The sequence below is a fragment of the Ruegeria sp. F11 genome (genome assembly GCF_056533855.1).
In genome coordinates, this window is sequence record NZ_JBQFOW010000015.1 from 1 (window position 1) to 54,396 (window position 54,396).

Annotated in this window: 61 protein-coding genes and 1 tRNA gene (1 of these 62 only partly in view); 15 read left to right on the forward strand and 47 right to left on the reverse strand. The window is 60.4% G+C overall.

What is annotated here, in order from left to right:
• Nucleotides 1–84: 84 nt before the first annotated feature.
• Together ACR0NJ_RS18000 and ACR0NJ_RS18005 are read right to left on the reverse strand one after the other, a co-directional pair.
• Nucleotides 85–516 carry a DUF5681 domain-containing protein gene (locus ACR0NJ_RS18000; RefSeq protein WP_480818482.1) on the reverse strand — a complete coding sequence of 144 codons (432 nt, stop codon included), beginning with the start codon at nt 514–516 and terminating at the stop codon, nt 85–87.
• Nucleotides 509–1,903, reverse strand: a complete 1,395-nt coding sequence (locus ACR0NJ_RS18005) for a site-specific DNA-methyltransferase (protein WP_480818483.1) — start codon at nt 1,901–1,903, stop codon at nt 509–511. Before ACR0NJ_RS18005 ends, ACR0NJ_RS18000 begins: the two co-directional genes overlap by 8 nt.
• 464 nt (nt 1,904–2,367) lie before the next feature.
• On the opposite strand from ACR0NJ_RS18005, the gene ACR0NJ_RS18010 reads away from it, so the two are divergent.
• From ACR0NJ_RS18010 to ACR0NJ_RS18020, 3 genes are read left to right on the forward strand one after another with little or no spacing between them, the layout of a single operon-like run.
• A complete protein-coding gene (locus ACR0NJ_RS18010) occupies nt 2,368–2,598 on the forward strand; it encodes a DUF3489 domain-containing protein (RefSeq protein ID WP_480818484.1) in 231 nt (76 codons plus the stop codon).
• Complete coding sequence (locus ACR0NJ_RS18015) at nt 2,595–3,011, forward strand: DUF2924 domain-containing protein (RefSeq protein WP_480818485.1); 417 nt, start codon at nt 2,595–2,597, stop codon at nt 3,009–3,011. Before ACR0NJ_RS18010 ends, ACR0NJ_RS18015 begins: the two co-directional genes overlap by 4 nt.
• A complete protein-coding gene (locus tag ACR0NJ_RS18020) occupies nt 3,008–4,711 on the forward strand; it encodes a recombinase family protein (protein WP_480818486.1) in 1,704 nt (567 codons plus the stop codon). Before ACR0NJ_RS18015 ends, ACR0NJ_RS18020 begins: the two co-directional genes overlap by 4 nt.
• A gap of 351 nt (nt 4,712–5,062) precedes the next feature.
• Here the strand turns inward: ACR0NJ_RS18020 and ACR0NJ_RS18025 are convergent.
• Nucleotides 5,063–5,152: transfer RNA gene (locus ACR0NJ_RS18025), tRNA-Ser, on the reverse strand.
• Between the two features lie 203 nt (nt 5,153–5,355).
• On the opposite strand from ACR0NJ_RS18025, the gene ACR0NJ_RS18030 reads away from it, so the two are divergent.
• The 8 genes from ACR0NJ_RS18030 (at nt 5,356) to ACR0NJ_RS18065 (ending at nt 12,954) form a co-directional block, all read left to right on the forward strand.
• Nucleotides 5,356–6,675, forward strand: a complete 1,320-nt coding sequence (locus tag ACR0NJ_RS18030; protein ID WP_480818487.1) for an SPOR domain-containing protein — start codon at nt 5,356–5,358, stop codon at nt 6,673–6,675.
• Between the two features lie 16 nt (nt 6,676–6,691).
• Complete coding sequence (locus ACR0NJ_RS18035) at nt 6,692–7,852, forward strand: D-alanyl-D-alanine carboxypeptidase family protein (RefSeq protein WP_480818488.1); 1,161 nt, start codon at nt 6,692–6,694, stop codon at nt 7,850–7,852.
• The gene (tmk, locus tag ACR0NJ_RS18040; protein WP_480818489.1) at nt 7,849–8,475 is read left to right on the forward strand and encodes a dTMP kinase; all 627 of its coding nucleotides are present in this window, start codon (nt 7,849–7,851) and stop codon (nt 8,473–8,475) included. Before ACR0NJ_RS18035 ends, tmk begins: the two co-directional genes overlap by 4 nt.
• Nucleotides 8,476–8,478: 3 nt before the next feature.
• Nucleotides 8,479–9,600, forward strand: a complete 1,122-nt coding sequence (locus ACR0NJ_RS18045) for a DNA polymerase III subunit delta' (RefSeq protein WP_480818490.1) — start codon at nt 8,479–8,481, stop codon at nt 9,598–9,600.
• Complete coding sequence (locus ACR0NJ_RS18050) at nt 9,597–10,403, forward strand: TatD family hydrolase (protein WP_480818491.1); 807 nt, start codon at nt 9,597–9,599, stop codon at nt 10,401–10,403. The genes ACR0NJ_RS18045 and ACR0NJ_RS18050 overlap by 4 nt, the downstream gene beginning before the upstream one ends.
• Nucleotides 10,400–11,197: an MBL fold metallo-hydrolase gene (locus tag ACR0NJ_RS18055; RefSeq protein WP_480818492.1), complete on the forward strand. Its 798-nt coding sequence runs from the start codon at nt 10,400–10,402 to the stop codon at nt 11,195–11,197. The genes ACR0NJ_RS18050 and ACR0NJ_RS18055 overlap by 4 nt, the downstream gene beginning before the upstream one ends.
• Before the next feature lie 54 nt (nt 11,198–11,251).
• Nucleotides 11,252–12,184 (forward strand): AEC family transporter, encoded by a 933-nt coding sequence (locus ACR0NJ_RS18060; protein ID WP_480818493.1) that lies wholly within the window; start codon nt 11,252–11,254, stop codon nt 12,182–12,184.
• Nucleotides 12,185–12,246: 62 nt separating this feature from the next.
• Nucleotides 12,247–12,954, forward strand: a complete 708-nt coding sequence (locus ACR0NJ_RS18065) for a CbiX/SirB N-terminal domain-containing protein (RefSeq protein ID WP_480818494.1) — start codon at nt 12,247–12,249, stop codon at nt 12,952–12,954.
• Nucleotides 12,955–12,997: 43 nt separating this feature from the next.
• On the opposite strand, the gene ACR0NJ_RS18070 is transcribed toward ACR0NJ_RS18065, so the two are convergent.
• The 5 genes from ACR0NJ_RS18070 to ACR0NJ_RS18090 form a co-directional block, all read right to left on the reverse strand.
• Nucleotides 12,998–13,984, reverse strand: coding sequence for a GGDEF domain-containing protein (locus ACR0NJ_RS18070; RefSeq protein ID WP_480818495.1), 987 nt, complete (start codon nt 13,982–13,984; stop codon nt 12,998–13,000).
• Entirely contained in the window at nt 13,981–14,568 is a 588-nt protein-coding gene (locus ACR0NJ_RS18075) for a heme NO-binding domain-containing protein (protein ID WP_480818496.1), read from the reverse strand. Before ACR0NJ_RS18075 ends, ACR0NJ_RS18070 begins: the two co-directional genes overlap by 4 nt.
• Nucleotides 14,569–14,660: 92 nt before the next feature.
• Nucleotides 14,661–16,220 (reverse strand): trimethylamine methyltransferase family protein, encoded by a 1,560-nt coding sequence (locus ACR0NJ_RS18080; RefSeq protein ID WP_480818497.1) that lies wholly within the window; start codon nt 16,218–16,220, stop codon nt 14,661–14,663.
• A 120-nt stretch (nt 16,221–16,340) separates the two neighbouring features.
• Nucleotides 16,341–17,033, reverse strand: coding sequence for an HAD family hydrolase (locus ACR0NJ_RS18085; protein ID WP_480818498.1), 693 nt, complete (start codon nt 17,031–17,033; stop codon nt 16,341–16,343).
• 25 nt (nt 17,034–17,058) lie between these two features.
• Complete coding sequence (locus ACR0NJ_RS18090; protein WP_480818499.1) at nt 17,059–17,343, reverse strand: DUF3572 domain-containing protein; 285 nt, start codon at nt 17,341–17,343, stop codon at nt 17,059–17,061.
• Nucleotides 17,344–17,432: 89 nt separating this feature from the next.
• On the opposite strand from ACR0NJ_RS18090, the gene ACR0NJ_RS18095 reads away from it, so the two are divergent.
• Nucleotides 17,433–18,833, forward strand: coding sequence for a diguanylate cyclase (locus ACR0NJ_RS18095; protein WP_480818500.1), 1,401 nt, complete (start codon nt 17,433–17,435; stop codon nt 18,831–18,833).
• 5 nt (nt 18,834–18,838) lie between these two features.
• Here the strand turns inward: ACR0NJ_RS18095 and ACR0NJ_RS18100 are convergent, their stop codons facing one another.
• From ACR0NJ_RS18100 to ACR0NJ_RS18115, 4 genes are read right to left on the reverse strand one after another with little or no spacing between them, the layout of a single operon-like run.
• Nucleotides 18,839–19,312 (reverse strand): periplasmic heavy metal sensor, encoded by a 474-nt coding sequence (locus tag ACR0NJ_RS18100; RefSeq protein WP_480818501.1) that lies wholly within the window; start codon nt 19,310–19,312, stop codon nt 18,839–18,841.
• Entirely contained in the window at nt 19,309–19,653 is a 345-nt protein-coding gene (locus ACR0NJ_RS18105) for a hypothetical protein (protein ID WP_480818502.1), read from the reverse strand. The genes ACR0NJ_RS18100 and ACR0NJ_RS18105 overlap by 4 nt, the downstream gene beginning before the upstream one ends.
• Nucleotides 19,646–20,260 carry an RNA polymerase sigma factor gene (locus ACR0NJ_RS18110; protein ID WP_480818503.1) on the reverse strand — a complete coding sequence of 205 codons (615 nt, stop codon included), beginning with the start codon at nt 20,258–20,260 and terminating at the stop codon, nt 19,646–19,648. Before ACR0NJ_RS18110 ends, ACR0NJ_RS18105 begins: the two co-directional genes overlap by 8 nt.
• A gap of 6 nt (nt 20,261–20,266) precedes the next feature.
• The gene (locus ACR0NJ_RS18115; RefSeq protein ID WP_480818504.1) at nt 20,267–20,734 is read right to left on the reverse strand and encodes an EF-hand domain-containing protein; all 468 of its coding nucleotides are present in this window, start codon (nt 20,732–20,734) and stop codon (nt 20,267–20,269) included.
• A 223-nt stretch (nt 20,735–20,957) separates the two neighbouring features.
• On the opposite strand from ACR0NJ_RS18115, the gene ACR0NJ_RS18120 reads away from it, so the two are divergent.
• Nucleotides 20,958–21,356, forward strand: coding sequence for a DUF983 domain-containing protein (locus ACR0NJ_RS18120; protein WP_480818505.1), 399 nt, complete (start codon nt 20,958–20,960; stop codon nt 21,354–21,356).
• Nucleotides 21,357–21,364: 8 nt separating this feature from the next.
• Nucleotides 21,365–22,066: an NUDIX hydrolase gene (locus ACR0NJ_RS18125; RefSeq protein WP_480818506.1), complete on the forward strand. Its 702-nt coding sequence runs from the start codon at nt 21,365–21,367 to the stop codon at nt 22,064–22,066.
• Between the two features lie 104 nt (nt 22,067–22,170).
• Here the strand turns inward: ACR0NJ_RS18125 and ACR0NJ_RS18130 are convergent, their stop codons facing one another.
• The 33 genes from ACR0NJ_RS18130 to ACR0NJ_RS18290 all read right to left on the reverse strand — a co-directional run bounded on the left by ACR0NJ_RS18130 (nt 22,171) and on the right by ACR0NJ_RS18290 (nt 51,144).
• Nucleotides 22,171–23,838 carry a ribonuclease J gene (locus tag ACR0NJ_RS18130; protein WP_480818507.1) on the reverse strand — a complete coding sequence of 556 codons (1,668 nt, stop codon included), beginning with the start codon at nt 23,836–23,838 and terminating at the stop codon, nt 22,171–22,173.
• Nucleotides 23,835–24,614 carry a type III pantothenate kinase gene (locus ACR0NJ_RS18135; protein WP_480818508.1) on the reverse strand — a complete coding sequence of 260 codons (780 nt, stop codon included), beginning with the start codon at nt 24,612–24,614 and terminating at the stop codon, nt 23,835–23,837. Before ACR0NJ_RS18135 ends, ACR0NJ_RS18130 begins: the two co-directional genes overlap by 4 nt.
• Before the next feature lie 11 nt (nt 24,615–24,625).
• Nucleotides 24,626–25,375: a biotin--[acetyl-CoA-carboxylase] ligase gene (locus ACR0NJ_RS18140; protein ID WP_480818509.1), complete on the reverse strand. Its 750-nt coding sequence runs from the start codon at nt 25,373–25,375 to the stop codon at nt 24,626–24,628.
• A gap of 54 nt (nt 25,376–25,429) precedes the next feature.
• Nucleotides 25,430–26,872 (reverse strand): NADH-quinone oxidoreductase subunit NuoN, encoded by a 1,443-nt coding sequence (gene nuoN, locus ACR0NJ_RS18145; protein ID WP_480818510.1) that lies wholly within the window; start codon nt 26,870–26,872, stop codon nt 25,430–25,432.
• A 15-nt stretch (nt 26,873–26,887) separates the two neighbouring features.
• On the reverse strand, nt 26,888–28,432 hold the full coding sequence (locus ACR0NJ_RS18150) for an NADH-quinone oxidoreductase subunit M (RefSeq protein ID WP_480818511.1): 1,545 nt from the start codon (nt 28,430–28,432) through the stop codon (nt 26,888–26,890).
• Nucleotides 28,432–30,567, reverse strand: coding sequence for an NADH-quinone oxidoreductase subunit L (gene nuoL, locus ACR0NJ_RS18155; protein ID WP_480818512.1), 2,136 nt, complete (start codon nt 30,565–30,567; stop codon nt 28,432–28,434). Before nuoL ends, ACR0NJ_RS18150 begins: the two co-directional genes overlap by 1 nt.
• A gap of 7 nt (nt 30,568–30,574) precedes the next feature.
• On the reverse strand, nt 30,575–30,880 hold the full coding sequence (gene nuoK / locus ACR0NJ_RS18160; RefSeq protein ID WP_005984024.1) for an NADH-quinone oxidoreductase subunit NuoK: 306 nt from the start codon (nt 30,878–30,880) through the stop codon (nt 30,575–30,577).
• Between the two features lie 81 nt (nt 30,881–30,961).
• On the reverse strand, nt 30,962–31,564 hold the full coding sequence (locus ACR0NJ_RS18165) for an NADH-quinone oxidoreductase subunit J (RefSeq protein ID WP_480767735.1): 603 nt from the start codon (nt 31,562–31,564) through the stop codon (nt 30,962–30,964).
• Nucleotides 31,561–31,971 carry a carboxymuconolactone decarboxylase family protein gene (locus ACR0NJ_RS18170; RefSeq protein WP_480818513.1) on the reverse strand — a complete coding sequence of 137 codons (411 nt, stop codon included), beginning with the start codon at nt 31,969–31,971 and terminating at the stop codon, nt 31,561–31,563. The genes ACR0NJ_RS18165 and ACR0NJ_RS18170 overlap by 4 nt, the downstream gene beginning before the upstream one ends.
• Nucleotides 31,968–32,462: an NADH-quinone oxidoreductase subunit NuoI gene (nuoI, locus tag ACR0NJ_RS18175; protein WP_480516908.1), complete on the reverse strand. Its 495-nt coding sequence runs from the start codon at nt 32,460–32,462 to the stop codon at nt 31,968–31,970. Before nuoI ends, ACR0NJ_RS18170 begins: the two co-directional genes overlap by 4 nt.
• A 2-nt stretch (nt 32,463–32,464) precedes the next feature.
• Entirely contained in the window at nt 32,465–33,502 is a 1,038-nt protein-coding gene (gene nuoH, locus ACR0NJ_RS18180) for an NADH-quinone oxidoreductase subunit NuoH (protein WP_480818514.1), read from the reverse strand.
• A gap of 45 nt (nt 33,503–33,547) precedes the next feature.
• A complete protein-coding gene (gene nuoG / locus ACR0NJ_RS18185; RefSeq protein WP_480818515.1) occupies nt 33,548–35,569 on the reverse strand; it encodes an NADH-quinone oxidoreductase subunit NuoG in 2,022 nt (673 codons plus the stop codon).
• 3 nt (nt 35,570–35,572) lie between these two features.
• Nucleotides 35,573–35,977 (reverse strand): DUF5333 domain-containing protein, encoded by a 405-nt coding sequence (locus tag ACR0NJ_RS18190; RefSeq protein WP_480818516.1) that lies wholly within the window; start codon nt 35,975–35,977, stop codon nt 35,573–35,575.
• A 98-nt stretch (nt 35,978–36,075) separates the two neighbouring features.
• Complete coding sequence (locus ACR0NJ_RS18195; RefSeq protein ID WP_480818517.1) at nt 36,076–36,408, reverse strand: hypothetical protein; 333 nt, start codon at nt 36,406–36,408, stop codon at nt 36,076–36,078.
• A 41-nt stretch (nt 36,409–36,449) separates the two neighbouring features.
• Complete coding sequence (locus tag ACR0NJ_RS18200) at nt 36,450–36,866, reverse strand: MAPEG family protein (RefSeq protein ID WP_480818518.1); 417 nt, start codon at nt 36,864–36,866, stop codon at nt 36,450–36,452.
• Nucleotides 36,867–36,871: 5 nt separating this feature from the next.
• Nucleotides 36,872–38,170 (reverse strand): NADH-quinone oxidoreductase subunit NuoF, encoded by a 1,299-nt coding sequence (gene nuoF, locus ACR0NJ_RS18205; RefSeq protein WP_480818519.1) that lies wholly within the window; start codon nt 38,168–38,170, stop codon nt 36,872–36,874.
• A gap of 12 nt (nt 38,171–38,182) precedes the next feature.
• Nucleotides 38,183–38,401, reverse strand: a complete 219-nt coding sequence (locus tag ACR0NJ_RS18210) for a DUF5337 domain-containing protein (protein ID WP_480818520.1) — start codon at nt 38,399–38,401, stop codon at nt 38,183–38,185.
• A 33-nt stretch (nt 38,402–38,434) separates the two neighbouring features.
• Nucleotides 38,435–39,568: an NADH-quinone oxidoreductase subunit NuoE gene (nuoE, locus tag ACR0NJ_RS18215; RefSeq protein ID WP_480818521.1), complete on the reverse strand. Its 1,134-nt coding sequence runs from the start codon at nt 39,566–39,568 to the stop codon at nt 38,435–38,437.
• The gene (locus ACR0NJ_RS18220; RefSeq protein ID WP_480818522.1) at nt 39,568–39,942 is read right to left on the reverse strand and encodes a hypothetical protein; all 375 of its coding nucleotides are present in this window, start codon (nt 39,940–39,942) and stop codon (nt 39,568–39,570) included. The genes nuoE and ACR0NJ_RS18220 overlap by 1 nt, the downstream gene beginning before the upstream one ends.
• Nucleotides 39,939–41,162, reverse strand: coding sequence for an NADH-quinone oxidoreductase subunit D (locus tag ACR0NJ_RS18225; RefSeq protein ID WP_480818523.1), 1,224 nt, complete (start codon nt 41,160–41,162; stop codon nt 39,939–39,941). Before ACR0NJ_RS18225 ends, ACR0NJ_RS18220 begins: the two co-directional genes overlap by 4 nt.
• Nucleotides 41,162–41,287 carry a hypothetical protein gene (locus tag ACR0NJ_RS18230; protein ID WP_480818524.1) on the reverse strand — a complete coding sequence of 42 codons (126 nt, stop codon included), beginning with the start codon at nt 41,285–41,287 and terminating at the stop codon, nt 41,162–41,164. The genes ACR0NJ_RS18225 and ACR0NJ_RS18230 overlap by 1 nt, the downstream gene beginning before the upstream one ends.
• Before the next feature lie 10 nt (nt 41,288–41,297).
• Nucleotides 41,298–41,471 (reverse strand): hypothetical protein, encoded by a 174-nt coding sequence (locus ACR0NJ_RS18235; protein ID WP_010442775.1) that lies wholly within the window; start codon nt 41,469–41,471, stop codon nt 41,298–41,300.
• The gene (locus tag ACR0NJ_RS18240) at nt 41,471–42,076 is read right to left on the reverse strand and encodes an NADH-quinone oxidoreductase subunit C (protein ID WP_480818525.1); all 606 of its coding nucleotides are present in this window, start codon (nt 42,074–42,076) and stop codon (nt 41,471–41,473) included. The genes ACR0NJ_RS18235 and ACR0NJ_RS18240 overlap by 1 nt, the downstream gene beginning before the upstream one ends.
• Nucleotides 42,069–42,395: an antibiotic biosynthesis monooxygenase gene (locus tag ACR0NJ_RS18245; RefSeq protein WP_480818526.1), complete on the reverse strand. Its 327-nt coding sequence runs from the start codon at nt 42,393–42,395 to the stop codon at nt 42,069–42,071. Before ACR0NJ_RS18245 ends, ACR0NJ_RS18240 begins: the two co-directional genes overlap by 8 nt.
• A complete protein-coding gene (locus tag ACR0NJ_RS18250) occupies nt 42,392–42,925 on the reverse strand; it encodes a NuoB/complex I 20 kDa subunit family protein (protein WP_138842137.1) in 534 nt (177 codons plus the stop codon). Before ACR0NJ_RS18250 ends, ACR0NJ_RS18245 begins: the two co-directional genes overlap by 4 nt.
• Nucleotides 42,916–43,281, reverse strand: a complete 366-nt coding sequence (locus ACR0NJ_RS18255) for an NADH-quinone oxidoreductase subunit A (protein WP_480818527.1) — start codon at nt 43,279–43,281, stop codon at nt 42,916–42,918. The genes ACR0NJ_RS18250 and ACR0NJ_RS18255 overlap by 10 nt, the downstream gene beginning before the upstream one ends.
• 187 nt (nt 43,282–43,468) lie before the next feature.
• Nucleotides 43,469–44,257 (reverse strand): crotonase/enoyl-CoA hydratase family protein, encoded by a 789-nt coding sequence (locus ACR0NJ_RS18260; protein WP_480818528.1) that lies wholly within the window; start codon nt 44,255–44,257, stop codon nt 43,469–43,471.
• A 1-nt stretch (nt 44,258) separates the two neighbouring features.
• The gene (locus ACR0NJ_RS18265) at nt 44,259–45,110 is read right to left on the reverse strand and encodes a hydroxymethylglutaryl-CoA lyase (protein ID WP_480818529.1); all 852 of its coding nucleotides are present in this window, start codon (nt 45,108–45,110) and stop codon (nt 44,259–44,261) included.
• 79 nt (nt 45,111–45,189) lie between these two features.
• Nucleotides 45,190–47,121: an acetyl/propionyl/methylcrotonyl-CoA carboxylase subunit alpha gene (locus ACR0NJ_RS18270; RefSeq protein ID WP_480818530.1), complete on the reverse strand. Its 1,932-nt coding sequence runs from the start codon at nt 47,119–47,121 to the stop codon at nt 45,190–45,192.
• Nucleotides 47,111–47,542 (reverse strand): ASCH domain-containing protein, encoded by a 432-nt coding sequence (locus ACR0NJ_RS18275; RefSeq protein ID WP_480818531.1) that lies wholly within the window; start codon nt 47,540–47,542, stop codon nt 47,111–47,113. The genes ACR0NJ_RS18270 and ACR0NJ_RS18275 overlap by 11 nt, the downstream gene beginning before the upstream one ends.
• A gap of 1 nt (nt 47,543) precedes the next feature.
• Nucleotides 47,544–49,151 (reverse strand): carboxyl transferase domain-containing protein, encoded by a 1,608-nt coding sequence (locus ACR0NJ_RS18280; protein WP_480818532.1) that lies wholly within the window; start codon nt 49,149–49,151, stop codon nt 47,544–47,546.
• Nucleotides 49,148–49,693: a hypothetical protein gene (locus tag ACR0NJ_RS18285; protein ID WP_480818533.1), complete on the reverse strand. Its 546-nt coding sequence runs from the start codon at nt 49,691–49,693 to the stop codon at nt 49,148–49,150. Before ACR0NJ_RS18285 ends, ACR0NJ_RS18280 begins: the two co-directional genes overlap by 4 nt.
• A complete protein-coding gene (locus ACR0NJ_RS18290; protein ID WP_480818534.1) occupies nt 49,693–51,144 on the reverse strand; it encodes an AMP-binding protein in 1,452 nt (483 codons plus the stop codon). Before ACR0NJ_RS18290 ends, ACR0NJ_RS18285 begins: the two co-directional genes overlap by 1 nt.
• A gap of 205 nt (nt 51,145–51,349) precedes the next feature.
• Here ACR0NJ_RS18290 and ACR0NJ_RS18295 point away from each other — a divergent pair, with 205 nt between their 5' ends.
• Nucleotides 51,350–51,952 (forward strand): OmpW/AlkL family protein, encoded by a 603-nt coding sequence (locus ACR0NJ_RS18295; protein WP_480818554.1) that lies wholly within the window; start codon nt 51,350–51,352, stop codon nt 51,950–51,952.
• A gap of 52 nt (nt 51,953–52,004) precedes the next feature.
• Here the strand turns inward: ACR0NJ_RS18295 and ACR0NJ_RS18300 are convergent, their stop codons facing one another.
• Both ACR0NJ_RS18300 and ACR0NJ_RS18305 read right to left on the reverse strand, forming a co-directional pair.
• Nucleotides 52,005–53,168, reverse strand: a complete 1,164-nt coding sequence (locus ACR0NJ_RS18300) for an isovaleryl-CoA dehydrogenase (RefSeq protein WP_480818535.1) — start codon at nt 53,166–53,168, stop codon at nt 52,005–52,007.
• A 155-nt stretch (nt 53,169–53,323) separates the two neighbouring features.
• Nucleotides 53,324–54,396, reverse strand: the 3' portion of a protein-coding gene (locus tag ACR0NJ_RS18305) for a DegT/DnrJ/EryC1/StrS family aminotransferase (protein WP_480818536.1). Its footprint extends 118 nt past the window's final position; 1,073 of the gene's 1,191 nt are visible here — the last part of the coding sequence; its start codon lies beyond the right edge, outside the window; the stop codon is at nt 53,324–53,326.

Below are 54,396 nucleotides of genomic sequence, written 5' to 3' on the forward strand. Positions count from 1 at the left end.
TGCAGCGTGCCAAACACACGCCACACGAAGGGAAAGAAATTGTCCCGGCAAACCTCGCGCGCGGCATGCAGAACCATTTTGGGATCAGGAGCTGACATCATTGGCCTCCTCATCTTCCGGACCGCCGTCACCATCCGGGTGACTGGAAAAGAAATCACGGAGGATGTCGTAGTCCACAGCGTCCGGCTCAAACGCACGGACGCTTTCTTGCGCGTCCAATTCACTTGTGTTGAACAGATCTGTGTCCAGCTTCAGCAGCGCCATCAACAATTTCGTGTCGCCCTTCAACGCGCCTGCCGCGAGCCGCTTGGCAATTGCCTCCGCCTTGGAAATCCGGATTTCGTGGTTGCCTTCGCGGACGGTGATCTTGGCTTCCAGTTCGCGTTTCAAGCTAGCATTCACGCCTTTAGCACCTTTCGGCCGACCTTTCGGATTGCCAGATCGGCCTTTCTTGAATTGGGTCGCTTTGGGCGGTTTGCCGTAACCAACCTCGTAGTCTTTCGTATCGTCAGACATGATCCACCTCCTGTTCTGAAGTGGTATCGTTGGCAGCAGAACGCGCATCGAACGTCTGGCCTGTCGCCGAATGCACGGCGCTCTCACCGGTCATCTCCTGCCAGCGGCGGATGGCGACATCGACGTAAACAGGGTCGAGCTCAATGAGCCGCGCCCGGCGCCCGGCTTTCTCAGCTGCCAGCAAAGTCGCGCCGGACCCGCCAAAAGCGTCCAGCACGACATCGCCGCGATGGCTCACATCCATGATGGCATCTGCAACCAGGGCTGTAGGCTTCACCGTGGGATGATCAGCGAGATCCGCCTCACGCCCTGCCCCAAAGCTGTTCACACCGGTGTAATCCCAGACATTGGTCCGGTTGCGACCATGCTTTCCCAGTTCGACATTGTTGATATGCGGCGCACCGGGCTTCTTGAAGATGCAAACCAGCTCGTGCTTGGAACGATAAAGGCTGCCCATGCCTCCGTTCGTCTTGTTCCAGACGCAGAGATTGATGAGATCAAGGCCTCCTGCCTTGCCCGCCGCAATCAGTTCTTCAATGTGACGCCAGTCCATGCAGATCATCGCAATGCCCCCGTCGGGCAAGCAGTCAAACAGCCGGTTGTTCACATCCGAGAGAAAGCCACGGAACTCGCTGTCCGACATTTCTCCCGACGCCATGGCAAATTCGCGATGATCGCCGCCGATGCCGCAACGGACATGCCCATTGACCGGTACGTTATAAGGCGGATCTGTGAACACCATCTGCGGGCTCTCGCCTTTCAACAAGGTGTCGTAGCTCTGGGCTTGCAGGGCATCCCCGCAGAAGATGCGATGATCTCCAAGAACCCAGAGGTCACCCGTCTCCGTGATTACGGGTGCCGCAGGGTTCGGCGTCTCAACAGATTCCGCTTCAGTCTCCGAGGCCTCGCCAGTGCCGTCGATGATGATGTCGATTTCCGGTGTTTCGAACCCGGTGATGTCCAGATCAAAGTCCAGCTCGCCATCAAGGCTGAGATCCATCAGCTCGGCAAATTCGATCTGCAGGGCCGCCTCATTCCAGTCGGACAATTCTGCCAGCTTGTTATCCGCAATACGCAGAGCGCGCACTTCCGCGTCTGACAAGTGATCCGCGACAACAGTCGGCACGGACATCAACCCCAGGGCCTTGGCGGCTTCATAGCGGCCATGACCCGCAATGATCGTGCCCGAACCATCCAACAGGATCGGGGTGACAAAGCCAAACTTGGCCACCGATGCTTTGAGCTTGTCTATATTCTTGGCCGCGTGCACGCGGTTGTTGTTGGCGTAGGGCTTGATCTGGCTGATCTGAGATTGGACGACTTTGTCCGCCATCCAGATCGGCGTGTTGGACGCCTTGGCGTCGCTGTGTGTTTTTTTGGCAGACATAGCCGCCTCCTTTCGTTTGACGCTCGCTAGCGTCGACAAGAAAGGATCGTGCTGGGAATTCGGAGAGAGCACGACTAGCAACTCTCCGGACCAATCGATCCGGTTCGTTGCCCCTTCGAATGCTCTCGGTCTTATCCGCTTCAAAGAATGCGGCGCCGAATGCTGCCTGGGAGATGTATTCATCTCCCCGTGGGACCTTGTCCCTTGCAGGGCTGGCTAGAATTTATGCACGGGTTTCTGCAATTGCAACTCCTAAAACCAAAAGTAACCAATTAAGATTGTTGACGAATAATCGGTAGTACGGCAGCAACGCCCTGCAATACACACTCCTCTTGGGATTGCTCCAGAAAGAGCTGGACTGTTGCTGTGAACCACGCATCACTGATCCCACGCCCGAGCCATTCGGGCGCTCCTCGGTACCAGGGTTCGGCATCTCGCTGACCCAAGATCAGAGGAGACAGTTCATGTCCAAGCCAAAGCAAACCAAAATTGACAAGGTGCAAGCTTTGTTGGGTCGCCCGAGTGGCGCCAGCATTGAGGCGCTCTGCAAAGCAACGGCGTGGCAACCTCATTCGGTCCGAGCAGCTATCAGCGGTCTGCGAAAAAAAGGCGACACAATCGAACGGCGCGAATCCGACAAGCCACATGGATCTTCCACGTATCACCTCACAGCAAATAAGGACGGCGAGTCATGACGAAGACAAGCGACGTCGCCGATCTGGCTGCCATGGGTCGATCAGATCTGGTCAAGCTTTGGCAGCAACTGTTTGATCAACCCGTCCCCACCATGCTCAGCCAACCCTTCCTTCGCCGTTTCATTGCCTTTGAGATGCAATCCCGCCGTCATGGCGGGCTGTCTCGACAGGTCAAAGCCACACTGGGAAAGGGTTCTGAGAAGAAACCCCGGCCTGCCTGCCCTGCCCTAAAACCCGGCGGGCGCCTTTTGCGCGAGTGGAATGGCGTGACCCATGTTGTCGACGTGACAGGGGACGGCTTCACTTGGAACGGTCGGTCCTATCGCTCGCTCTCCGCCATCGCCCGAGAGATTACCGGCGCGCACTGGTCGGGGCCGCGTTTCTTTGGGCTCACCGGCAAGGCGACCAAATGAGCCCGCGCCGCAAAATCCGATGCGCCATCTACACGCGCAAGTCCTCAGAGGATGGACTGGACCAGGACTTCAATTCACTGGATGCGCAATATGAAGCCTGCGCGGCCTATGTCGCCAGCCAGCGACACGAAGGTTGGACCCTATTGCCAGAGCGCTACGATGATGGCGGACTGTCCGGCGGCACACTCGAACGCCCCGCCCTGCAACGCTTGCTTGAAGAGATTGATGCCGGGCGCATCGACATGGTCGTGGTCTACAAGATTGACCGGCTGACCCGATCGCTCGCCGACTTCTCCAAGCTGGTCGAACGGCTGGAACAGGCGGATTGTTCTTTTGTGTCCGTCACACAGGCCTTCAACACCTCCTCATCCATGGGTCGATTGACCCTGAATGTGCTGTTGTCCTTTGCTCAGTTTGAACGGGAAGTCACCGCCGAGCGTATTCGCGACAAAATCGCGGCGTCGAAGAAGAAGGGGCTTTGGATGGGTGGTAACCTGCCTATGGGCTATGATCGCCACCCCGATCCGAAGGCAAGAACGCTGGTGGTGAATGAGGAGGAGGCCAGAACGGTCCGGCATCTCTTTGGGCTCTATGACGAGCTGGGTTGTCTGCGCAAAGTAGAAGAACGGGCGACGGCAGAAGACCTGCGGTCAAAACGGGCTGTTCGGGCGGATGGCAGCATGAAGGGGGATTGTCCGCTGTCACACGGTCAGATCTATTACCTGCTGCGCAACCCGGTCTATCTCGGCAAAATCCGCCACAAAGATAAGATCTGGGACGGACAACACCCTGAGATCATCGACAAAGACATCTGGGATCGGGTGCAGGAAAAAATGCGCGAAGCGTCGCAGCGATCCCGTGCAAACCTTTCGCCCGATGCGCGCCAACGCACCAACGACCCCGGCGCCTGGCTCACTGGTCTGCTGCAGGACGAAACAGGTGATCGGTTGACGCCAACCCACACCACGCGCACAAGCCGACGTTTGCGGTACTATGTATCCAACAGACTGATCTCCGGCGGCAAGGATACCTCCGGCTGGCGACTGCCCGGCCCGGCGCTGGAAAACGTGGTCATTGATGTCATAGTCAGACATCTGCAAGACGCCGCCGCCGCGCATCAGGTACTGGCGCAGCCGGAGGCCGGGTCAGCGGAGGCAGTTCAGACTTCAGTTGCGGATTTGGTGAACAGGCTCCAAGGCCAAGGCGGTCAAGTCGGCGTTGATATTCTGGCCAAAGGCAAAGTTGCACCAGGTCAGATCGACCTCGAATTGAACCCCAAAACTCTGGCAAGCGCAGTTGACATCGCGGTCGGTCAACTGCACCCGGATCTCACCCACGTCACCGCATCTTTCGATCTGCGACGCCGCGGCGTTGAGGCCAAGGTCATCGCTGGAGACATGGCACCCCAACCCGATCCCCACCTCAGGTCCATGCTGATCCGCGCCTATGGCTGGGCGCGCGATCTGAAAGCCGGAGTTCGGCTAATGGAAATTGCACGCCGCGAAAACGTCCCCGGCGCCTTCATCCGCACCCGCGCCCAGCTCGCCTTTCTCTCCCCGAAGATTCAGGCTGCGATTCTCGACGGCACACAGCCGCCCGAACTCACACTCAAGCGTCTGGTCAGCGTGACTCACCCTCTAGACTGGTCCGAACAGGAGCGCCTGTTCGGCTTCCGACATCTCCAAGTCCTGCGTCCCTGATACAAGGCTCGCGCTCCCTGATCCGTCGGCACAATTCCCTGTTCCTGCGAGAAAATTCCCTGTTCCACTGTTTAGGGAATTTGCAACCTAAGCTATTGGAAAAAATAGAGTTGTGACATCTGAAATCCCGGGTTGCAGACTTGTTTTGCAGAAATTCCCTGTAAATTGCCGGGTATCAGGGAAATCTCGCCCAAAGCGACCCCGCCAAAATGCGGCACTGAGACTTGGGCCTGAATTGCGCTCTTAGTGTACGGTCTGCTTCGTCTCTGATTGAAAGCGCATGCGCCAACTCGCGGGAATTGCGGCACAATTCCGGGTCAGAAAACACAACTGAAATGAGACAGGTATGAGTGGCGGGGAGACAGGGATTCGAACCCTGGGGACGCTCTCACGCCCAACGGTTTTCAAGACCGCCGCATTCGACCACTCTGCCACCTCCCCGTCGAAGGCAGGGTCTAAGGCCAAGTTCGGACAGAGGCAAGTCGAAATCGGGAAATCTTGCCGAAGGCCGCGCGGCAGTCTTTCCATGGCCCCGCAGCCGCGTTATGATCACGAAATAAGACCGTATCAGGCTGGCATGCAGAACCAGTCGACTGGCGGCGGGGCTCGGGAAACGCAGCCCCTTCAGGCAAGGGATGACACGAATGAAGCGAGCGACTGAGACAGGCGCAAACCCGCGAGGACTGGCTATTCTCGCCGTCACCCTGACGGTGTTGTCGGGGTGTAATGAAGCCCTTCTATCACAAAGCGATACCGAGGCCCCCGACGCGGCGGAAGACAGCAGTAAGACCGAGCTTTTACCCAGCGTCTCCAAAGCTTCACAACGCGATGTTGAAGCGCCCGAGGTGTTTGAGGTGTCCGAAGCCGGGCTTTGGGACGGGCGGCCCTCGCTTGGCGGTATCTGGGTGGCGCATCCCGATGTAGATCAGCCTGAACGTGTGGTGATCAAGAACGCGGCGAATGACAAAACTGTAGTCGGTGCGCTTTTCCGGCGCGAACGGAACCTGCCCGGACCCGCGCTGCAGGTCTCATCCGCCGCTGCCGAACAGCTTGGCATGCTGGCAGGCGCGCCGGCCAAGATTCAGGTTGTCGCCTTGCGCCGGGAGACTATTGAGGAAACTCCTCCCCCGGCAGAAGACGTCGTGGCCGAAAGTACTGAAGCCGAAGACGTGACGGATGAGGCCTCCGAAGTGGCCGAAACCGAAACCGAGCAGCCCGCAAAACGGAAATGGTGGCAGAAGAAGGAACCTGCAGTGGCGGCAGCCGCTGTTGCGACTGGAGCGGCAGTCGCGGCGTCTGATGAGACTCCGGCGGAGCCTGACAAAAACGCCACGGAAACGGCAAGTGCCGGCACTGATACCTCTGCCGAGGAAACGCAGGAAGCTCAGGAAACGGAAACAGCCGACAAGCCCGCCAAGCGCAAGTGGTGGCAAAAGAAAGAGCCCGCCACTACGGCAGCCGCTGGTGCAGCTGCGGCAGCCACCGCTGCGACTGTTGAAACCGCCGAAGCCGCGACCGAAGTGGCCAGCGCGGCGGCAACCCCTGCCCTGACCGATGCGCCGGTTGTAGCGCCAGCCGAGAAACCGGCGAAACGCAAATGGTGGCAGAAGAAAGACCCAAACGAGATCACCGAAACGCCGCTTGATCCAATCGAAGGTGCCGCCGCCGCAATTGAGGCGTCGGAACCGACGCCTGTGGCCGCAGCCGCTGCTCCGGCGGCGACATCTTCGCTGTCCAAACCCTATGTGCAGATCGGGACCTTCGGCGTCGAAGTGAATGCAAACAGCGCGGCTGAAAAGGTGCGCAGAAACGGAATGGCCGCCGAGGTGCGCGAATTGAAGACCGAGGAAAAGACCGTCTGGCGCGTTCTGGTCGGACCTGCCACAAACCGGGCCGAACGTCGGGCCATTCAGAGCGATGTGAAAGACCTGGGCTTTTCCGACGCGTTCACCGTGTCCAACTGAAATTAGGAGGCGACCTATGCTGTCCTCATTGCGAAACTCTGTTCTGTCGCTGGCCCTGCTGGCCGTGCCTGCGCACGCGTTCGACACCTCGGCCCGTGCGGCTTATGTGATGGACCAAACGACCGGCACGGTGCTGCTGTCCAAGGACGCCGATCAGCCTCTGCCGCCAGCTTCGATGTCCAAACTCATGACGCTTTACGTGGCGTTCGAGGCGCTGCGGGACGGACGGCTGACGCTCAGTGAGACGCTACCGGTATCGCAACACGCCATGAGCTATGGCGGCTCGACCATGTTCCTGAACACGCAGGACCGCGTGACGGTCGAGGATTTGCTGCGCGGGATCATCGTGCTGTCGGGCAACGATGCCTGTGTAGTGATTGCCGAAGCGCTCAGCCCCGATGGAACCGAGGCCGGGTTCGCACGTTATATGACCCAGCGCGCCCAGCAGATTGGCATGAACGACTCGAACTTCGCCAATTCCAACGGCTGGCCAGCCGCAGGGCACATGATGTCGGTGCATGATCTGGCCGTTCTGGCGGACCGGTTGATCACCGATTTCCCGGAATACTATCCGTTGTTCGCGGAAGAAGAGTTTGAATTTGACGGCCGCGCGCCCTCTAACAAGCGCAACAGGAACCCGCTGCTGAAACTCGATATCGGCGCGGATGGCCTGAAAACCGGGCACACGCAAGAGGCCGGGTATGGCCTTGTGGGCTCGGCCAAACAGGGCGACCGGCGGGTGATCTTTGTGCTCTCGGGCCTCGACAGCACCGGTCAGCGCGCAGAGGAGGCTGAGGCCGTGGTTAACTGGTCGTTTCGAAATTTTGTCGAGAGGACAGTTGCCAACGCGGAAACGCCGATAGCCGAAGCCAAGCTTTGGATGGGTGAGAAAAGCACTGTTGGTCTGGTCCCCGAGGGCGACCTTTCCGTGCTGTTCCCGGTTCTAGGCACGCAGAACGTCGAGGCCGAAGTGGTCTACGAAGGCCCCATCAACGCGCCCGTGGCAAAGGGCCAGCAACTGGCCGAACTGGTGATTAAACCCGAAGGTTTGCCGGAAATCCGCCGTCCTCTGGTGGCGGCTGAAGATGTGGCCCTGGGCGGCTTTCTGGTAAGGATGATGACCGTGGGCGGGATCGTTCTGAAAGACGTGATCAACACACCGCTGGAGTCGATGTGACGAGCCCGGGGTTGTTTCTGACCTTCGAAGGCATTGACGGTTCAGGAAAATCCACTCAGGCGCGGATGCTGGCGCAGCATCTGCGTGAGGCGGGTTGCGAGGTCGTCTTGACCCGCGAACCGGGCGGTTCAGCCGGGGCCGAGGAAATCCGCAGGCTAGTATTGGAAGGCGATCCGGATCGCTGGTCGGCAGAAACCGAAATACTGCTTTTCACCGCCGCCCGTCGCGACCATCTGGAACGCACGATCGAACCCGCGCTGGCCGCCGGAAAGGTCGTGATCTGCGACCGCTTTGCCGACAGCACCCGCATGTATCAAGGCCTTTCGCGTGGCGACCTACGCGGCGTGGTGGACCAGTTGCACAGCCTGATGATCAGGCGCGAGCCGGATATCACTCTGCTGATCGACATGGACCCCGATACCGGCCTGTCCCGCGCCAAGGGTCGGCAGGGCACCGAGGAACGGTTCGAGGATTTTGGCCCTACCCTGCAAAAGAACATGCGGGCGGGTTTTCTGGCGCTGGCCGAGGAGTTTTCGGACCGGTTCCGTGTAATCGACGGCAACCGGGACATGGACAGCGTCGCCCGGGATGTGACAGATATCGTCATGGCAGCCCTGCGATAGAAGATGAGCGACGACACCCCAACCCCGGATCAGGCCCCCGGCGCACCGCACCCGCGCGAAACCGCTCGTTTGTTCGGGCAGGACGCGGCAGAGCAAGCGTTTCTAGCCGCTTTCAACTCGGATCGGCTGCACCACGGCTGGCTGCTGACGGGGCCGCGCGGGGTTGGCAAGGCGACCTTAGCCTGGCGGATCGCGCGGTTTCTGCTGGCAACGCCCCCGGCGGATGATAGCGGGTTGTTCGGTGCGCCTCCGCCCCCTGAAACGCTGGATATTGATCCCGAACTACCCGTCTCGCACCGCATTCTGGCGGGCGCGGAACCGGGACTGGCAGCAATTACCCGCTCGGTGAACGATCAGGGCCGATTGCGGAATGAGATCGTGGTCGACGACATCCGCAAGCTGGGCAAGTTCTTCGGCCTGTCCTCTGCCGATGGCGGTCGCCGTGTGGTGATCGTGGATGCGGCGGATGAGATGAATGTCAGCGCCGCCAACGCCCTGCTAAAAATGCTGGAAGAACCCCCTGCGCGCACCACTCTGTTGCTGGTGTCGCACCAGCCCTCACGGCTGCTGCCGACGATCCGATCGCGTTGCCGCACCCTGCGCTTGTCCCCGCTTGGGGCTGAGGACATGCAGGCGGCGCTTAGCCAGACCGGGGCCGACCTGCCCGATCAGACGGGCCATCTAGCCGCCCTCTCTGCCGGATCAGTGGGCGACGCGGTGCGGCTGATCAATCTGGGCGGGTTGCAGATTTACGCGGAACTCATCGCCATTCTGGGCACCCTTCCCCGCATGGATCGCCAACGCGCATTGGCCTTGGCCGAAGCCGCCGCCCAGCGCGGCGCGGCGGAACGGTTCGACCTTTTGCTGACCCTGATCGACGTGGCCCTGTCTCGGTTGGCGCTGACCGGGGCGACGGGGGCAACCCCAACGCCCGAAGCAGCCCCGAACGAGGTGGAGACGCTAACGCGCCTGTCCGCTTCACCCCATCAGGCCCGCCGCTGGGCCGAGATCGCGGCGACGATCACAGCCCGCGCGCGCCATGGTCAGGCGGTGAACCTTGACCCTGCCGCTTTGGTCCTAGATACGGTGTTCAAGATACAGGAAACCGCCGGTCAGAGCAGATGAGCGACACCCCCCAGATCACCGACAGCCATTGCCATCTGGATTTCCCCGATTTCGACGGGCAACTGGACCAGATCATCGCCAACGCCGCCGAGGCTGGCGTCACCCGCATGGTCACGATCTGCACCCGCCTACGCAACGAACCCGCCGTTCGTGCCATCGCCGAGGCCCACGCACCCGTCTTCTACGCCGCTGGCACCCACCCGATGAGCGCCGCTGATGAGCCGCTGACAACGGTGGGTGAACTAGTTGCTCTGTCACAGCATCCGAAATTCGTCGGCATCGGCGAAAGCGGGCTGGATTACCACTACACCGCCGAAAGTGCCGAAGTTCAGAAGCAATCCCTGCGCATCCATATCGAAGCGGCTCAGCATACCGGCCTGCCCCTGATCATCCACGCCCGTGCCGCCGATGACGACATGGTCCGCATCCTGACCGAGGAATACCGCAACGCGCCATATTCCTGCGTGATGCATTGCTTTTCGTCTTCAGCCGAATTGGCCGAAGCGGCCCTGGACCTTGGTTTTTACCTGTCCATGTCCGGCATCGCCGCTTTCCCCAAAAGTCAGGAACTGCGGGACATCTTCGCCAGCGCCCCGGTGGACCGCATCCTCGTCGAAACGGATGCACCGTATCTGGCCCCCCCACCCTATCGCGGCAAACGAAACGAACCCGCTTATACCGCCCACACCGCCCGCAAAGGGGCCGAGGTGTTCGGCATGGACTACGCCGCCTTCGCCGCCCAAACGCAATCCAACTTCGAGCGGCTGTTCTCGAAAGCGGCCCAGTACAAGGCCGCTGCATGACCCAATTGCGTTGCACCATTCTGGGCTGCGGATCATCCGGCGGCGTTCCCCGTTTGGGCGGGCAATGGGGCGCATGCGATCCAGATAACCCACGAAATATTCGCCGCCGCTGCTCGATGCTGGTGGAACGGGACGGGCCCGAGGGCACAACTTCGGTCCTGATCGACACCTCGCCGGATATGCGCAGCCAGTTGCTGGATGCGGGCACCGGGCGGTTGGATGGGGTCGTCTACACCCACTCGCACGCAGACCACGTGCACGGCATCGACGACTTGCGCATGATCGTCTTCAACATGAAGACGCGCGTTCCGGTTTGGGCCGATGGCGACACCCAAAACGCGTTGCTGGGGCGGTTCGGATATGCGTTCATCCAGCCCGAGGGCTCACCCTATCCGCCGATTCTTGACCTTAAATCCATCGACGGCCCCTTCGAAGTGGACGGCCCCGGCGGCCCGATCCCGTTTCACCCGTTCAAGGTCAATCACGGCTCGATTGACTCACTGGGGTTCCGTTTGGGAAAACTCGCCTATCTGCCTGATGTCGCTGAGATTTACGACGACGCCTGGCCCGAGATGGAGGGGCTGGATTGCCTGATCATCGATGCCCTGCGTCGTGCCCCGCACCCTACCCACGCACATCTGGAAAAGACCCTTGGCTGGATCGAGAAACTGCGCCCTCAACGCGCCGTTCTGACCAACATGCATATCGACCTCGACTATGCCACGGTCGAGGCCGAGACCCCCGACGACATCACCCCCGCCTATGATGGCATGGTGATCCACCAGGCGCTGTAAAGTCCTGACCCGCGCCTACCGGATATCGTCAGCGGCCCAGCTAGCGGGGGCGGTATGCTTCAGAACCTGATCAATGTTATTCTGCCGGTTTTTCTGGTGATCGGTGCCGGCTATGCGGCCACACGTTCCGGCTATTTCAAGGAAGAGCATGTCGACGGGCTGATGAAGTTCACGCAGGGCTTTGCCATTCCCTGCCTTCTGTTTCTGGCGATTGCGCATCTGGACCTCAGCGCAAGTTTCGACCCCCGGCTGCTAGCCAGTTTCTACTCGGCGGCGGCCTTATGTTTCACGGCTGGCCTGTTCGGCGCGCGCATCATCTTTGGCCGCGATTGGGAGGATTGTGTCGCGATCGGCTTCTGCTGCCTGTTCTCGAATTCGGTCCTGCTGGGCCTTCCAATTACTGAGCGCGCCTACGGCCCCGAAAACCTGACCGGCAACTATGCGATTATCGCCTTCCATTCGCCCTTCTGCTACGGCGTCGGGATCACGGTGATGGAGATCATCCGCAACCGGGGCCACAGCGGCGCACACATGGCCCGGTCGGTCCTGTCGGCCATGTTCAAGAACGCGCTGATCCTTGGCATCGGGCTGGGTTTTCTGGTCAACCTGTCCGGTCTGACCATCCCCGCCGTTGTGGATGAGGCGCTGGGGCTGGTGACCCGCGCGGCGCTGCCCGGGGCGCTGTTTGCGCTTGGGGGCGTTCTGGTCAAATACAAACCCGAAGGCGATCTGCGCACCATCGCCTATGTTTGCGGCATCTCGCTGATGCTGCATCCCAGTCTTGTCTGGCTGTTTGGCAAATCCGTTGGCTTGCCGCAGGACCTGTTCCGCTCGGGCGTGCTAAATGCAGCGATGGCACCGGGGTTCAACGCCTATATCTTCGCCTCTATGTATGGTCGGGCCAAGCGTGTTGCCGCCTCATCCGTCCTGATCGGGACCGCTGCTTCGATACTGACCGTCTGGCTCTGGCTGACCTTTCTGGGTTAATCACGGTTTGACTTTCGTGTCCGGCGACACATCATTCGCGCACTCAGACAGGAGACCCGCGCATGCCGCATGCACTTATCGTCGCTCATGGCCAGCCGTCGGACCCGGCCCCGGCCGAGGCGGCGCTTGCGTCCTTCGCGGCCAAGGTCGATGCACTGGCCGAGCCGGTTTCCGTACATTCGGCAACTCTGGCCGCCCCCGGCGCGCTTGAGGCGCAAATGGACAAACTGCCCGAAGGCACCGTGATTTACCCCCTGTTCATGGCCAAAGGATGGTTTGTGACCAGCGCGTTGCCAAAACGGATCGGGGACCGTGATCTGCGCATCCTGGACCCGCTAGGCATCGACCCGGACTTGCCGCGGCTGGCTGCGGATGCTGTGCGTGACACAGTGGCGGGGCTGAGATGGGATGCAACCCTGACCGATCTGGTGATCGCAGCGCACGGGTCTGGCCGCAGTCGAAACCCCTCGGCCGTGGCCACCAAATTCGCCACCCGCTTGGGTCAACTGCTTACCCTCAATTCCATTCGGGTGGGGTTTGTCGAAGAACCGCCGTCGATCGCTGATGCCGCGACCGGTGTAGGAAAGAACGCCCTCTGCCTGCCCTTCTTTGCATGTACGGGAGGCCACGTTCTGGACGATGTCCCAGAGGAACTGGACCGAGCGCAGTTCAAAGGCCATGTGATGCCTGTCGTAGGGGAATTGCCACCGATACAAATCCGGATTGCCGAAACGCTGCGCCTGGCCTTTGCCGAAGACGCGTCCCCCTGACAATGGCACCAGTTCCGTTTCGCCCGTGGCAACGTAACCAATGTCATGCGCTGGACAGAGTCGAATGCAGCCGGTGAAGTGATCGCCCATCTCGCTTGGCCTGATACAACGCCTGATCGGCCGCCTTCAACATCCCTGCAGCGTCCGGCTGCTTGAACTGGGTGGACAGCGCCATTCCGATGCTGGCGGAAATCCGGCAGGACTCACCCTGAAAAACAACAGGTTCCTGCAGGCGCGTGATGATACGGTCCGCAATCGCGGCGAGCACAGACTCATCGTTCAAACCTTTGAAGAAAATCACAAACTCATCGCCACCTACCCGCGCCACCATGTCGTCGCCGCGCGTTTCCTCGACCATGATCCGGGCGGCGTTCTGCAGAACGAAATCACCAGCGGCGTGGCCTAATCGGTCGTTCACGGATTTGAAGAAATCCAGATCCAGATTCATGAGCGCAAAACGCGTATTTGCCGAGATCAAATGCCCCAGCATGTGATCCATGGCACGGCGGTTCTTTATCCCCGTCAAAGTGTCGGTATACGCCTGTTCTTCCGCGGCGAGCATCGCGCCCTGCAGGCGCAGGTTCAGAGATCGCGACGCCTCCATCGCAGCGGATTTCGCTTCGACTAGATAGAGCAGCTCAACCGCCAAGTCGGTGCCCGAGAAATCGGCGCTGGTCAGCGCGTAGTCGCGCACCGCGTCCAGTATCGAAATCCCGAACGACAGGTTGATCACCGCGCCGCGCCCATCGGGCAGCGGTGCAACTAACCCCTTAAGCGCCGTGCGCGGTTCATCAAGAAATTTCAGGTGCACCCGCGCCCCAGCCATGGACATGAGCGCGGGGAGTGTTGTCACCGCACGGGGACGTATCAGTTCAAACACATCCAGAAAGCTTCGCCCGATCAGCGCGGTGTCGGGCCGCAGTTTCTGCAGGGTTGGTCCGACCTGCCGGATATGGCCACCGTCATCCACCAGCGCGAACATCGGGCAAAGCGTTTCCAGCAAACCGGCAAGGTCATCCGATTTCATCATCCGTTCCGCGCCCCCAGATCGAAATGACGCCCCTCGGCAAAGGCGCTTTCGACAAGCATGACCGAGATCACCTCGGCCTCGCCCTCAACCCCGTCATGCGACAGCACCACCAGCGCGCCGTAATCGTCCGCCATGGCCCGAAGCACGCCAACCATGACGCTGGAATAGCCCGGCAAACCGGGAAAACAGTGCAGCTGATATTCCGCAGCGCTCAGTTCCCGCAGCTCCAATGCGGGCAAGGCAAGGTCCGAGACCGCCAACCTCACCCGGTCCGCCAGATCATCCAGCGAGTGCAGAAACTCTACATAGGTCACCCCGCCAAAGCGCAGAAGGCGGCGCAGCGCTTCGGTGTTCGGATGCGACACAAGGTACGTGCCGAGATCCTCGAGAATCTCCGCCTGCGGGCGTTTCAGATCGTCACTCAGCGCTGTCAGAACGCGGGCCGATACCGCGTCGTCATAAACCAGCATGGCCTCAAATTCGGTAAAGCCCAGACCTGCAGCCTCGGTCACGCGCTGCCAGCACGGGCGCCCGTGGGTTGCGCATACAAATGATTGTAGCGCCCGATTGATCAGACCATACATCAGCTACCCCGGATTGCTTACGCCCCCAATCTGGCCCGACAATCCTTAACAAATAGACAAGCTCTACACGGATAGGTGGAGTTTTTCGCGGGTCAGAAATCCGTAGGCGCGCCGCCTTCGGCTTTGCGCCGTTCCACGAAGTCCGCAAGTTCATCGCGGATGGCGGCATCCATCGGCGGGGCCTCGAAGCTGGTGATGATCTCTTTGAACATGTGATGGGCCCGCTCTGCCGTCCAGATACCTCCGGCGGCATCCCATCCCTCGTAATTCTTCCAGTCGCTGAGGAATGGTTGATAAAACGCGGTGGTATAGCGATCCTGCGTGTGCTGGATACCAAAGAAATGGCCGTCATTGCCGACTGAGCGAATGGCATCCAACGCGATTTCATCCGGGCCGGTCGCGGTCAATTCGGGGTTCATATACCGCTGAATTTGCTGCAGGATTTCACAATCCATGATGAACTTCTCGGGGCTGGCGATCAGCCCGCCCTCCAACCAGCCAGCGGCGTGGTAGACAACATTCGTCCCCGACTGCACCGCTGCCCAAAGCGAGTTCGACGTCTCCCAAATCGACTGCCCATCCGGCACGTTCGCGGCACACACGCCCGAGGATCGCATCGGCAGGCCGTAATATCGCGCCATCTGGCCGGTCATTTGAGTCGAGCGTATGTATTCCGGTGTCCCGAACGCGGGCGCGCCGCTTTTCATATCCACATTCGAGGTGAACGTCCCGATCACGCACGGCGTACCCGGACGCACGTATTGGAACAGGGCAATCGCGCACAAGGCCTCGGCCAAGGACTGCGCCACCGCGCCCGCCATCGTCACGGGGGCCATGGCACCGGCCAGCGTGAACGGCGTTACCACCACCGCCTGCCCGCGCCGCGCCAAACGCAGACAGCCGTCGATCATTGGATGGTCATGCTTCAGCGGTGAGGTCGAGTTGATGTTGGTGTACATCCGCGGCGTTGCCTCGAATTCCTCATGGCTCAGGCCGCCTGCGATGCGCACCATCTCCATCACGTCTTCGACGCGTTCCTTGCCCAGCGAATAGGCGTGCATCACCTTGTCGGTCAGGGTCAGCTTGTCATAGAGCACGTCCAGATGCCGGATACTGGCATGGAGGTCCACCGGCTCGACCGGATAGCCGCCTGCGAAGTGGATGCAGTTGAAGTATTGCGTCAGTTTCAGCAGATTCCGACACATCTCACGATTGCCGGGTACTTTGGTACCGATCTCCATGTCCCAATAATTCGGCGGGGACGAGACATTACCGAACAGCAGGTTTTTACCGCCGATCTCGATCTTATGGGCCGGGTTTCGGGGCGTGATGGAGAATTGGCTGGGCGCTTTGGCCACCATCTCCATCACGAAATCGCGGCCCATACGGACGTTGTCGCCGTTTATGGTGCACCCGGCTTCGCGCAGGATTCCGATGGCCTCTTCATTGTAGAACTCGATGCCGATCTCTTCGAGGATGCGCATCGCACCATCATGGATCGCCTCGATCCCCGCCTGATCCAGCGGCTCGGTAGGACGGTCGATATTGACCGGCGGATTCCACGGCATCTGATCAATGACGGCGCTGCCCCGGCGCGCGGCGGCCCCGGCACGCCCGCCGCCACGACGTTTGCGAGTTGTGGTGTCGGCCATCCTCACCTCCTGCTTTTGCTGTCTTTCAAGCAAGCCCCGAAGCGGGGCAGCAGGCCGCTCTGTCTGCGACAGGTTGTGTCGGTTTTCTAACCTGACTCGCCGATTTTCAGTCCAGGAGGGTCAGTTTTTCGCCAACCACGCCGGAATATGCCCGATATCGGGAAGCACAACGTCGGCCATCGGGGCCAGTGCTTCGGCCTTGGCCATGCCGGTTAACACCCCGATCGTAGTCATCCCGGCGGCCCGCCCGGCCTGCAAGTCGTGCAAACTGTCGCCGACCATGGCGATTCGGGCCGGGTCGACGCCGATATGGGTTGCAAAGGCCAGCAACTGGCCCGGCCCGGGCTTGAAGCCGTGGCCGCTGTCATATCCGGCGATGAAATCGAAATGCTCTTTGATCCCCGCCGATTCCAGATGCTGCATAGCGGGGTGTTCACTGTCATTCGTCGCCACGCCCAGCCTGATCCCCGATTTCTTGAGCGCTTCCAGAAACGGCCCCAACGGAACAGCGGGTGCCTGCGGAGCGGCGGCGGCCTCGTGGTTCATCAGGTCGATCAGTTCAGCACGGTCTATCCCATTAAGATGCGGAAGCAGCGCCTCGGCGATTTCCTCAACCGTTCCGGCGATCACGACGCTGTCGGGCGAATAGTGCTCGCGCTCAAAGTCGAAACCGATGACCTGCCCCAACTCGGCTGCGCGCGCCCGGTCATTACCCGACAGGCGCAGCAGCATGGTGCGCCCGAACGTGCCCCAGGTGTCGGCAAAGTCAAACAGCGTACCGTCCTTGTCGAACAAAATCGCTTCGATGGGCATGAGAGGGCTCCTGCGGTAGTAATAGTCAGGTCCAGTGGACATCCGCGCCGCCCGACAGAACCGCCCGCGCCTGCGCAGGCTGGTCATAGGCGACCGCGTTGGCGTCACAAAACGCCATGACCCACGAATCGTCAAGCATCAGGAAATCCAGTACCGAGGCCATGAATTCCGGTTCAGCCGCCCGGTCGCGAAGCTCGTTTGCGGCCACCCCCGTCGAGCCCAGAAAAACAGGTAGAAGTTCCTCATTTGCCACCAGCCAGCCCAGCGCTTTCAGGGCCAGCGTTTGCGCGGAATCATCGGAGATGGACATTAATTTTTCCCGGACAGCAGGCTTGGAAAGGGTTTGTTAACCAGACTCATAAACACTTTGTTCACGCATGCAATCAATGGTGAGCAACTATGTCCGTGCAGGGAACCATCCTTGTCCTCGACGGGGTATCGACAAACCGCATCATGTTGAAAGTTCAGCTGACGGCGGCCTGGTATCACGTGGTTCAGGGCGAAAAACTGAAGGGTCTGCCAGCCCTACTTCGGCGTACACGGCCCGATCTGGTGCTGACGGCTCAGACCTTGCCCGATGGAACAGCGGCAGAGGTCAAGAAGATGATCGCGAATGAACCGGACCTTGCGGATGTGCCGGTCGTGGCAATCGCGGTTCAGAACGACAAGGGCGCAAGGCTGCGTGCATTGGCCGACGGGCTGGATGATGTGCTGGTTCATCCGTTCAAGGACACGTTGCTGCTGGCCCGCATCCGCAGCCTGTTGCGGGCCAGCGCGGACACGCAGGAACTTCACGTCAAGGACGGCCCGCAATCAATCGGTTTCGCCGAACCCGCCGCCGACCTGATCGCGCCGCCTACGCCCGCACATGTGGGCATCCTGACCAACACCGCGCGCACCGGGGCCGCATGGCTCAGGGCGCTGAGCGGTCAATTGGGCCATAACCTGACCTGGTCCTCTCAATCCGACTTAAGGGGCGTTTTGTCCGGCGCGGTGCCGGATGCGATCGTGGTCGAACTGGATTCAAATCCTTCCTGCCTGCGCACGCTGGCCGACCTCAAATCACGTGGTGCCACGCGGAACACGGTTCTGATCGGCGTGCTACGGGACAACAACGCCGCGCGTGCCGCCGAGGCTTTGGATCGCGGTGCAGATGCCGTCTGTCTGGGCGGCTTCTGTGAGCACGAGGTTCTGCTGAGGCTGGAAAACCAGATCGCCCGCAAGGCGCGGATGGATCGCATGCGGGCCTCACTGAAAAAGGGGATCGCGGATTCGTGGATCGACCCGCTCACCGGGCTGCACAACCGGCGCTATGCAATGCACGCGCTGGATCAGATCGCGCGCCAGTCTGCAAAGACTGGGCGCGGTTTTGCGGTCATGCTGGCCGATCTCGATCATTTCAAAGCTATCAATGACAGTTTCGGTCACGCGGGCGGAGATCAGGTGCTGAGCCAGGCTGCCCAGCGCATGCAGGACGTTCTTGGCAAAACAGGTTTCGTCGCCCGGATCGGAGGGGAAGAATTCGTAATCGTCGTCCCGAACATATCCCGCACCAAAGCCCTGAAACTGGCCGAGGCTGTTTGCGCGCGAATCTGCGAGCGGCCTTTCTGCTTGCCTGACGATCCGATCCCGGTTGCTGTCACGATCAGTATCGGCTTGAAAATGTCCCCTACTCCCTTCCTGTCGTCAGAAAGTGAACCGGTCCCGACCGAGCGTCTTTTGAAATGCGCCGACAAAGCGCTGTATGCCGCGAAAAAGGCCGGGCGCAATCAGGTCTGGATCAGGCAGAACGCCGCCTGATCCGGTCAGTCCTTTTTCTTGTGGCCGCGCGGGCCGCGATCCACCACGTCCTCCAGCCGATCCGCATAGGCTTGACGCTCCTGATCGCTCATCTCGGTCACGCGGGTCAGCCACTGGGTTTGCAACGCCGCCTGCAGATCTGCCATGGATTGCACCTGTTGCTGCAGCAGGATTTCCACGGCAGCCGGATCGAACGGCACCGCGCGCAGGGCCTGACTGAGTGCTTGAAAATCTTGCTTACGGTGTTTCGAGCCCTTTTTGTGCAGCCCCGACAATTCCCCACGCATCGCCTTGCGGTCCTCTTTGGGCAAAGCACGGTAAAGGGCCGAGGCAAACCCCGGCAGGGCCTTGGCACGATCACCATCCTTCAGCCGCAGCGCCGTTCCCGCCGCCATGCCGACGATCAAAAGGTTCAGGGCTAGGGAAACGACCAGTACAATCGGCATCCAACGCCGTTTCGGTTTGGGATCAGCGCTCATTCCGTGCTCTCCAGAAAGGTGGTGTCGAACCCGAGGTCAGCCACCAGATACGAGGTGTCCTGCGCGCTAACAAGGCTCGCGGGATCAGGCAGGAAACCGGGAGCCGAAAAGCCGATCCAGATACCCGCCGCACTGGCAGCAACCAGCCCGCCCATACCCTGCCAGCCTCCGATACTGTTCAGAATGCGGGTCCATCGCGGTTGGCGCGCGGGTCTGAGACGCCCCAACCGAACCGCTTCGGCATCGGTCTGGATACGCACGGCCAGATCGTCTGGCAGCGCCGGGCGATCCTGCCTGGCCTGGGCAAACAATTGATCCAGTTCCATATTGTCATCAGCCATCGTCATACCCCAGTTCATCTTTACGCCCGGCCAGTATGGCCGCCAAAGCCCGTTTTCCCCGCGCCGTCAGGCTTTCAACCGCTTCTACCGAAATGCCCATGATCCCGGCAATCTCGGGGTTGGGCAATTCCTCGATGTGGCGCAGGATCACCGCCTGCCGTTGCCGGTCAGGCAGTTGCGAAAGCGCCACCTGCAGCGCATCTTTGCGCGCCGTGTCCTGCATTTGCTCAACCACGCTGGCCGCACCATCCTCGGGCTCGGGCATGTCCGACAATCTGTCGGGTACCTTCTTGCGCTTGCGGTCGACGCACAGGTTCAATGTCACCCGATAGAGCCATGTGGACACTTTGGCCTGCCCGGAAACCCAATCGGGTGCCATCTGCCACAGCCGCATCATCGCGTCCTGCGTCACATCCTCGGCCTCGGCCCGGTTTCCCAGCATGCGCAGCGCGACCGAGTAGCTGCGCGGCCCCAGACGGTCGGTCAAAATCCGCGCGGCCTGCGCGTCGCCCTCGGCAAAGCGCCCCAGCAACACATCGTCGCTGAGGCCGTTCGCGGCGCAATCCGCACCCCGAACCTGTTGCAAGTGGGAGGTCAGATCCTCCATCCCGCATCAGTTGTTGTCAGAGCCCGCCTTGGCACGCTTTTTATGGTGCCGGCCCATCTTTTCCTTCGCATCGGCATATTCCTGCTCTGAGATGCCGCCACTGTTATCCGCATCCATCCGGTCAAACATCTTGTCAGCCCGGCGCGGTTTGGGCAACTCATCGTCGCTCAGAAATCCGTCGCTGTTGGCGTCGTGTTTCTCGAACATCTTGGTGACTTTGTCATTTGCCCTTTGCTGGGCTGCCGCCTGCATTTCCTCAACGCTCAGCTGACCATCGCCATCGGTGTCGGCCTGGGTGTAACGCTGGTTGCGATGCGCCAGCATCTCTTCCTGCGTCACCTGACCGTCATTGTTGGCGTCCAGTTCCTGAAACGACACAGGCTCACGGTCTTTCGGGCCTGCGGCCAGAACGGATGTGCCTGTAACTGCGACCGCCGAAAGAACAATGGCCGTGATGAATTTCGAGCTTTTCATATCGGTTTTTCCCTTGTTTACGCGACCTGATTGCCGCTGCTCATATCCATTCAAACGCGGCCGCGACGGGTTTCCGTCGCCAGTCGCTCATTTTTTTCGAAAAAGCCCGCGTCGACGCTCACGCGGATTTTCCTGCTTGGGGCGGTGCAAAGCGACGCACCCCCCTTTAATATTGACCGAAACAGGCGCAATATCCGCCAAAGATGAACGCACGAGTTATATTATGACGGATCAGACGATCGAAACCACCGACGGGACCGAGCGCCCGACTTGGCCCGCCCTGGTCAAAGGGTTTCGGTGCAAGTGTCCAAAATGCGGCGAAGGCAAGCTGTTGCACAGCTACCTGAAGGTCAACGATGCCTGCTCGAATTGCGGGCAAGAGCTATTTCATCACCGCGCCGATGATGGCCCGGCCTATCTGACGATTCTGCTGGTGGGGCATTTGCTGGCCCCGGCCCTGCACGTGTCATATGTGCACTGGCGCCCTGATCCTTGGACCATGGCCATCGGCTTTTCTATCGGCTGCGTAGCGCTGTCACTGTACCTGCTGCCGCGTCTGAAAGGGGTCGTTGTCGCCTATCAATGGGCCCGGCGCATGCACGGGTTCGAAAAGGCCTCGTGACCGCAGGCATGACCACCGACAAGACCGCAATCCGCGATGCAGCGACGGTGATCGTGCTGCGGGATCGCCTGACCGATCCGTCGATTCTTATGGGTCAGCGCGGTGCGAAAGCGGCCTTTATGCCAAACAAGTTCGTTTTCCCGGGCGGGGCGGTTGACCCCGAGGACGCTGACGTGCCGCTGGCGTCGCCGCTGCCCGCGCTTTGTCATGAACGGTTGGGGGAACAATCCACACCTGATCTGGAACAAGCCCTTGCCATCGCGGCTATACGCGAGCTTTGGGAAGAAACCGGCCTGATCCTGGGTCAGACCGGAGCCTGGCAAGGCGACGCCCCCGGCGATTGGGCCAGCTTCGCCGCGCTTGGGTTCTTGCCCTCAGCCGAGGCGTTGCAATTCGTTTTCCGGGCCATAACTCCGCCCGGTCGCCCTCGCCGCTTTGATGCGCGGTTCTTTCTGGTCGATGCCGGGGCGATTCAGGGCGATCTGGATGATTTCAGCCGCGCCTCGGACGAGCTGTCGCATCTGCAATGGGTCAAACTCGACCGGGCGCGAGACTTTGACCTACCCTTCATAACCGAGGTGGTTCTGGCCGAAATCGCAGCGCGCGTGACGACCCCGGAGCCCCCCGACTCAGTCCCCTTCTACAAGAACGAGGACGAGCAGAACCTGTTCTTGCGCCTCAGGGGCTATCCGATGCCACAGGTAGACTAAGGCGTTTTGCGTTTTATCTGGGCCAACCTATCGAAATGCGCGTTCGACCGAAGGGAGAGGCAGCGTATCTCGGTTCAAATCAAACGCAAAACGATCCTGAGTGGTCACCTCATCCGGCTGATCACCACGGTCACTTCGGGCTTTTTGCCGATCTCCGCTTTGGCGGTCTGGCGCACGATCCGGCGCATCGCCTCCTCCAGCTTGTCGTCGTCGCGCAGTATTTTGGGATCAGCGCGCATCAGGAACTGGTTCAGGTCTTCCTCCAGAACCTCAACCAGCGCGGCACGCGAGGTGCCCATCTCGGGCAGGCCCATCGTATCGCACCAGGGTTCGCCAAGCGGCTCATCCTCATCATCCAGAATGACCGTGACCGTAACATGGCCGTTCAGTGCCATACGGATACGGTCACGGACGATGCCATCCAGCGCGCCCACTTTGACGGAACCATCCAGATAGGTGCGGCCCGTCTCGACGTAATCCACAACCCGCGGCGCGTTGCCGGTCAGGTCCAGCATGGTGCCATTCACGGCCAGAATGCCGGTGCGGCCCCCGGCCTCGGCCAGTTTGGCATGTTCGCGAAGGTGGCGATGTTCCCCGTGCATCGGGATGACCATTTGCGGATCGACTAGCGCATGCACCTTTTCCAGATCGGGCCGGTTGGCGTGACCCGAGACGTGATACAGCCCCGAGCTGTCATCAACGACATCCACTCCCTTTTCACTGAGCTGGTTGATGATGAAGATCACACCGCGTTCATTGCCGGGAATGGTTTTCGAGGAAAACAGGAACAGATCACCCTCTTTCAACTCGATCCCGCGATACTTGCCGCGCGCCAGTTGCGCACTTGCGGCGCGGCGTTCGCCCTGGCTGCCGGTGACGATCAGCATCAGGTTCTGGCGCGGCAACTCCACTGCCTCTTCGGCACTGATCACCTTGGGAAAGTCCGACAGGATGCCCGTTTCCGTCGCTGCCTCGATCATCCGGCGCATTGCACGGCCCAGCAGAACGACGGACCGCCCGGCCCGCTGACCCGCCTCAGCCAATGTTTTCACTCGCGCCACGTTTGAGGCGAATGTAGTTGCCACCACCAACCCCTCGGCGCTTTCGACGAATTTGGTAATCTCGGGGTCGACCTCGGATTCCGAACGTCCTTCATGCGGCGAGAACACGTTCGTGCTGTCACAGACCAGCGCTTTGACGCCACTCTTGGCGACCTCTGTCCACAGATCAGGGTCAAACGGCTCACCCACTACGGGGTTGGCGTCGAGCTTGAAGTCGCCCGAATGCACGATCCGCCCTGCGGGAGTGTCGATAACCAGCGCCGCGCTTTCAGGAATCGAATGCGAAACCGGCAAGAACCCGACCGTGAAAGGCCCGACCGAGACCTGCTCGGGCCAGGCCGAAACCGTCTGAACAGCATCCTCGGGGTGGCCATGCTCTTCCATCTTCCGACGAGCAATATTGGCGGTGAAGGCGCGGGCGTAAACCGGCGCACCAAGTGCGTCATAGCAATGTGCCACGGCCCCCACGTGATCTTCGTGGGCGTGGGTGACGAAAACAGCCTCAAGCCGGTCGGCACGTTCCTGCAGCCACGAGATATCGGCATGGATCAGGTCCACCCCCGGCGTGGTGTCCATGTCGGGGAATGTCACGCCCAGATCCACAAGGATCAGCCGTTCCTGCCCCGGCTTTCCATAGCCGTAGACATAGGCGTTCATGCCAATTTCGCCTGCTCCGCCCAGCGGCAGGTAGATCAGTCTTTCACTGCTCATGTTGAGCCATTTTCCTTGTTGTAACGATGGATCACGGTCAGACCGTGCATCGTCAAATCATCTTCGATAACGTCGAACCCCACGTCCGCCTGATCGAACAGTGGGGCCAGCCCGCCGGTTCCAACGACTTTCATCGGCATTCCGAATTCGGCCTTGATGCGGGCAATCAGCCCTTCGATCAGACCAGAATACCCCCAATACACGCCGGATTGGATACAGCCAACCGTATTTGTTCCGATCACCTTTTCGGGCCGGGTGATGTCGATATGCGGCAAGGCAGCCGCGCCCTGATGCAGCGCCTCAAGGCTGAGGTTCACACCCGGCGCGATGATCCCACCGATATAGGCCCCATCGGCAGCTACAACGTCAAAGTTGGTTGCGGTTCCAAAATCCACCACAACCACATTGCCGCCGTGGCGGTCAAAAGCGGCCACCGCATTGGCCAGACGATCCGGCCCGGGCACCGTGCCGTCATCGACGCGGGGCGGAACAGGCAGCAGACAATCAGGCTTGCCCACGACCAGCGGCCTGCAGCCAAAGAAGCGATCCGAAAAAATGCGCAGATTGAAGACAACCCTTGGGACGGTCGAGGCGATGATTACATCCTTGATGTCCGCCTCAATCCCGTAGTGCTTCACCAGCGTCGAATACCAGGTGAAATAGGCATCCGCCGTGCGCGCGTGGTGGGTCGAGGTGCGCAGGGTGCACAGAAATGTCTCACCGTCCCAGATCGAGAACACGGTATTTGTATTGCCGCAATCGATGGCCAGAAGCATCTGGGACCCCTTCAGAAAAACACATCCGCCGCAGGTATGCTGACACGGCCTTTTGCGGTGTTTAGGACAAGGTTGCCCCCTGCGTCCACCGTTTCGAAAGTGCCGACGGTTTCTGACGCTGCGGTCCGGGCGGTGATCACCTCGCCCAACCGGGCGGCGCGGGACAGCCAAGCGGTTCGGATCGGCTCGAACCCATAGGTGGTGAATTGCGTCTCATAACCGGCATAGGCGGCGGCGAGTTCGGTCAAAAAATCCTCGGACGTTGCGTGGGCACCGGTCTCGGACAGCAGCGACACAGGACGGACCGCGCCGGGTTCGACCATGTCGGCCGGGGGTGCTTCGGACAGGTTCACGCCAATGCCGATGGACAGATGTGCCACGCCGCGCCCCTGCCCGGTGCTTTCCAGCAGGATACCGGCCAGCTTGCCGCCATTCAGCAACACGTCATTGGGCCATTTCAGCGATAGGCCCGCCGCACGCCCGGTCACGGCGACGCAGGCATCGAACAGCGCCAAAGCGGCTACGAAACTGCGCAGCGCGGCTTGTTCTGGTTTGCCCTGCGGGCGCATCAGCAGAGTCGCTGCCAGGTTGCCTTTGGGGTTCTCCCACGCCCGCCCGCGCCGCCCGCGCGCGGCGGTCTGGTGATGCGCCATGATCCAGACCGGGCCTTGGGCCGTGGACGCAAGGCGCGCGGCCTCGTTCAGGGTGCTGTCGACCTCTTGCAACACATGCAGGCCGTAGCCTGGGGGCCAATCGCTCATGTCAAAAAGGCCCGGTCCAAAGACCGAGCCCCCTGCGCTGGACGTTTCAGGACATCAGTTGACAAGTGTTGCCGCCGCTGCTGCAGCGGCACCTTCGACGCCGAACTGATAGAATATCCCGATCAGCATAAGCGCGGCCGATCCCATCAGGGCGACCCACAGAACCGGGGTCGAGTGGGTTTCGATCGGGTCCTCGTTTTCCTCGCCGAAATACATGTAGAACACGATCCGCAGATAGTAGAAGGCACCGATCACCGAGGCGATGGCCGAGACGATCACCAACCCGGTCAGGCCCGCGCTGACACCCGCCTGCCAGACGCCGAACTTGGCAAAGAAGCCCAGCATCGGCGGCACGCCCGCAAGGCTGAACATCAGGATCAGAACCGCCAGTGCCTTGCCCGGATCGCGTTTGGAATACTGCCGCAGCGCATCGATATCGGTGACGGGCTTGCCGTCACGCTCCATCATCAGGATGAAGGCGAACGTGCCGATGTTCATGGTCACATAGATCGCCAGGTACATCAGCATCGCCTTGACGCCCATCTCGGTCCCTGCAGCCAACCCGATCAGCGCGTAGCCCATATGGGCAATCGACGAGAACGCCATCAGGCGTTTGATGTCGCGCTGGCCAATAGCGGCCACAGCCCCCAGCAACATCGACAGAACCGAGAGCAGAACGATCACCTGCTGCCAGTCCTTGATGATACCACCAAACGCGTCATGCATCAGGCGCGCAAACAAGGCCATCGCGGCGACTTTCGGCGCGGTGGCGAAAAAGGCGGTGATCGGGGTGGGCGAGCCCTCGTACACATCTGGCGTCCACATGTGGAACGGTACGGCGGACACTTTGAAGGCCAGACCCGAGATCAGGAAGATCAGGCCGAACAGCAGGCCCAAAGATACGTCTCCGTGATGCACCGTCGCGATGATGCCCGAGAACTGCGTGGTGCCGGTAAAGCCATAGACCAGCGAGGCCCCATACAGCAGCAGACCCGAGCTAAGCGCGCCCAGCACGAAGTATTTCAGACCGGCCTCGGTCGATTTCGCGCTGTCGCGGCGCAGCGCGGCCACGACATAGAGCGACAGGGATTGCAGCTCTAGCCCCATGTAAAGTGACATCAGATCGCCTGCGCTGACCATCATCATCATGCCCACGGCGGCCAGTGCCACCAGCAGCGGGTATTCGAACCGCAGCAGATCGCGACGCGCCATATAGTCCTGACTCATCACCAGAACCGCTGCCGCCGACAGCAGGACAGCCACCTTGGCAAAACGCGAGAACCCGTCATCGACGAACATGCCGTTGAAAGCCACGTTTGTCCCGCCGCCATTGGTGGCGATCCAGAACGACAGCAGCGCCATCAGCCCCGCCGTGGTCCAGACCAGAACCGGCGCAAGCGCGTCCTTGGTGGTGTAGACAGCCCCGATCAGAGCGGCCATCGCATATACGGCCAGAACGATTTCCGGCAGGATTATTGTGAGATCAGCCTGGATCATGCCTCCAAAGCTCCCTTAATGCGAGGCGGCCGTCTGGGTCGCAGCCTCAGCCGCGGCCAGAGCCGTGTCATAGTTCGAAATCAGCGCAGCGGTCGAGTTGCCGATCACATCGGTCACGAGCGACGGGTAGACCCCCAGAAGGATGGTCATGATGATCAGCGGGGCAAAGATCAGCCGCTCGCGCAAGCTCATGTCCGTCATCGCCTTGAGGCTTTCCTTGATCAGGTCGCCAAACACAACCCGGCGGTAGAGCCACAGCGCATAACCGGCCGAGAAAATCACACCGGTTGCTGCTACCGCCGTTACCCAGGTGTTGACCTGAAAGGCCCCCATCAGGGTCAGGAATTCACCGATGAACCCGGATGTGCCCGGCAGGCCCACATTCGCCATAGTGAACAGCATGAAGACCAATGCATAGGCAGGCATGCGGATCACCAAGCCCCCGTAGGCCTCGATATCACGGGTGTGCATACGGTCGTAGATCACGCCAACGCAAAGGAAGAGCGCGGCCGAGATGAACCCATGGCTAAGCATCTGGAAGATCGCGCCATCAATGCCCTGCTGGTTCGCCGCGAAAATCCCCATGGTCACAAAGCCCATATGCGCGACCGAGGAATAGGCGATCAGCTTCTTCATATCCTCCTGCACCAGCGCCACAAGCGAGGTGTAAACAACCGCGATGGCTGACATCCACAGCACCAGATCGGTCATCACTGCTGAGCCCACCGGGAACATCGGCAGGCTGAACCGCAGGAAGCCGTAGCCACCCATCTTCAGCAGGATCGCCGCCAGAACAACCGAGCCCGCGGTCGGTGCCTGTACGTGTGCATCCGGCAACCATGTGTGCACCGGCCACATCGGCATCTTCACAGCGAACGAGGCGAAGAAGGCCAGGAACATCAGCGTCTGCATACCGCCGACGATATAGATGCCCAGCACGCTGAACCCTTCGGACGAGAACTGATGGCTCATCAGCGCTTCGATATCCGTGGTGCCCGCGTCGGCATACATCGCGACCATCGCCACTAGCATCAGCACCGAGCCGAGGAAGGTATAAAGGAAGAACTTGAAGCTGGCGTAGATCCGGTTCGCTCCGCCCCAAATGCCGATGATCAGGAACATCGGGATCAGGCCCGCCTCAAAGAACAGGTAGAACAGCACCAGATCCAGCGCCATGAATACGCCCAGCATCAGCGTTTCCAGCAGCAGGAACGCGACCATGTATTCCTTGACGCGCTCCGTCACCTGCCAGCTGGCCAGAATGGTCAGCGGCATGATGAATGTGGTGAGTAGCACGAACAGAACGCTGATGCCGTCCACGCCCATCTTGTATTTTAGACCCAGCAGCCACTCACCTTCTTCCACCATCTGAAAGCCGGTGTTCGAGGGGTCAAAGCCGGTGTAGATGCCAATCGAGACCAGGAAAGTTACAGTCGTTGCCAGTAGGGCAATCCATTTGGCATTGCGCTGTGCGGCGGCATCGTCGCCGTGCAGAAACAGAGCCAGAATGCCTGCGGCAATGGCGGGGATGAAGGTGACAATAGATAGGATATTGTCCATTAGTGTGCGCCTCCGCCGATAGACATCCAGGTGACAAGGGCGGCGATGCCCAAGACCATCCAGAAGGCGTAAGTAAAGATGTAACCGGTCTGCGCCTTCCCTGCGAGGCGGGTGAAGAAGGGCACCACGCCCATCGCAACACCGTTCAGGAAGCCGTCGATCGTATTGCCGTCACCGCGTTTCCACAGGAAGCGGCCGACAGCCAGGGTGGGTTTGACAAAGATCGCGTCGTAGATTTCGTCAAAGTACCACTTGTTCTTGAGGAACAGGTACAGCGGGCGCTGGTTCTCAGCCAGGCGCGCCGGAAGCGACGTGTTCACGATGTAGAACCAATAGGCCACCACAAAGCCCAGCAGCATGGCGACAAAGGGCGAGACTTTGACCCAGACCGGAGCCGCATGGGCATCGTCCAGAACATGGTTTTCGGGGCCCATGTAAATCGCGCCCTCACCCGGCTCACCAGCAAAGACATAGTGATGCTCGCCATGGGCATCTTTCTCAGCATGGCCGTCATCCGCATGGGCGTCACCGTGGTCATCGTCAGCATGGGCATCATGCGCCGTATCCGCCGCGTGATCTCCGCCCTCGGCATGTTCCGAGGCCTCGGCGACCGGAATGCCGTAGAACTTGCCGACCTTGTCCGCGTGACCAAAGAAGTTGCCGTACCAGATCATCCCGGCAAAAACCGCACCCAGCGACAGAACGCCCAGTGGGACCAGCATGGTCATCGGGCTTTCATGCGCGTGCTCATGCGTATGTTTGTCGCCGCGCGGCTCGCCATAGAAGGTCAGGAAGATCAGCCGCCAGCTATAGAACGAGGTGAACATCGCAGCGATCACCAGCATCCAGAAGGCATAGCCGGTGCCCCCGGCAAAAGCGCTCTCGATGATGGCGTCTTTCGACAGGAACCCGGCGAACCCGATATGGGTCAGCGGAATGCCGACGCCGGTGATGGCCAGCGTGCCGATCATCATGGCCCAGAAGGTATAGGGGATTTTCTTACGTAGACCGCCATATTCGGTCATCTCTTGCTCGTGATGCATCGCGTGGATCACCGAACCGGCCCCGAGGAACAGCAGCGCCTTGAAGAATGCGTGCGTCAGCAGGTGGAACATCGCCGCCGAGTACATCCCGACGCCAGCGGCCACGAACATATACCCCAGCTGAGAACAAGTCGAATACGCAATGACGCGCTTGATGTCGGTCTGCACCAGCCCCACGGTCGCCGCAAAAAACGCGGTCGAGGCCCCTAGGAAGGTGATGAACCCGGTCGCACCCGGCGCGAACTCCATCAGCGGCGACATGCGGCAGACGAGGAACACACCTGCGGTCACCATTGTCGCGGCGTGGATCAGCGCCGATACGGGCGTCGGGCCCTCCATCGCGTCCGGCAACCAGGTGTGCAGGATCAACTGCGCCGATTTCCCCATCGCGCCGATGAACAGCAGGACGCAGATCACCTCGACCGCCATCCACTCGCCCCACAGGAAATGCAACTGCGTTTCCGAAAGTGTCGAGGCCGAGGCGAAGATGTCCGAGAAATTGATGCTGTCCGTCAGGAAGAACAGCGCGAAAATCCCCAGTGCGAAGCCAAAGTCGCCGACACGGTTGACGATGAACGCTTTCATCGCCGCCGCATTGGCGGAGGGCTTGCGATAGTAGAACCCGATCAGCAGGTAGGACGCGACACCCACGCCCTCCCAACCGAAGAACATTTGCACCAGATTGTCTGCCGTCACCAGCATCAGCATGGCGAAAGTGAAGAAGGACAGATAGGCAAAGAAACGCGGCTTATAGCTCTCGCCCTTGCGCCATTGCGGGTCGTGATCCATGTAGCCGAAGGAATAAAGGTGCACGAGCGCCGAGACGGTCGTCACCACGATCAGCATGATCGCGGTCAGCCGGTCCAGACGGACGGCCCAACTTGTCGACAGCGAACCGCTCTCGATCCAGCGCATGATCTCAACTTGCTGGGTTACACCGTCAAAGGTGAAGAACACGATCCACGACAGCAAACAGGCCAGAAACAGCAAGCCCGTGGCGGTCCACATAGCTGCCTTCTCGCCGATGAAGCGCCAGCCAAAACCGCAGATCAGCGCGCCCACCAGCGGGGCAAAGAGGATGGTGGTTTCCATAGTTCTCTTAGCCCTTCATCATATTGACGTCTTCAACCGCGATGGTGCCACGGTTGCGGAAGAAGCAGACCAGAATGGCCAGACCAATCGCCGCCTCGGCCGCCGCAACGGTCAGAACGAACAGCGTAAACACCTGACCGACCAGATCGCCGAGGAAACTGGAAAACGCCACGAGGTTGATATTCACTGCCAGCAGCATCAGTTCGATGCTCATCAGCAGGATGATGACGTTCTTGCGGTTCAGGAAGAGACCGAAGATGCCGATGACGAACAGCGTCGCCGCGACCGTAAGATAGTGTTCAAGTCCGATCATAGCTTTGCCTTACCTGATCCGCGTGGGAAGAATTTTCTGCGAAAATTCTCAGCGTGATTTTTCGACGAAAAATCTTGGTCATCACAACCCCTGCCCCGGTTTCACGTCCTTCAATTCCATCGCCTTGGCCGGGTCGCGCATCATCTGGCCGACGATGTCCTGACGCTTGATGTCTCGACGGTGGCGCAGGGTCAGCACGATGGCACCGATCATGGCCACCAGCAGGATCAGGCCCGCGAGTTGGAACAGAAGGAAGTATTGATCGTAAAGGATGACGCCCAGAGCCTCGGTATTGTGGCGGTCCGCAGGAACCGGCTGCGCCAGATTGGCCGCAGCACCCTGCGCGCTGTCCCATGCTCCGAACGCCATGACGAACTGCATCAGGATGACCAGACCGATCAGCAGGGCCAGCGGCATATAACGCGCCATCTCGGCCTTCAGCTCGGCAAAGTCCACGTCCAGCATCATCACCACGAACAGGAACAGAACCGCGACCGCGCCGACATAGACGATGATCAGCAGCATCGCCACGAACTCGGCACCCAACAGCACGAACAGCCCCGCCGAGGACAGGAAGGACAGGATCAACCACAGCACCGAATGCACCGGCTGGCGGCTGATCACCGTGAACAGCCCGCCGGTGATAGCGCTGATCGCAAACAGGTAGAAGGCAAAGACGGTCATTGATCCTCATCCTCGTTGTCGCCCAAGACCTCTTGCGCCAGATCCAGCGCGCGGGTCATGGCCGGGATGCCGGCAAAGACCGACATCTGACCGATCGTTTCCACGATCTCTTGTTTTCTTGCCCCGGCTTCCAGAGCATGACGTACCGTCTGACGCACGGCGGTATCGGCCTGCGCGCCCTGACAGGTCAGCCCGGCCAGCGTCAGCAAAAGGCGGGTCTTGGCGTCCAGCCCGTCCTTGTTGACGGTGTTGCCGAACATCATCTCCATGACTTCTTTGGGCATGGTTGGCCACAGCGCCTCGAACCCTTTGGGCGAGAAATTCTCCATCGCCGGGTTCATCGCCTTAGCCATGTCCTGAGCCTGTTTCATCATCAGCTCAAACGGATTTGTCGGCGTGTCAGTCATCTGTACGGCGCGTCCATTTCCAGATTGCGGGCGATCTCGGCTTCCCAGCGTTCGCCGTTGTCCAGCAGTTTTTCCTTGTCGTAAAACAGCTCTTCGCGGGTTTCCGTGGCGAATTCGAAGTTCGGGCCTTCGACAATGGCATCGACCGGGCAGGCCTCTTGGCAGAAGCCGCAGTAGATGCATTTGGTCATGTCGATGTCATAGCGCGTGGTGCGGCGACTGCCGTCTTCGCGCGGTTCGGCGTCGATTGTGATGGCCTGCGCCGGGCAGATCGCCTCGCACAGTTTGCAGGCGATGCAGCGTTCCTCGCCATTCGGGTAACGACGTAGAGCGTGCTCACCCCGGAACCGCGGGGACAGAGGGCCCTTTTCATGCGGGTAGTTGATGGTGGCCTTGGGGGCGAAGAAATACTTCATCCCCAGTTTGAAGCCGACCCAGAAATCCTGCAGAAGAAAGTATTTGGCAGCGCGGGTATAGTCGATTTGAGTCATGATCAGCCTCCTACGCTCCACCGGGCGAAAATGCCCCAGAACCATTCGAATTTCGCCGCAAAGGCCACGAAGACCACCCAGGCCAGCGAGAAGGGCAGGAACACTTTCCAACCCAGACGCATCAGCTGGTCATAGCGGTAGCGGGGCGTGATGGCCTTGACCATCGAGAAGATGAAGAAGAAAAACGCCATCTTGGCGACCATCCACAACACGCCGTCCGGAAGACCCGGGATCGGGGACAGCCAGCCACCGAAGAACAGCAGCGAAATCAGGGCGCACATCAGGAAGATGGCGATGTATTCGCCGGCCATGAACAGCAGGAACATGGTGGCGGAATATTCCACCTGATACCCGGCCACCAGTTCCGATTCCGCCTCGGGCAAATCAAATGGCGGGCGGTTGGTTTCGGCCAGGGCCGAGATGAAAAACAGGAAGACCATCGGGAAATGGGGCAACCAATACCAGCCGAAGAACCCGAACGAGCTGTCCTGCGCCCGCACGATGTCGCCAAAATTCATCGAACCGGTCGAGATAATCACGCCGATGATGATCAGACCGATTGAAACCTCGTAGGAAATCATCTGCGCTGCAGAACGCAGAGACCCCAGGAACGGATATTTCGAATTCGAGGCCCAGCCGCCCATGATGACGCCATAAACCTCAAGCGAGGAGACGGCGAAAACGTACAGCACGGCCACGTTCAGGTCGGATAGAACCCAGCCATCGTTGAACGGGATCACCGCCCAGGCGATGAGCGATAGAACAAAGCTGGTCATCGGGGCCAGAATGAACACCGAGCGGTCTGCACCAGCCGGGATCACGACCTCTTTGACCACGTATTTCAATGCGTCGGCGACCGATTGCAGAATGCCGTAGACGCCCACAACGTTGGGGCCGCGGCGCATCTGGACGGCGGCCCAGATCTTGCGGTCGCCGTAGACAAGGAACAACAGCGAGACCATCACAAACGCAACCACTGCAAGCACTTGCGCCAGGATGATGATGGCGATGCCACCTGGGGTGTTAAAGAATTCAGCCATTGGTCCTCACACCGTGGGTCGTCTTGAATATGTCAGCGGGGCGGATCATTCTGCGGCGATCCTGTCTGCGTTCAGCGCTTTGGCCTGCGCCGACAGCTCGGCCATCAGTTGCGAGGCGCGGGCAATCGGGTTGGTCAGGTAGAAATCCTTGACCGCAGTACGGAAGGTGGCCTCGCCCAGCGCCCCGGCCTCAAGCGGCTGAACCTCATTCTCTATCACCTCGTCGACGCGGGCCAGATGCGGCACCGCCTCGATCAGCGCAGTGCGCAGTTGCGCCAGCGAGTCGAAGGGCAGCGTCGCGCCCAGTTCCGCCGACAAAGCGCGCAGGATGGCCCAGTTTTCCTTGGCCTCACCCGGAGCGAACCCGGCGCGCATAGCCAATTGCGGGCGGCCTTCGGTGTTCACGAACAAGCCGTTTTCTTCGGTATAGGCCGCGCCCGGCAGGATCACATCGGCGCGGTGCGCGCCTCGATCACCGTGGCTGCCCTGATAGATCACGAACGCGCCTTCGCCGATTTCGACCTCATCGGCGCCGAGGTTATAGATCACATCCGCCGCTGAAACCGCATCCATGCCGCCTTCGTTGGTCGCATCCACATCCATCGCACCGACGCGCGACGCAGCGGTGTGCAGAAAGATCAGACCGCTTTCGGTATTCGCGGCAACGGCTTGAGCGGCAGCCAGAACAGCGGCCCCGTCGGCCTCTTGCAGCGCACCCTGCCCCACGATGACCAGCGAGCGTTTGCCCTTGATCTCGTCATCGCCGCCCATGTCGACGACCTGTTTCAGCGCCGCGCGATCATCGCCCACGTGGTGGTAGGTGTAAGTCAGATCGACCGCAGGCCCGACCAGAGCGACCTCAGCCCCATGTATCCAAGCCTTGCGGATACGCGCGTTAAGAACCGGCGCTTCGTCGCGCGGGTTGGTGCCGATCAGCACGATCCGCTCGGCGGTGTCGATGTCTTCGATGGCAGCGGTCCCGGCATAAGCCGCCCGGTTGCCAGCGGGCAGCTTGGCCCCATCGGTGCGGCATTCGACGACGCCGCCCTGCCCTTCGATCATCTGCTTCAACGCAAAGGCTGCTTCGACCGGAACCAGATCGCCGACGATCCCAGCGGGCTTCTCCGCTCCTTTCAGCGCCTCAGCGGCTTTGCCCAACGCCTCGGGCCAGGTGGCGGGGCGCAGCTTGCCATTCTCGCGCACGTAAGGTCGGTCCAGTCGCTGACGGCGCAGACCGTCCCAGACAAAACGCGTCTTGTCGCTGATCCATTCCTCGTTCACGCCATCATGGTTGCGCGGCAGGAACCGCATCACTTCGCGCCCCTTGGTATCCACGCGGATGTTCGAGCCCAAGGCGTCCATCACGTCGATGCTCTCGGTCTTGGTCAACTCCCAAGGCCGCGCGGTAAAGGCGTAAGGTTTCGACGTCAGCGCCCCAACCGGGCACAGGTCAATGATGTTGCCCTGCAGGTTCGAATCCAGCGTCTGGTTCAGATACGAGGTGATCTCGGCATCCTCGCCCCGCCCGGTCTGACCCATCTGAGTGATCCCGGCGACCTCGGTGGTGAAGCGCACGCAGCGGGTGCAGCTGATGCAACGGGTCATCGCGGTGCCGACCAGCGGCCCCAGATCCAGATCGTCCACCGCACGCTTGGCTTCCTTGAACCGCGTCCCCGACAAACCATAGGCCATCGCCTGATCCTGCAGGTCGCATTCGCCGCCCTGATCGCAGATCGGGCAATCCAGCGGGTGGTTGATCAGCAAGAACTCCATCACGCCTTCGCGGGCCTTCTTGACCATGGGCGAGTTCGTCTTGACCACCGGCGCCTGCCCCTCGGGGCCCGGGCGCAGATCGCGCACCTGCATGGCGCAGGAGGCGGCGGGTTTGGGCGGGCCGCCCACAACCTCGACCAGACACATCCGGCAGTTCCCGGCAATCGACAGGCGTTCGTGATAGCAGAAACGCGGCACCTCGACCCCGGCCTGCTCGCACGCCTGGATCAGGGTCATCGCACCATCGACTTCGATTTCCTGCCCGTCGATATTGATCTTGCGGAGGTCAGACATCGCCTAGTTCGCCCTCAAATACACGCCGATGGCGCTGTTTCTTTCGATTTCCTTCCGCCCCAGCGTGCAGAAGGTTTCCGGGTTGTCGTAGGACGCACCGTTTTGCGCCAGATACGCCTCGCCCTTGGCGCGCATCCGGTCCTTTTCGGCGTCGGATTCCACGTAGTTTCGGATTTCGGTGTCCGAATACCCCAGATTGTTCGCTTTGGACCGCAAGCCCCACATCACGCTAATCGCCTTCAACCGACGCCCGCTGATCGACGGGCAAACCTCGGAAATCTCATTTGCGATGGCGATGTAGTAGAGTTCGTTGTCAATCTCTTTGACATCCCTCAAAGGAGGTTTGGCCTGCGCGGCGGCGGGCAAGGTCATCAACGCGGCCAGGGCGAGCGTTTTTGCAACAGACATGATCGTTCCTTTCGTTTTGGATGTCCCAAAACAAAGGCCAGCCGGTGTGCTATGCGATAGCAACCGCCCGAAAACGTCATGATATGCAACTGCGCGGCTCATGGTCGTTGACAGGTTCCCGCAAATGTCAGCTTGTTATCGCTGATCTGAAGGTTCTGAGGCTCAGTATCCGGCCCGACTTTCCACGCGATGCGGGACGACCCAAAATTCTGGATGCAGAACTTGGTCCCCTCGTACCGGCCCGCCTCGCGCGCGCCGTCCAGTGAGGCGGAGACGCCATTGACGACCACGGTAAAATCGGTCGGTGCCTTTTTCTTGTCCACAACCTTGGCCTTGGCCCGGAAGGACTTGCCGTCAAACAAAATCCGGTCCTCGGACGGTTTGATCAGACCACAGGCAGTTACAAGCACCAAAGCGAGAGCCGCGGCCACAGGCTTTCCGGCGCGCAAGAGGTATGTTCCGTTTCGCATCATCAAAACGCCGCCACCAACGCAATAAGTCCCATCACAAACATGCAGGCCCAGGCCACCACATACAGGACCGAACGCAATCCGCTATTCGGCTTTCCGATCCCGCGGATGTGAACCACCAGCATCGCCAACCGCGCCAGCAGCGCGACCGAGGCCAGCAGGTTCACCCAGAACGGGCTTGCCCCCATCACAATCGCCGCCATCACCACCGCCAGATAAGCAGGCAGCGTTTCGGTTCCGTTCAGGTAGGCGCGGTTCAGGCGATAGGCCCGATCTGCATAATCTTGTTCCGGCGTCGCCCCCGGAGCCAACCCTTTGCCCTGCTTCGCCAGCGCCGAAAACGGGGCCAAGAGCAGGATAATCAGGGTGAAAATCACGACCGAAGCGATTGCGTGGGAATATGCTGCCAGTGTGTCCATCGCCCTTACTCCGCCGCCATCGCGCCTGTGCGGCCCGATTTCTGCGCCTTGATCCGGTCTTCGATCTCTTCGCGGAAGTTGCGGATCAGGCCCTGAATCGGCCAGGCCGCCGCATCGCCAAGCGCGCAGATCGTGTGGCCTTCGACTTGTTTGGTGACGTCAAACAACATGTCGATCTCTTCCAACTCGGCCTCGCCCCGCACCAAACGGTCCATTACCCGCATCATCCAGCCGGTACCTTCCCGGCAAGGCGTGCACTGGCCGCAGCTTTCGTGCTTGTAGAACTTGGACAGGCGCCAGATCGCCTTGATGATGTCAGTAGACTTGTCCATCACGATCACCGCAGCCGTTCCAAGGCCCGAGCCCAGATCATTGCGCAGGTGGTCAAAATCCATGATCGCATCGCGCATATTCTCGCCGCGCACGCACGGCACCGAGGACCCGCCAGGGATCACAGCCAGCAGATTGTCCCAGCCGCCGCGAATACCGCCGCAATGGGTCTCGATTAGCTGCTCGAAGGGGATCGACATCGCCTCTTCGACCACACAGGGGTTGTTCACATGGCCCGAGATCGCGAACAGCTTGGTACCCGCGTTGTTCTGGCGGCCAAAGCCCGCGAACCAATCCGCGCCCCGGCGCAGGATGGTCGGCACAACTGCGATGGATTCCACGTTGTTCACCGTGGTCGGGCAGCCATAAAGCCCCGCCCCCGCCGGGAACGGAGGTTTCATCCGCGGCATGCCCTTCTTGCCTTCAAGGCTTTCCAGCAGTGCCGTTTCTTCACCGCAAATATAAGCCCCGGCCCCGTGATGCAGGAACAGATCGAAATCCCAGCCCGAACCAGCGGCGTTCTTGCCCAGCAGACCGGCGTCATAAGCCTCATCAATTGCAGCCTGCAGCGCCTCGCGTTCGCGGATGTACTCGCCGCGCAGGTAGATGTAGCAGGTATGCGCATTCATCGCGAAAGAGGCGATCAGGCAACCCTCGATCAGCGTATGCGGATCGTGGCGCATGATCTCGCGGTCTTTACAGGTGCCGGGCTCGGATTCGTCCGCGTTCACAACCAGATAGGCCGGGCGACCATCGCTTTCCTTTGGCATGAACGACCATTTCAGACCGGTCGGGAAGCCCGCGCCGCCGCGACCGCGCAGACCGGAGTCTTTCATCGTCTGGATGATCCAGTCGCGCCCTTTCTCGATCAGGCCAGCAGTGCCATCCCAATGCCCGCGGGCCTGCGCACCGCGCAGAGTACGCTCATGCATCCCGTAGATGTTGGTAAAGATCCGGTCCTGATCCTTCAGCATCGCGTGTTACCTTCAGCTATCCTGACGCATGCGCCAGAGTTGAAAAATGTTGACGCCCGCATAAATGAATCCTGCCAGAGCGGCAAAATCAAAAAGCAGTGCGTACCGGCCCGGCAGCCCTAGCTGCGGGCCGATAAAGGACATGGCAAGCCAAAGCAGCATCGTCACGGCGATGACGATGCCGATATGACGGCCCTTGCGGGCTATGGCCAGTTGCTTGTCCTTGTCCATCTCATCCCGATGCCCCCGTTGGGCACCTTTCATTTAGTCTTTGTCCGCTTGTTCATCATACGTGCCTTCTTCCTTGGCACGTTTGGCAAACTCTGTCTCATCACCCACTGCAAGTCTGGCGGCCTGTTCGATCCAGCCATCGCGTTCGATCCGGCCTTTGAACTTCAGCCGAGCATCAACCCAAGCCACATGCGCAGGCGTCCACGAGGCGATCTGATCATAGTGGAAAAAGCCCAGACCGTTCAGGGTCTCTTCCAGTTTCGGCCCCACCCCTTTCAGCAACTTAAGGTCGTCCGGCAAGCCACCGCGTGCCTCGGGCAACGTCTTGGGCTTGTCTTCCTTTACCTCTTCAGGTTCCGGCTTGGCCTTCGCTTCCTCTGCCTGCTTCACGGCAGGTTTCGCAGGCGCAGGCGCCTTGGGCGGTTTCGGAGCCGCCTTGGTCGCCGCCGCCTTGCCATCCTTACCCAGCCATGGGGTCAGGATCGGCACCTCAGTCCCGTCGATGCGCTTGACCGTATCGCCCAGATCGGTCGCCAGTTGGACGCTGGCATTATACTGAGGTTTCCCAGCCTCATACTCCGTCAGGCTGCTGAGCCCTTTCAGCGGTTCCGCCGCATAGCGCCCGTTCTGCGGTCCCGGTGTCGGCACATTGCCCGCCACCAGATCATCAATGATCTTGCCAAAGCTCTCGGCCGTCAGATCCTCGTAGTAGTCCTTGCCGATCTGCGCCATCGGCGCGTTAGTGCAAGAGCCGAGGCATTCCACCTCTTCCCAGCTCAGCTTGCCATCGGCGGACAGTTCATGCGGCTTGGCCGCGATCTTGTCCTTGCAAACCGCAATCAGATCCTCGGCCCCGCAGATCATGCAGGAGGTCGTGCCACACACCTGAATATGCGCCACCGAGCCAACCGGTTGCAGCTGAAACATGAAGTAGAACGAGGCGACCTCGAGCACGCGGATATAGGCCATGCCCAGCATGTCGGCGACGGATTCAATCGCTGGACGGCTCAGCCACCCCTCCTGCTCCTGCGCACGCCACAGCAGAGGGATCACCGCACTGGCTTGCCGACCCTCAGGGTATTTGGTGATCTGCGCTTCGGCCCATTGCTGGTTGGCAGCGGTGAAGGCGAAGCTGTCGGGTTGTTCGGGGTGAAGACGGCGGAGCATTATTCGGTCGGCCCTTCGAGTTTGATTTCAGCTTTGCGAGTTGAATTCAGTGTACATTCGGTGCCCAGATTATGGGGAGCAACGCCCTTGACAGAGATGCTGACCGAATACTCAAAATCCGACAGCGCCTGAGCAAGTGAGCGCTCGGCATAACTCAATCGGCTTTTGCAGAACTCAATTTTTGCTTCTGGAGAGTTTGGGTCGTAGAGCGCGGCAGAACCCTCGTCCGTAAAGCCCTCCAAAAGTTCTTGGATATAAATCGCACCTTCCGAAGTGCCGCCCGCACTCCCATCTGTTGACATCACCCAACCATTTTGAGCGAAGCCCGCGCTGGCCACGGATATTATGGCGGCTGAAAAGAGAAAAGGCCTCACCGGTCAATCTCCCCAAAAACAACGTCCATGGTGCCGATAATCGCCGCAACGTCGGCCAGTTGGTGCCCTCCGGCGACGTGGTCCATGGCTTGCAGGTGCAGATAGCCCGGCGCGCGCAGTTTGGCGCGGTAGGGTTTGTTGGTGCCGTCGGCGACCAGATAAACGCCGAACTCGCCCTTGGGGGCCTCGACGGCGGCGTAGACCTCGCCCGCAGGGACGTGGAAGCCTTCGGTGTAAAGCTTGAAGTGATGGATCAGGCTCTCCATCGACGTCTTCATGTCCGAGCGTTTCGGTGGTGTGATCTTGCCGCGCGCCAGAACGTCACCGGGGCAGTCGCGGATTTTGGCGATGGCCTGACGGATGATCAGCAGCGACTGGCGCATCTCTTCCATGCGCACCAGATAGCGATCATAGCAGTCGCCATTCTTGCCGACGGGGATCTGGAACTCGAACTCGTCATAGCATTCATAGGGCTGCGCGCGGCGCAGGTCCCAAGCCAGACCGGAACCACGGACCATAACGCCCGAGAAGCCGTATTTCTGGATGTCATCCTCGGTCACGATGCCGATATCGGCGTTGCGCTGCTTGAAGATGCGGTTCTCGGTCAGCAGACCGTCGATATCATCCATGACCGCGGGGAACTCATGGCTCCACGCCTCGATATCGTCCAGCAGTTCCGGCGGCAGGTCCTGATGGACACCACCGGGGCGGAAATAAGCCGCGTGCAGACGGGCACCGCAGGCGCGCTCGTAGAACACCATCAGCTTTTCGCGTTCTTCGAACCCCCACAGCGGCGGGGTCAGAGCGCCCACGTCCATCGCCTGCGTGGTGATGTTCAGCAGGTGGTTCAAAATGCGCCCGATCTCGGAATACAGAACACGGATCAGCGAGCCCCGGCGGGGCACCTCGACACCGGTCAGCTTTTCGATGGCCAGACACCAGGCGTGCTCTTGGTTCATCGGCGCCACGTAGTCCAGACGATCGAAATACGGCAGGTTCTGCAGGTACGTCCGGCTTTCCATCAGCTTCTCAGTACCACGGTGCAGCAGGCCGATATGCGGGTCGCAGCGTTCGACAATCTCACCGTCCAACTCAAGCACAAGACGCAGAACTCCATGCGCCGCAGGGTGCTGCGGGCCGAAGTTAATGTTAAAGTTGCGGATCTTCTGTTCTCCGCTCAGCGCGTCCGTGCTGCCGTCATCATATCTTGAGCCGTCCATCAACGCCCCCGCTTATTCTTCTTCGCTTCGGCCCGAACCCGGACCTTTTCCGCCTCGACCGCCTTGGCTGCGGCCCCTGCCAGCAGGACCCCCAGCGCACCCAGCGCGATCAGTTCCCCCAGCATTGTCACCATCTCAGCGGCGCTCCAGTTCCTGCAATTTCAGCCCAACCCACCACAGCAACGCGATTGTGCCGAACGGGACCAGACAGAGAAGGCACCAGTATTTGTTGATCCCGAAAAACGGCAAAATCTTCACCATCGGGATGATGGTCAGCGCCGATAGGATCAACCACCAGATGCCGCCCATTACTCGCTCTCCTGCTTCTCATCCCCGGGCAGGATGTAGTTCGCACCTTCCCACGGGGACATGAAATCGAACCGACGGTATTCCTGCACCAGCGACACCGGCTCATAGACTACGCGCTTTTGCGCCTCGTCATAGCGGACCTCGGTATAGCCGGTGGTCGGGAAATCCTTGCGCAGCGGATGGCCACGGAAACCATAGTCGGTCAGGATGCGCCGCAGGTCCGGATGGCCCGAGAACAGGATGCCGAACATGTCGAACACCTCACGCTCGAACCAGTTAGCCGAGGGGTGTACGTCGGTGATCGAGGGCACCATATCCTCTTCCCGGATCGAGACCCGCAGGCGGATGCGCTGGTTTTGGTACATCGACAGGAAGTGATAGACCACGTCGAACCGCTTGGCCCGTTCGGGGTAGTCAACGCCAGTAATATCCACAAGGCTCGAGAACTTGCAGTTCTGATCGGACCGCAGGAACTCGACGAATTCCACAAGGTTCGACGGGGCGACATCCACGTTCAACTCGCCATGGGTGACATCCCAGGACAGAACGCAATCGGCCCGTTTCAGTTCAAGCTGCGCGCCGAGTTCCTTGAGTGCTTCACTCATCGCGTCCCTCCTGAAGAACCTCGTCATAAAACGTCGCTTCGGCATCGTATGACTTGAAAAACTTCGCCATAAAATCAGGCATGACCGTCTTTTCGGCGTTTTGGCCAGCGTATGCCACGATAGCCGCCATATCGCGCCATTTTGTCAGCACTACAATGTGACAAGGGTCCTGCTCGCGTCTGACTAAGAACGAAACCGACATGAACCCGTCCAAAGCGCGCATTCCGGGCAAAGCTCGAGCACGAAAGGTCTCGATCCAGCCCTGAACATCATCCCGAGCGACAATGGCTTCCCAGCGCCTGACCACAGCAGCACTCATCGAACAATCGTCCCGGTGCGGCGGATTTTGCGTTGCAACTGCATCAGACCGTACAACAGCGCCTCGGCGGTCGGAGGGCAGCCGGGGACGTAGATATCCACTGGAACGATGCGGTCACAACCACGCACGACGGAATACGAGTAGTGATAGTACCCGCCGCCATTGGCACAGGACCCCATCGAGATCACATAGCGCGGCTCGGGCATCTGGTCGTAGACCTTGCGCAGAGCCGGGGCCATCTTGTTGGTCAGGGTTCCGGCCACGATCATCACGTCCGATTGACGCGGAGAGGCCCGCGGGGCGATGCCAAACCGTTCCGCATCATAGCGCGGCATCGAGGTGTGCATCATCTCAACCGCGCAGCAGGCCAGACCAAAGGTCATCCAGTGCAGCGACCCGGTACGCGCCCAATTGATAATGTCTTCGGTCGAGGTCAGCAGGAACCCTTTGTCCTGCAGTTCCGCATTCAGGGCCTGGGTGGCGACTTCCTTGTCGACGCCGGCGGTGTTTGAGCCAGTCATCACTCCCATTCCAAGGCCCCCTTCTTCCATTCATAGGCAAAGCCGATGGTCAGCACCGCCAGGAACACCATCATCGACCAGAAGCCCACATCGCTGATGTCGCGGAAGCCCACGGCCCAGGGGAACAGAAAGGCAATTTCCAGATCGAAGATGATGAAAAGGATCGAGACGAGGTAAAAGCGGACGTCGAATTTCATCCGGGCATCGTCGAACGCATTAAATCCGCATTCATATGCGCTGACCTTTTCGGGGTCCGGATTGCGGACAGCCAAAACGACAGCCGCCAGAATCAGGACGATTCCAAGGCCGATGGCCACGGCCAGAAACACCAGAATCGGGAGGTATTCCCGCAGCAGGTCTTCCACGTAAAGCTCCTTTCCTGCGCAGCCCGCTTATGGGCGCGCCGTCAATTGGCGTGTTGACTGGCCATTCTCTATCCGCGCGGGGTCAGAGGGTCAACCGAACACAAGCGCGCACCGCATCAATCCTGGGCTTGACAGCGTTCAGGGGAATCACCTGCAGTCGGGCTAACCCGGGATTGCTCGGGCAAAGTTAATCTTTGTTATTCCACTTGGGGTTACGTTTTTCGAAGAATGCAGCGATCCCTTCACGCGCTTCTTCGGTTTCCCACCGCGCAACCAGTTCCTGAATGGTCTGGTCGATCACGTCGTCGTCAATCCGAGGACCCAAGCTTTGCACAAGTGCTTTGGCCGAGGCCACAGCCCCCGGCGCACAGGTCAAATACGGGCGTATTTCGTGCTCGACCGCGTCCTTCAACCCATCTGCAGGCACTGCCTTGGCCAGCAAACCCAGATCGACGGCTTCTGCCGCATCGAACAAGCGCGCCGACATGAACACGCGGCGGGCCTTGGCCTCGCCCATCCTTGCGGTCACATAAGGCCCGATGGTTGCGGGAATCAGACCAAGGCGTGTCTCGGTCAGGGCCATTTTCAGCGTGTCCACTCCGATGGCAACGTCACAGACCGCCGCCATCCCGACGCCACCGCCAAATGCGTTCCCCTGAAGCGCGCCAATCAGCGGTTTCGGCATCGTGTTCAGCGCCTGCAGCATTTCCGCCAGCTTGCGCGCCTCGGTAAACCGAGTGGCCGAATCTGCGGCCATCTGGTCGCGCATCCAGCCCAGATCACCCCCGGCGCAAAAGGTCTTGCCCGCTCCGGTCAAAACCACGGCCCGGACAGCTTCGTCCTGCCCCAACTGCGCTGCCGCCTGCGTCAGCTCCGAGATCATCAGCGCCGACATCGCGTTGTGCATTTCGGCCCGGTTCAGGGTCAGGGTCGCAACCCCGCGTTCATCGGTGGCCACGGTGATCGTTTCAAACATGTCAGCCCCTCATAAACCGCGCCATCTGCGCGGCCTCTTCCAGCACTCCGGCATCCAGACCGGTCTCATATCCCAGCCGCTCCAGATGCGCGGCAACCGCTTCGGTGGCCACATTCCCGGCAGCACCAGGCGCAAAAGGACACCCCCCCAGCCCCCCGACGGCGGCATCGAACACCCGAACGCCCAGCGCCAGCGAGGCATCAATATTGTCGATCGCCCGCCCGTTTGTGTCGTGAAAATGCCCGGCCAGCCGCGTCACCGGCACCCGTTCGCGCACCGCCAGCAGCATATGCGCAATCTTGTCCGGCGTGCCCTGGCCGACCGTATCGCCCAGCGAAATCTCATAGCAGCCATGGGCAAACAAAGCATCCGCCACCTCGGCCACCTTTTCGGGCGGGGTCGGCCCGTCATAGGGACAATCCGTCACGCAAGAGACATAGCCACGGACCGGCAGATCGATATGGCGCGCGGCTTCAAGGATTGGCACAAACCGTTCGATAGATTCGGCAATCGTCGCGTTGATGTTGGCTTTCGAAAATCCCTCGGAGGCCGAGGCAAACACCGCGATTTCATCCGCTTTGGCCGCCAGCGCATCCTCATACCCACGCATGTTCGGCGTCAACGCCGCATAGCGCACGCCCTCGGCCCGGGTGATGCCGGCCAGAACTTCGGCACTACCCGCCGTCTGCGGCACCCACTTTGGGGAGACAAAGCTAGCCACCTCAATCCGGTTGAACCCCGCCCGGCTGAGGCAATCGACCAGCGCCACCTTCTCCGCCACCGGAATTTCGCGCTGTTCGTTCTGCAGACCGTCGCGCGGCCCGACCTCGAATATCTCGACCCGTTCTTTCATCAGCGCGCCCCTCCCCGGCTTCTTCTCGTTCCAAATACGGATATACCGACTGTGCCACGCAATGTGCCGCCGGGACAGGTCAATCCTCTTCCAACCGGACCAAGGCCGCCCCGGCCTCGACCTGCGCGCCGTCCTGCGCCAGTACCTCGGCCACAACGCCGTCGCGCGCGGCCAGCAGGGAATGTTCCATCTTCATGGCCTCCAGAATGGCCAGCCGGTCGCCCTCTTTAACGGTCTGACCAGCAGTGGCGAACACCGCCTTGACCAGACCGGGCATCGGGGCCTCAATCACATTGGTATCCCCCGCCGCGCTTGCGTCACGGTCCAGAGGGTCGACGATCTCGAACTCCTGCCCATAGTCAAGAAACACGGTGATTTTGGACGCGGCACATTCGACATTCGGCATGCGCCGACCCTCAATGCGCCAAACCCCGTCGCGCCGCTCGGCCACCAGCATTGTTTCACCGATCTGCCAGATTTGCCGGTTCGGACCTTCGACCTGAACATCCAGATCGACAACGTCTTCGCCATGCAGCAATTGCACGGCACGATGCAGCGGTGCCCATAAAGTGAACCCCGTCTCAGCATTCGTATCCACCAGCCCAAGCGCATGCATAGCGGCGGCTACGAAACTGACGGCAGGAACCTCGGCTGTGCGCACAAGCGCGTCGAGGTCGCGACCGATCAGGCCCGTATCCACGTCGCCCGAACCAAAGCCCGCATGCCGCGTCAACGCCCCGAGAAAGGCGAGGTTCGTCACCGTCCCACCCACTTCGGTTTCCCTGAGCGCCCGATGCAGTGTTACAAGCGCCACCGCGCGTGTCGGCCCGTGCACAATCACCTTTGCGATCATCGGATCATACCACGGGCTGATCGTGTCCCCGGCCCGCACGCCACTATCGGCGCGGCATCCTGTCGGAAAACGCAAATGCGTCAGCAGACCGGTTGCAGGCAGAAAACCCTTGGGCACATCCTCGGCATACAGCCGCGCCTCAAAGGCGTGCCCGCTGATTGACAAATCGCTTTGCTGCTTCGGCAGGCTTTCCCCTGCCGCAACGCGCAGCTGCCATTCCACCAGATCGACGCCCGTAATCGCCTCGGTCACCGGATGTTCGACCTGCAGGCGCGTGTTCATCTCCATGAACCAGAACCGGTCCGGGCGCAGCCCATCCGAGGCATCAACGATGAACTCAACCGTGCCTGCGCCTTTATATCCGATAGCCTCAGCCGCGCGCACGCCCGCCTGTCCCATCGCCTCGCGCATTTCAGCGGTCATGCCGGGGGCCGGAGCCTCTTCGATCACCTTCTGGTGCCGCCGCTGCAGGGAACAATCGCGTTCGAACAGATGCACCGCTTGGATGCCGTCGCCAAACACCTGAACCTCGATATGGCGGGGCTTGGCGACGAATTTCTCGACCAGCACGGCGTCATTGCCAAAGGCCGTCTTGGCCTCACCGCGCGCACTGTCCAAGGCCGCCGAGAAATCCTCGGGCCGTTCGACAAGACGCATGCCCTTGCCGCCACCGCCGGCAACGGCCTTGATCAGGACCGGATAGCCGATGGCATCCGCAGCCCCGGCCAGATGTTCGGGATCCTGATTGTCGCCATGATAACCGGGCACGACGGGAACGCCCGCGTCCTCCATCAGCACCTTTGCCGCGTCCTTGAGGCCCATCTTTCGGATCGCCTCCGCAGACGGCCCGATGAAGGTCAGGCCTGCAGCTTCGACAGCATCCACAAAATCCGGATTCTCGGACAGAAACCCATAGCCCGGATGGATCGCCTGCGCGCCCGTCTCCAGCGCCGCCTGTATGATCACGTCGCCCTTCAGATAGCTCTCAGCCGGGGCCGCGCCGCCGATATGCACGGCCTCATCCGCCATCTGCACATGCTTGGCCGAGGCATCCGCATCAGAATAAACCGCCACGCAGGACACGCCCATCTTCTGAGCGGTTTCCATGACGCGGCAGGCAATCTCACCCCGGTTGGCAATCAGAATCTTACTGAACATCAATTCTCTCCGCCAAATCCTCTACCAGCCGGAACCGCTCGCAGAGCAATTCCATTTCGGGATCAAACCCGCCATTTCGTTCGAAATACCGACGGTGATCTTCGCGCCAGCCCTCAAGCGTCTCATTCTCGCCTTCGGCCAACGCGAAATCCTCGGTCACATCGCAATACCGGCAGATCGAAACCTCAACCGTTTCGATCACCAGCGCCGGTCGGTCGTCCCACTCCAAAGCGATGTCCCGTCGCCCTACAACCGGCGTGTCCGCGCTGCCTTGGGGATAGTCTCGCAAAGCGCCGCAGGTTGCCGTTTTCCGGCCTGATCGCACCAAAGCCAGAAGCTCGGCGCTGAGGGCCGCGCTATCGCCGAACTTGAAAGTCTGCGCACCGGGATAGCGGGTTTTCAGATGTTCCAGATCGCTCATCTTACATCCTGAACACGCCGAAACGTGTCTCCTCGATCGGGGCATTCAGCGCTGCGCTCAGCGACAGGGCCAGCACATCGCGCGACTTGCGTGGGTCGATGATGCCATCGTCCCACAACCGCGCCGAGGCATAGAGCGGATGCGATTGTTCCTCGAACATCTCCAGCGTCGGGCGTTTGAACTCGGCCTCTTCCTCGGCCGACCATGTGCCACCTTGCCGTTCGATCCCGTCGCGCTTGACGGTGGCCAGAACGCCTGCGGCCTGCTCTCCGCCCATCACAGAAATCCGCGAATTGGGCCAGGTCCACAGGAACCGAGGCTGATACGCCCGCCCCGCCATGCCGTAGTTGCCAGCCCCGAAGGAACCACCCACCAGCATGGTGATCTTCGGCACCGAGGTCGTCGCCACGGCTGTCACCATCTTCGCCCCATGCCGCGCGATTCCTTCGTTTTCGTATTTGCGGCCCACCATGAACCCGGTGATATTCTGCAGGAACACAAGCGGCGTCTTGCGCTGCGAACACAGTTCGACAAAATGCGCACCCTTCTGCGCCGCCTCGGAAAACAGCACACCGTTGTTGGCGATGATCCCGACCGGGCAGCCTTTAATTTGGGCGAAGCCGGTCACCAGCGTCTCGCCAAAGCGCGGCTTGAATTCATCGAACCGAGAGCCGTCGACCAGTCGCGCAATCACCTCGCGAATGTCGTAGGGCGTGCGCAGGTCGGCGGGAACAACGCCGAGGATTTCCTCGGGGTCGTAAGCCGGGTCCTCGGGCGTCTCGAACTGTAGGCCGGGCTTCAGCCCGGCACCGCCCAAAGACCCAACGGCCCGACGCGCCAAGGCCAGCGCGTGGGTGTCATCCTCGGCCAGATAATCGGCCACACCGGACAGACGCGTGTGCACGTCGCCACCGCCCAGATCTTCGGCGCTGACCACTTCTCCGGTCGCGGCCTTGACCAGAGGTGGTCCGGCCAGAAAGATCGTCCCCTGCTCTTTCACAATGATCGTCACATCCGACATCGCAGGCACATAGGCCCCGCCCGCCGTGCACGACCCCATCACGACGGCAATCTGAGCAATCCCCTTCGCGCTCATCCGCGCCTGATTGTAGAAGATGCGGCCAAAGTGGTCGCGGTCGGGAAAGACCTCATCCTGATTGGGCAGGTTCGCGCCGCCGCTATCGACCAGATAGATGCAGGGTAGATGGTTTTCCTCGGCAATCTCCTGCGCACGGAGGTGTTTCTTGACGGTCATCGGATAATAGGTGCCGCCCTTCACCGTGGCGTCGTTGCAGACCACCATGACCTCGCGCCCCTGCACCCGGCCAATGCCTGCGATCACCCCAGCACAAGGCGCGGCATCGCCATACATCCCATGCGCCGCCGTCGCGCCGATTTCCAGAAACGGAGACCCTGGATCGAGCAGGTTCGCCACCCTGCGCCGAGGCAGCATCTTGCCCCGAGATACGTGCCGCGCACGGGATTTCTCGCCACCCCCCATGCGCGCGGCTTCGGCAGCGACGGAGATTTGCGCCAGCGCGTCGAGGTGGGCTGCGCGGTTGGTTTTGAAGCCCTCAGAGGCGGGCATGGCTTTAGATTTGAGTTTCATGCTTTGGCCTCCGACACACCGAAACCTGAATAGAAAAACCAACAACCGAGAAGAAAAATTGCGAAGCTAATTATGCCCAAAATATGGGGGACCACCCAAGTCCACCATACTCTGCGGTTTTTTCGAACAATCTCTGCTTCGTAGTCTCTGGTATCTTCCGCGCCTTCAGTGCGGGACGGCAAATACGCCTTAATGATAGAATGCTGATCACGAGAGTGGGCCAATTCTTGAGCCTCGTATAAAAGTGTCCAGTTCAGATGGATCAAGTAAGTGCAAACCAGTGAAGCGAGAAGGCAAAATGCGAAACAAGTTCCCGCTAAAATTGCCATTCGCTCATCGTAGCTTGAAGAGAGCTTTGCCAACGCGGGCAGCGCCACAAGAGCGCCCCCAGAAATCAGCATGAAGTTCTTTACTGCCAGAATTCCGTACTCATATCCGCGTTCCGAATAAGATCGCAGATACTCTCCGTGAAAATCATTATTCCTTTGCCTTGCAGCTTCATATCCTTGCCAGTCGTCGACTGGTTTTCCATCCTCAGTCATCACAGCTCCCCCGCCGCCCGCGCCTTCAGTTCCTTCCGAATAACCTTCTCCGTCACCGTCATCGGCAGTTCGTCCAAAAACGCCACCTCACGCGGATAGGAATACTGCGCCAGACGGTCCTTGACCCACTCCTGCAACTCCGCGCCCGTCGCTTCGGCCCCAGGCTTCAACACCACGTACGCCTTCACAATTTCGGTCCGTAGGGGGTCAGGCTTGCCGACCACACCCACCGTCGCGACCGCCGGATGGGTCAGCAGGCAATCCTCAATCTCGGCCGGGCCGATGCGGTATCCGGCAGACGTAATCACATCGTCATCCCGACCCACGAAGCGCAGATAGTCGCCCTCCCACACCCCACGGTCGCCGGTGATCAGCCAGTCACCGCGGAACTTCTCGGCCGTCGCCTCGGGCCGGTTCCAGTATTCCAACAGCATCGAGGCCGAGCCGCGCCGGATGGCGACGTCGCCCTCTTCATCCGTCGGCTGACCATCGTCATCGATCACCGCCACCTCATGCCCCAGCACCGGTTTGCCGATGCAACCGGGGCGCGCCGGGAAATCCTCGGCGCAGGAGGACACGACCATGTTGCATTCGGTCTGACCGTAGAATTCGTTGATCGTCAGGCCGAACGCCTGCCGCCCCCAAGACAGCATCTCGGCCCCCAGAGGCTCACCCCCGGACGCGACCGAACGCAGGCCGGGGATGGCCTGATCCGCCGCCTTCAGCATCCGCAGCGCGGTTGGCGGGAAAAACACATTCCGCACGCCGCCACGCGCCACGACGTCAGCGCAAGCCTCGGGCGAGAATTTCTCAAGCCGCGCCGCGACCACGGGGATGCCCAGCGCCAGACCGGGCATCAGCACGTCAAACAGCCCTCCGATCCAAGCCCAGTCGGCGGGGGTCCACAGGCGATCGCCCGGACGCAGATGGTTGTGGCTGATCGAAACACCCGGCAGATGCCCGGTCAGAACCCGGTGCCCATGCAGCGCGCCCTTGGGGCTGCCCGTGGTGCCCGAGGTATAGATCAGCACCGCCGGATCCTCGGGCCCGGTCTCGGCAAAGGGCACCGCCGCGCCGTCTTCACCGATTTCATCCACGATCAGCGGCTGGGCCAGCCCCTCCAGCAAGGCCGCGCCCTCGGCATCGGTCAGCACCAGCCGCGCGCCCGCGTCACCGACACGCGAGGCCAGCGCATCATGCTTGAACAGCTTGAACAAAGGCACCGAGATCGCGCCGATCTTCCAGATCGCCAGATGCGCCGCCGCGCACCATGGGGACTGGCTGAGCAGCACACCGATCCGATCCCCCGGCTGGGCTTTGTCCTGCAGAACACGGACAATACCGTCCACCATCCGGGTGAGCTCTGCGTAAGTCACGCGGCGCTCCGCATCCCCGGTCAGATCAATCAGCGCCACCTTGTCAGGCGCGTGATCCAGGCATTGCCGAGCCATATTCAGCCGGTCCGGAACGTCCCAGCTGCCATCAGGGCGCAAACCCGGTATGCGTCTAGCGCTTAGCACGACGGGTTTCCCTTGTTTTCCAGACACTTCCGGATGAGACCACGTCCAGGCACCTGACGCAAAATTGATGCAAATCAGGGTTTGACCGCTCCACCCCTGCGACTTCAGGGACATCAACAGAAGCAAAGGCATGAATATGACCAAGCAACTCGCCGCTTTGACCCTGTCCGCCGCTTTGGCCGCACTGGCTGCACCTGCATTCGCCCAATCGCAGGGTGACTGGACCGTTGGTGTCGGTGTCGGCTATCTGGAGCCCAAATCCGACAACGGAACGCTGAACAATGGCCTCAGCGTCGAAGTCGACTCGGATACCCGCCCGATCTTCACCGTCGAATACTTCGTTCGCGACAACCTCGGGATCGAACTGCTGGCCTCGACCCCGTATACACATGACATCACGCTGGGTGGCAGCGTTGACGCGGGCAGCGTCGACCACCTGCCGCCGACCCTGTCGCTGAACTATCACTTCCCGACGAACAGCGCGTGGAAGCCCTATGTCGGTGCAGGTATCAACTACACCATCTTCTTCGACGAAGAACTGCCGGGGCTGGAACTGGAAAACTCCGTTGGCATCGCACTGCAGGCCGGTCTGGACTATCAGGTCACCGACAACGGCGCTGTACGCCTGAACGTCCGCTGGTTCGACATTGACTCGGACGTCAAGCTGAACGGTGCCGATCTTGGCACTGCCGAAATTGATCCGTGGCTGGTCGGCGTATCCTACGTCCATCGCTTCTGATCCTTCGCCTTGAACGCCCCACAGGTTTTCCTCGACCGCGGGGCGTTTTTCGTCAGAGCATTTCGCTCATCAGTTCCCGACCGATCAGCATCCGGCGAATCTCGCTGGTGCCTGCGCCGATTTCCATCAGCTTGGCATCGCGGAAGATGCGGCTGACCGGAGCATCGGCCAGAAACCCGGCCCCACCCATCGCCTGCACCGCCTGATGCGCCTGCGTCATCGCCGCCTCTGAAGCATAGAGACAGCACGCCGCCGCATCCTGACGGGTGACATCGCCCCGGTCGCAGGCCTTGGCGACCTCATAGACATAAGCGCGCGCCGAGTTCATGGCGGTGTACATATCGGCGATCTTGCCCTGCATCAGTTGGAAATTACCGATGGGCTGCCCGAACTGCTTGCGTTCGGCCAGATACGGCATGACCTCATCCAGACAGGCGGCCATGATACCGGTGCCGATCCCGGCCAGAACCACGCGTTCGTAATCCAGCCCTGACATCAGAACGGCAACGCCTTTGCCCTCTTCCCCAAGCACGTTTTCGAACGGCACTTCGACATCTTCGAATATCAGTTCGGCGGTGTTCGACCCCCGCATACCCAGCTTGTCGAAATGGGGTGAGGTGGAAAAACCCTTCATCTCCTTCTCGATCAGAAACGCCGTGATCCCGCGCGACCCGGCGTCCGGGTCGGTCTTGGCATAAACCACCAGGGTGTCGGCGTCCGGCCCATTGGTGATCCAGTATTTGTTGCCGTTCAGGCGATAGTGATCGTTCCGCTTTTCCGCCCTTAGCTTCATCGACACCACGTCGGACCCAGCCGAGGCTTCGGACATCGCCAAAGCCCCAACATGCTCACCCGAGATCAGACGCGGAAGATATTTCGCCTTCTGCTCGGGCGTGCCGTTCAGCTTGATCTGGTTCACGCAGAGGTTCGAATGCGCCCCATAGGACAAGGATACCGAGGCCGAGGCCCGCGCCACTTCCTCAACCGCAATTGTGTGGGCCAAATAGGACATGCCCGCGCCGCCGTATTCTTCCGGCACCGTGACGCCCAGCAGACCCAGATCGCCCATCTCGCGCCAAAGCTCATTGGGAAACGCGTTGGACTTGTCGACCTCCGCCGCCATCGGCTTGACGCGTTCCTGAGCCCAGCGGTGCACCATCTCGCGCAACGCGTTCACGTCTTCTCCAAGATCGAATTGCATCACCGCCGTGAACATCCGCGCCTCCCTCTCCGGCATTAATGAACAAGTGTTCAATAACTAGATATCAGCGCAAACCGAGTCGGTCAATGAGCGTTACAAAATCGAAAAAAACCGCCCCGAAAGGGCGGCTTTTGCTCATAAAGCGTGCGCCGCAGGCGCACTCCGCTGGACTACGACTGATAGACCGCACCCACCTCGGCGCGAATGATCCGGGCGATCAGGCGGCAATCCTCAAGCGAAAAGGTCAGCGGTACCCGCATATCCATGATCGCCGTCAGAATCCGGTCGCTTGCGGGCATAGGCGCGCTGTCCGCGTAACGCCAACTGTCGTAACGCGAGGTGAACCCGGCAGGCTCGGCCCCGCCGAACCATTTCAACTCGACACCACGGGCCGCGCAGCGTTTGATCACATCGCCGACCCGCTCAGGCGACCAGTCCAGCAGCAGGAACTGGATGGATGAGCCGACAAAAGTCTCCGCCTCGGGCCGCGCCACGACCGTCAGGCCGGGCGTGTCGCGCAGCCCCTGTTCGATCTCAGCATACCGCTCGTTCCAGCGCGCAACCTGCCGGTCCAGATCGCGCAGTTGAGGGCGCAGGATTGCCGCCCGCAGGTTGTCCATGCGCCCCGAGACATTCGGTGTGGTGTATTTGATCCGCTCGAATACCTCTGGCCCCGGAGCGGCCAGATGGCGCTCGTACAACATGTACGACCCGGACAACATCGTCGCCTTCGCCGCCAGTTCCTCGTCATCGGTGATCAACAGACCACCCTCACCCGAGTTGACGTGTTTGTAGGTCTGGCAGGAATAGCACCCGATAGCTCCCTGCCGCCCGGACAATTGCCCACGCCACGCAGCGCCCATCGTGTGGGCGCAATCCTCGATCGCGGTCACGCCGGCGGCATCACAGATCTGCATCAGTCGGTCCATGTCGCAGAGATGCCCACGCATATGGCTCAACATCAGAACGCGCGCCTGATCCAGCTTGGCCTCCAGATCGTCCAGATCAATGGTCAGGCTTTCCGTCACCCCGACAAAGACCGGCTTGGCCCCGACCGAGGCGATGGCCCCAGGAACCGGAGCCAGCGTAAAGGCGTTGGTCAGAACAGGCTCACCCGGCTGCACTCCGACGGCCCGCAATGCGGTGGCCAGCGCATAACCCCCAGACGACACCGCCAGACAGTATTTCGCGCCCATCTGGGCGGCAAATTCTTGCTCCAGCAATGCGGTTTCGCCCAACTCCC

Bases quoted from the DNA above. Each gene is read 5' to 3' on its own strand.
- ACR0NJ_RS18000 (WP_480818482.1), bottom strand. From the start codon at position 516: ATGTCTGACGATACGAAAGACTACGAGGTTGGTTACGGCAAACCGCCC.
- ACR0NJ_RS18005 (WP_480818483.1), bottom strand. From the start codon at position 1,903: ATGTCTGCCAAAAAAACACACAGCGACGCCAAGGCGTCCAACACGCCG.
- ACR0NJ_RS18010 (WP_480818484.1), top strand. From the start codon at position 2,368: ATGTCCAAGCCAAAGCAAACCAAAATTGACAAGGTGCAAGCTTTGTTG.
- ACR0NJ_RS18015 (WP_480818485.1), top strand. From the start codon at position 2,595: ATGACGAAGACAAGCGACGTCGCCGATCTGGCTGCCATGGGTCGATCA.
- ACR0NJ_RS18020 (WP_480818486.1), top strand. From the start codon at position 3,008: ATGAGCCCGCGCCGCAAAATCCGATGCGCCATCTACACGCGCAAGTCC.
- ACR0NJ_RS18030 (WP_480818487.1), top strand. From the start codon at position 5,356: ATGAAGCGAGCGACTGAGACAGGCGCAAACCCGCGAGGACTGGCTATT.
- ACR0NJ_RS18035 (WP_480818488.1), top strand. From the start codon at position 6,692: ATGCTGTCCTCATTGCGAAACTCTGTTCTGTCGCTGGCCCTGCTGGCC.
- ACR0NJ_RS18045 (WP_480818490.1), top strand. From the start codon at position 8,479: ATGAGCGACGACACCCCAACCCCGGATCAGGCCCCCGGCGCACCGCAC.
- ACR0NJ_RS18050 (WP_480818491.1), top strand. From the start codon at position 9,597: ATGAGCGACACCCCCCAGATCACCGACAGCCATTGCCATCTGGATTTC.
- ACR0NJ_RS18055 (WP_480818492.1), top strand. From the start codon at position 10,400: ATGACCCAATTGCGTTGCACCATTCTGGGCTGCGGATCATCCGGCGGC.
- ACR0NJ_RS18060 (WP_480818493.1), top strand. From the start codon at position 11,252: ATGCTTCAGAACCTGATCAATGTTATTCTGCCGGTTTTTCTGGTGATC.
- ACR0NJ_RS18065 (WP_480818494.1), top strand. From the start codon at position 12,247: ATGCCGCATGCACTTATCGTCGCTCATGGCCAGCCGTCGGACCCGGCC.
- ACR0NJ_RS18070 (WP_480818495.1), bottom strand. From the start codon at position 13,984: ATGATGAAATCGGATGACCTTGCCGGTTTGCTGGAAACGCTTTGCCCG.
- ACR0NJ_RS18075 (WP_480818496.1), bottom strand. From the start codon at position 14,568: ATGTATGGTCTGATCAATCGGGCGCTACAATCATTTGTATGCGCAACC.
- ACR0NJ_RS18080 (WP_480818497.1), bottom strand. From the start codon at position 16,220: ATGGCCGACACCACAACTCGCAAACGTCGTGGCGGCGGGCGTGCCGGG.
- ACR0NJ_RS18085 (WP_480818498.1), bottom strand. From the start codon at position 17,033: ATGCCCATCGAAGCGATTTTGTTCGACAAGGACGGTACGCTGTTTGAC.
- ACR0NJ_RS18090 (WP_480818499.1), bottom strand. From the start codon at position 17,343: ATGTCCATCTCCGATGATTCCGCGCAAACGCTGGCCCTGAAAGCGCTG.
- ACR0NJ_RS18095 (WP_480818500.1), top strand. From the start codon at position 17,433: ATGTCCGTGCAGGGAACCATCCTTGTCCTCGACGGGGTATCGACAAAC.
- ACR0NJ_RS18100 (WP_480818501.1), bottom strand. From the start codon at position 19,312: ATGAGCGCTGATCCCAAACCGAAACGGCGTTGGATGCCGATTGTACTG.
- ACR0NJ_RS18105 (WP_480818502.1), bottom strand. From the start codon at position 19,653: ATGGCTGATGACAATATGGAACTGGATCAATTGTTTGCCCAGGCCAGG.
- ACR0NJ_RS18110 (WP_480818503.1), bottom strand. From the start codon at position 20,260: ATGGAGGATCTGACCTCCCACTTGCAACAGGTTCGGGGTGCGGATTGC.
- ACR0NJ_RS18115 (WP_480818504.1), bottom strand. From the start codon at position 20,734: ATGAAAAGCTCGAAATTCATCACGGCCATTGTTCTTTCGGCGGTCGCA.
- ACR0NJ_RS18120 (WP_480818505.1), top strand. From the start codon at position 20,958: ATGACGGATCAGACGATCGAAACCACCGACGGGACCGAGCGCCCGACT.
- ACR0NJ_RS18125 (WP_480818506.1), top strand. From the start codon at position 21,365: ATGACCACCGACAAGACCGCAATCCGCGATGCAGCGACGGTGATCGTG.
- ACR0NJ_RS18130 (WP_480818507.1), bottom strand. From the start codon at position 23,838: ATGAGCAGTGAAAGACTGATCTACCTGCCGCTGGGCGGAGCAGGCGAA.
- ACR0NJ_RS18135 (WP_480818508.1), bottom strand. From the start codon at position 24,614: ATGCTTCTGGCCATCGATTGCGGCAATACAAATACCGTGTTCTCGATC.
- ACR0NJ_RS18140 (WP_480818509.1), bottom strand. From the start codon at position 25,375: ATGAGCGATTGGCCCCCAGGCTACGGCCTGCATGTGTTGCAAGAGGTC.
- nuoN (WP_480818510.1), bottom strand. From the start codon at position 26,872: ATGATCCAGGCTGATCTCACAATAATCCTGCCGGAAATCGTTCTGGCC.
- ACR0NJ_RS18150 (WP_480818511.1), bottom strand. From the start codon at position 28,432: ATGGACAATATCCTATCTATTGTCACCTTCATCCCCGCCATTGCCGCA.
- nuoL (WP_480818512.1), bottom strand. From the start codon at position 30,567: ATGGAAACCACCATCCTCTTTGCCCCGCTGGTGGGCGCGCTGATCTGC.
- nuoK (WP_005984024.1), bottom strand. From the start codon at position 30,880: ATGATCGGACTTGAACACTATCTTACGGTCGCGGCGACGCTGTTCGTC.
- ACR0NJ_RS18165 (WP_480767735.1), bottom strand. From the start codon at position 31,564: ATGACCGTCTTTGCCTTCTACCTGTTTGCGATCAGCGCTATCACCGGC.
- ACR0NJ_RS18170 (WP_480818513.1), bottom strand. From the start codon at position 31,971: ATGACTGACACGCCGACAAATCCGTTTGAGCTGATGATGAAACAGGCT.
- nuoI (WP_480516908.1), bottom strand. From the start codon at position 32,462: ATGACTCAAATCGACTATACCCGCGCTGCCAAATACTTTCTTCTGCAG.
- nuoH (WP_480818514.1), bottom strand. From the start codon at position 33,502: ATGGCTGAATTCTTTAACACCCCAGGTGGCATCGCCATCATCATCCTG.
- nuoG (WP_480818515.1), bottom strand. From the start codon at position 35,569: ATGTCTGACCTCCGCAAGATCAATATCGACGGGCAGGAAATCGAAGTC.
- ACR0NJ_RS18190 (WP_480818516.1), bottom strand. From the start codon at position 35,977: ATGTCTGTTGCAAAAACGCTCGCCCTGGCCGCGTTGATGACCTTGCCC.
- ACR0NJ_RS18200 (WP_480818518.1), bottom strand. From the start codon at position 36,866: ATGGACACACTGGCAGCATATTCCCACGCAATCGCTTCGGTCGTGATT.
- nuoF (WP_480818519.1), bottom strand. From the start codon at position 38,170: ATGCTGAAGGATCAGGACCGGATCTTTACCAACATCTACGGGATGCAT.
- ACR0NJ_RS18210 (WP_480818520.1), bottom strand. From the start codon at position 38,401: ATGGACAAGGACAAGCAACTGGCCATAGCCCGCAAGGGCCGTCATATC.
- nuoE (WP_480818521.1), bottom strand. From the start codon at position 39,568: ATGCTCCGCCGTCTTCACCCCGAACAACCCGACAGCTTCGCCTTCACC.
- ACR0NJ_RS18225 (WP_480818523.1), bottom strand. From the start codon at position 41,162: ATGGACGGCTCAAGATATGATGACGGCAGCACGGACGCGCTGAGCGGA.
- ACR0NJ_RS18230 (WP_480818524.1), bottom strand. From the start codon at position 41,287: ATGCTGGGGGAACTGATCGCGCTGGGTGCGCTGGGGGTCCTGCTGGCA.
- ACR0NJ_RS18235 (WP_010442775.1), bottom strand. From the start codon at position 41,471: ATGGGCGGCATCTGGTGGTTGATCCTATCGGCGCTGACCATCATCCCG.
- ACR0NJ_RS18240 (WP_480818525.1), bottom strand. From the start codon at position 42,076: ATGAGTGAAGCACTCAAGGAACTCGGCGCGCAGCTTGAACTGAAACGG.
- ACR0NJ_RS18245 (WP_480818526.1), bottom strand. From the start codon at position 42,395: ATGAGTGCTGCTGTGGTCAGGCGCTGGGAAGCCATTGTCGCTCGGGAT.
- ACR0NJ_RS18250 (WP_138842137.1), bottom strand. From the start codon at position 42,925: ATGGGAGTGATGACTGGCTCAAACACCGCCGGCGTCGACAAGGAAGTC.
- ACR0NJ_RS18260 (WP_480818528.1), bottom strand. From the start codon at position 44,257: ATGTTTGAAACGATCACCGTGGCCACCGATGAACGCGGGGTTGCGACC.
- ACR0NJ_RS18265 (WP_480818529.1), bottom strand. From the start codon at position 45,110: ATGAAAGAACGGGTCGAGATATTCGAGGTCGGGCCGCGCGACGGTCTG.
- ACR0NJ_RS18270 (WP_480818530.1), bottom strand. From the start codon at position 47,121: ATGTTCAGTAAGATTCTGATTGCCAACCGGGGTGAGATTGCCTGCCGC.
- ACR0NJ_RS18275 (WP_480818531.1), bottom strand. From the start codon at position 47,542: ATGAGCGATCTGGAACATCTGAAAACCCGCTATCCCGGTGCGCAGACT.
- ACR0NJ_RS18280 (WP_480818532.1), bottom strand. From the start codon at position 49,151: ATGAAACTCAAATCTAAAGCCATGCCCGCCTCTGAGGGCTTCAAAACC.
- ACR0NJ_RS18285 (WP_480818533.1), bottom strand. From the start codon at position 49,693: ATGACTGAGGATGGAAAACCAGTCGACGACTGGCAAGGATATGAAGCT.
- ACR0NJ_RS18290 (WP_480818534.1), bottom strand. From the start codon at position 51,144: ATGGCTCGGCAATGCCTGGATCACGCGCCTGACAAGGTGGCGCTGATT.
- ACR0NJ_RS18295 (WP_480818554.1), top strand. From the start codon at position 51,350: ATGACCAAGCAACTCGCCGCTTTGACCCTGTCCGCCGCTTTGGCCGCA.
- ACR0NJ_RS18300 (WP_480818535.1), bottom strand. From the start codon at position 53,168: ATGTTCACGGCGGTGATGCAATTCGATCTTGGAGAAGACGTGAACGCG.